Raw genomic sequence first — 55,122 nt, 5'->3', positions numbered from 1 at the left:
GGCGCAGGGCGCGAAGTTCGCCTCGACCTCGATCGCGTTGCTCGACCGCGACGCGGGACTGCTTCGCGTTGTCGCATCCTTTGGACCGAACGCCGCTGAGGTACGAACCTTCAGATTGCCGGTCAGCGACAAGGTGCCGGAGGGACGTGGGTTGACCGGCACTGCGTTCCGGACCCGGAAGGCTTGCATTAGCAACGACATCCTGGCAGACGCCCGCCTCGAGCCCTGGCACGCCAGCGCGCGTCGCAACGGCATTGCGTCGTCAACCGCGCTGCCGCTGTTCAATGGCGACAAGGTCGAAGGCGTATTCCTGTTCAACTCGCGCGAGCGCGGCACTTTCACGGACGAGTTCGTCGAGCTCCTGCGTAAGCTCCAGGCCAACGTCGCCTTTGCGCTTGAGAATTTCGATCGAGCCGACGAAAAAGCGCGGGCCGACAAGCAGCGCGATCGCCTGAGTGGCATGTTCGAGGCGCTGAGCGCGACCAACGAAGCCATCATGCGCGCCAAGACGCGCGAGGAGCTGTTCGAGGTCGCGTGCCAGGCCGCCGTGCTCGGCGGGGTGTTCGCCTCCGCGACAATCGCCACTTTGGACGACAGACGTGAACTTGTCCGGGTGGTCGCCGTGAAGGGACGGCTTCAGGAACGAATGGTGGGTCGCAGCTGCCTTGTTTCCGCCGACCATCCTGAGGGCCAGGGAATCATAGGAATGTCGCTGCGGACCCGCCGGGCCAGTGTCATCAACGACTATCAGAACGATCCGCGAGCGGTGTACTGGCATTCCAAGGCGATCGAGGATGGAACTCGGGCTGCTGCCAGCTTCCCACTGCTGCGGGCCGGCCAGGAGCCGATTGGCATCCTGCTTTTCCTCGCACCTGAAGAGAATACGTTTACGCCCGACCTGGTCGAGCTGCTCGCGCGGCTTGCTGAAAATGTCTCTTTCGCCCTCGACAATTTCGATCGTGCCGAGGAGAAGGCCCGCACCGAGGCGCAGAAGGAACGCCTGACGCGGATGTTTGCGTCGCTGAGCGCCACCAACGAGGCGATCATGCGGGCGAAGTCGCGCGCCGAACTGTTCGACCTCGTCTGCCTTGCCGCTTCGAATGGCGCAAAATTCACCTCGACCACCATCGCGCTCGCGAGCGCCGACAGCGACCAGCTGGAAATCGTCGCCAGCGCCGGACCCGCGGCCGGCACCACGCGCACCGTCCGCCTCTCCATCGACCCCGATTGCCCGGAAGGTCGTGGGATGAGCGGCACGGCATTCCGCACGCGCCAGCCTTGCATCAGCAACGATTATCTCAATGACGATCGCGTCCGCGCCTTCCACGCCATTGTCCGCGGCGACGGCGCGCGCTCGGGAGCGGCATTCCCGCTGGTCGCCCACGACCAGGCAGTTGGCGTCATGATCTACTTGTCGGCGGAGCCTGCCGCCTTTACCGACGAGTTCGTCGAGCTGCTGCAGCGTCTCGCCGAAAACATCTCCTTCGCGATGGAGAATTTCGATCGCGCCGACGAGAAGAACAAGGCCGACGAGCGGATCGAGTATCTCGCCTCCTATGATAGCCTGACCAACCTGCCCAACCGCGAGACATTCAGTGCCGTGTTGCGCGCGGCAATCGATGCGGCGGAGCGCCATGACTATCGTTTCGCGGTGCTGTTCATCGATCTCGACCGGTTCAAGGTCATCAACGATTCGCTCGGCCACGAGGCGGGCGATTTGCTCCTGCTCGAAGTCGCCGACCGGTTGCGCAGCGCGCTGCGAGCGAGCGACGTGGTGGCGCGCCTCGGAGGCGACGAGTTCGTGGTGATCCTCGACCAGTGCGGCGAGATCGACGACGTCCAGCGCATCGCGACGGAACTGCTCCGCGTGCTCGCGAAGCCAATGGAGCTGGCCGGCCACGAGTGCCACACCACCGCCTCCATCGGCATTGCGATGTATCCGGCCAACGGTGCCGACGCGCTGACGCTGACCAAGAATGCCGACATGGCGATGTATCTCGCCAAGGAAGACGGCAAGAACGGCTATCGCTTCTTCTCCAAGGAAGTGAACACGCAGTCGATCGAGCGGCTGTCGCTGGAGAGCGCGCTGCGCCGGGCGCTGGAGCGGGATCAGTTCACTTTGAACTACCAGCCCAAGGTGGACATGGTGACCGGCCAGATCACCGGCGTGGAAGCGCTATTGCGCTGGACGCATCCCGATCTCGGCAATATCTCGCCGGCGCAGTTCATTCCGCTGGCGGAGGAGACCGGATTGATCGTGCCGATCGGCCGCTGGGTGATGAAGGAGGCCTGCGCGCAGGCCATGGCCTGGCAGCGGCGCGGCCTCTTGCCGGTATCCATGGCGGTGAACCTGTCGCCGCGCCAGTTCGTCGACGAGCATCTCTTGCAGGACGTCGACGAGGCGCTCGCCGCAAGCGGCATGTCGCCGGTGCTGCTCCAGCTCGAAGTCACCGAGAGCATGATGATGCGCAATGTCGGACGTGCGATCAAGGTGCTCGACGCCATCCAGAGCCGCGGCATTCGCTTGGCGATCGACGATTTCGGCACCGGATATTCGTCGATGTCGCTGATGAAGCATTTTCCGATCGACACCATCAAGATCGACCGCTCCTTCGTGCGCGACCTGCCGCAGGACGCGGAGGATCAGGCGATCGCGCAGGCGATCATCAGCATGGGCAAGGCGCTCGGCATGACCGTGGTGGCGGAAGGCGTCGAGAACGCCGAACAGGAGGCGTTCCTGCGCGCTCATGGCTGCGACGAGATGCAGGGCTTCCTGATCTCCAAGCCGGTGCCGGCGCGGCAGATGGCCGAGCTGCTGCGGCCGACGGAGCCGTCTGTCGCGCCGCCGCTCCAGCCGGAGCCGGACCATGCCGCCACCGCGGCCGCGGCGCTACGGTTGAAAAGCGCTGTCGTCTGATGGCTGCGGGTGGAGCTCGCGGACGTCCTCTTCCCTGATCTCCGCCTTGCGTGGAAAATCATCCGGCCACGGAAGCGAGGTTTGTTCGGCGAAGAGCGCGATAAGGATATGCGCTCCTTCGGCAAAGCTCGATCCGTCGTTAAGGCCGAGCTCACGACACCAGGCCTGTCGCATCGGCTCGTGCGTGTCGAATACCGCCATCGCCGGACCCCACCACCAGGCCGGCGCCGGCGATCGTTCGTCCTCCGGCACGGCATGCCAGAGGACGAGCTCGTCCATCATGCGCTCGAATTGCAGGCTTGCGGCCTGATGCATTCGTTCCGTGCTCCCTTGGGTCGCGCCTGAAAGCAGGCCGATGCGCGGACTCGATCGTGGCCTTCGCTGTGAAAAGCTGGCTCGCGCTATTGGCTGAGCCGATTGTGCCGCTTGTGTCGGCGGCCATACAAAAACATGCGGCGGCCGCGAAAGTTGCCGAGGCCGACTGTGACAGTCTCTTTAGCCGCTTATGAGCCCGACCCGCAAGGCGCAATACCGGCGCCGCCGGCGTTGAAACAGCGCAGGCGGGGCTGATAACCGGCGGCGGTCATGTCGTTCTACTCAGCGATTAAGGGGCCGATTGCGGCTGAACAGCAGATAGATCGCGCGAGGATTGGTGGTCAAATAACGCCAGAACAGGCGGCGGGGCTCGAGCAAGGTGCGCCAGGCCCATTCCAGGCCGATCTTCTGCATCCATCGCGGCGCGCGGGCGCGGCTTCCCGACAAGAAGTTGAACAGGCCGCCGGATGTCTTGATGACGCCGACATTGGTGAGATGCGGCGTGAATTCCTCGACGAAAGCCTGCTCGTTTGGCACGCCCAGCGCAACCCAGAGATAATCCGGTGCTAGCGCGTTGATCTCGTCGACCTTCGCGCGCAGTGCATCGCCACGGAGATAGCCGTGGCTGTAGCCGACGATCTTGAGGTTTGGATACATCTTCCGGACGTTCTCGACCGCAGCGGCGTTCTCGTCCTCGCTCGCGCCGAACATGTAGAAGGTGCGGCCGACCGCTTCGGCCTTGCGCGCGACGACGTGAAACAGATCCGTCGTGGCGACGCGCTCGGGCAGCGGAAACCAGGATTGCAGCCTCGACGCCGCCACCAGCGGCTGGCCATCGGCGTTGATGAGGTCGGCGCCGCGGAACAGGCGCTCGGTCTCCGGTTCGGTCGAGCACCGCGCCAGCACCTCGCCGTTGGCCGAGGTCAGGTGCAGCGGACGGCCGATGCGATGGCGCGGATCGGTCGCCTCGATCATGAAATCCGCGGTCGCTTCCAGGTCGAGTGCGGCCATGCGAAGGCCGCCGATGGTGATCCGCGGCACGTCGGCGGTTGCGGTCCGGCCATCGAGATTGATGCGGCGCTCAAGCATATTGTCTGCCTCGTTGGCGAGCTTGGGCCATAGGGGTGAGTTCGTCGAGCACGACGCCGACGAGCTTGCGCTCGGCGCGGCCGAGCGTGTTTAATATCTCTTCTAGGCCGTCGTTGATGTCGAGGCTGGTCGGCAGCACCGCCACCAGCGCGTCGGCATCATCGAGCAGCTTGCGGCTGCCGGTCGTGAGTGGCGCCGCGGGACCGTCGAGGATCACGAGGTCATAACCGCCGGCGGAGCGCGCCTGCTCGATGGCCTTGCGGATGGCGTCAGTGGCCTTGCCTGCGTCGCGTTCGGCGGCCGGCAATACCGAGATGCCGTTGAGTGTCTTGATTTCGCGCGCGGCCTTGCTGCCGATCGAAAGCCATCCAACCTTGCTCGGCTCACTCTTGCCGGGACGGTTGACCTTGTTCGAGAGCGAGTGGGCCTGGTGGTCGGCATCGATCATCAGTACCCGAGCGCCGTCGCGCGCGGCCGCGAGCGCGAAATTCAGCGCGGTCACGCTGCGCCCGGTGGTCTCACTGGCACCGACGAGCGCGATAACAGGCATTGTCTTTCCGCCGGCGCGCCGGGCCGCCGTAGCGCGCATGTCGCGCCAGGCGTTGAGCAGCGTCGTCAGGGGAAAGCCGGGGCGCAGCGTCGGCCAGCCCAGCCGGGTGAGGTCGATGCCGCCGCCGGTGGCGAGAATGGCACCGAGCGTGTGGATGACGTCGGCCTCCTGGAGGCGCGCGATCAGCGGCTTTTCGATCAGGGGCTTCTCGACCATCGAAGGTTGCAGCGGCGGAGCAGCGAGTTCCGGCAGCGCCTCCGCGACTTCCGGGGCTCGCGAGGCCGGGTGGGGCCGGGCGGTCTCCGCCGTTCGCGAAGGCTCTGAAGCTCGCGGAGCTTGCGGCAACGGAGTGCGATTGGGCCGGGCCGGCGCCGGTGCCGGCGCGAATGCGCCGGCGAACAGCAGTTCGGCCGCGACGAACCAGCTCGATGCAGCGATCGCGCCGAAGATGAAGCCGATCATGGCGAACAGGCTCATCGCCGGCGGGAACGAGCGCCGCTGCGGCACCGTCGCTTCGCCGATGATTCGGGCCGCCGAGGTGTTCAGCGTCTCCTGCTCCTCGGTCTCGCGCGAACGCTTGAGGAAGGATTGATAGACGTCACGGCTGGCATCGGCTTCGCGCTCGAGCTCGCGCAAGCGCACGGCGGCCTGGCTGAGCTGGACGCTCTGCCGCTTCTGTGCCTCCAGCGCCCGGCTGAGCGAGGCTTCAAAGTCGCGGGCACGCGTCAAATCGTTCTTGGCGGACTGCGCGAAGCGGTCGATCTCTTCGTTGATGGTGCGCTTGAGATCTTCGACCTGCTTCTCGGTCTGGCGCAGCGCCGGATGACGTGGGCCGAGCTCGCCGGCCTGCTCCGCATATTTCTTGCGCGCGTCGGCATATTGCGCGCGCAGGTTCGCGATGGTCGGCGATTGCAGCGCTTCGGAGTTCGCGCCCGCATCTGCCGTGGTGCGCCGGCTCGCCTCAATCTGATCGAGGCGCGCCTGCGCGTCCATGGTCGCGGCGCGGGCGGCGGAAAGCCGCTGGTTGCTGGCGGAAAGCTGCTGGTCGCTGATCAGCGCATCCTGGGTACCGACGAAATTGTTCTGGGCTTTGTAGGTCGCAAGCACGGTCTCGGCGTTGCGCAGCCGCTCGCGCAGCTCCTTCAAGCGGCCGGAGAGATCGTTGGTGGCGCGCCGCGCGGCTGACGCCTGCGAGTTGCGGGATTCCGCGAGGTAGGCACTGGTCAGCGTGTTGGCGAGCATCGCCGCTTTCGCCGGATCGGTCGACCAGACCTCGATGTCGACGATGAAGCTCTTCTCGGTCTTGCGGATCGTGATGTGCCGGTTCAGCGCCTCGAGGGCGGCGAGCTGCACTTCCCTCTTCTCCGTGGCGGAGGGCGCGCGGGGCTGAAGGCCGATCAGACCGAGCAGCGAGGACATCACGCCTTTGCCGTCGGCGCCGCCGCCGAATTCGGGATCCTTGTCCAGATCGGCCTGCTGGATCACCTGGAGCAGCACGCTGTTGGAGGTGATCAGGCGCGCCTGGCTCTCGACCACCATCGACATGCCGGAGACGTCCTGCGCGCGAGGCGTTAGCTCGCGATCGACGAGCTGAAGCTCGCGCGGGTCGACATAGAGTTGGGCGGTGGCGGTGTAGCGGGGCGTCAGGCTCTTGCCCACGGTGACGGCGGCCGTTGCACCGAGCAGCGCGGCAACGGCAATCGCGACCTTCCGCCGCCAGAGCAGATTGACCAGCTCCAGCACGTTGAAGCCAACCCGAGGCCGCTGCTGCGGGGCCTCCGGTCCGGCCCGATCTATCGGCTGGTTATAGTCAAGCATGATCCCCAGCTTTCATTCCAAGTGCCGCGAGCTGAGGGGGTACTCTTCGCTCTACGCCACGCACCTCGGATATAGGTGCCCACTCAACGCAACAGGGAAAATTAACCATACTCATTGAGGGACTATTCACCGAAATGGCAAACAAAGCGTTTAAGCGCATGCCACTCTTCGACGCGTCGCCGTGACGCATGCGATGGCGCGGTCCTTCAGAGATTAACGGTTCGTTACCGCGTGCATCGTGGCCGCGAGGCTTCGCTGGTCTTGCGATCGGCTGCGCGCGCACCATGGCCGTCAGCTTTTCCGCAGGATGACGTGATAATCGCCGCGGCGGACGTCGGTCCCGCGCGGGAGCATGGCGCTGAGCACGGCGGCGCCGGCGTCGACCAGGGCTGCGAACAGCGGCTTGCGCCGGCGCATCTCGGGATAGCGCGGGCTCTCGACCTCACGGCGGTAGATCATCTCGAGGCCATTGGCGGCGGCGAACGCTTCGAGCCTCGGTAGGGACACCAGGGGATGGAAGAAGGTCGGGAACGGCGGCTCGCCCGGCAAGCCGGCATCCTTGATGCCGCGAATGTGCCGGTAGAACCAGACGTGGAACCAGTGCGGCGAGTATTTGGTGACGACCCCGGACAACGAGCGCGGATTGGGCGCGCCGATCAGGATCATCCCGCCGCGCTTGAGCGCATCTCGGAAATTCAGGAGTGCGGCGTCGACGTTGGGAAGATGTTCGATCACGTTGTAGCAGATCACCAGATCGAAGGTCTCGCGCCCGAAGCGGTAGGTCTGGACGTCGCCGACGATCGCTTCGTCCGCGTAGCTGTTGTTGCGGACCTGGTCCTCGTCGATGTCGACGACGGTGACCTTGCTGCGGCTCAGCAATTCCGGTGGCAGGACGCTGCACGAGCCGCCTCCGGCTTCGTAGGTGGCGAGCTGGCCCTGCGGCAGTCCGCGGCGCAGTACGTCGTGGACGGCGAGCAGGCTGTCGCGGGCTTCACCGGGGACGAGATCGTGCAGCGCCTGAGTGTGTGCCATGGCCGCGGGAATTTGGACCGTCGTGGCTGTCGCGAAATCGATCGTGGCTGGCTTGTTCATATTTTCTGACCGCGCTTGTTCGACTTAAATTTACAGGAAAAATCTCGTGTGCCCGTAGAGCAAATCCGATACCGCGACGCTTCACCCGTCGCGGTACTTACGATCGGGTTAATGAGCATGTGCGTTAACTACGGTATCGTCCGCGCCAGCCGCCATCGGCACGGTGGACCGCGAATTGCAGCATCACTGCGCGCAAGGCTTCGCAGCAGAAACACCCGAAATCAGTTAAGTGCATGGATGGCGGAAAATCGGCGGCGTGGCGCCGTCGCGAGGCTCAAACCGGCCGTTCATTTTGGGACGTGCCTGTCCCGCGGCGATGTGCCGTCGCGGGACGGCGCTGATCCCCGGATCGAAGCAGGGCTTTTTCAATCTATCTCGGACATCTAGAACGTCATGACATTGATCCCGACAGACCTGTCCGCCACGCGTATCTCGGATGCCGTGCGCGATCCCGACCGGGAGATCGCGTCCAGCTCCCGGATTATCGACCTGTCGGTTGGGATCGTCGTCTGCATTCCCTGCTTCCGCCGCCCGCAGCATCTGCGGTCGACGCTGGACTCGCTCGTCAGTCAGCGCACCCCGCGCTCCTTCGCCGTCGTCATGGTCGAGAACGATACGGTCCGGCGTGAAAGCGCGCCGGTGGCCGCGGAATATCTCGCCGATGGCAGGCTCCAGGGTGTCTGCCTGGTTGAGAAACGGCAAGGCAACGTCCAGGCGATCAACGCCGCGTTCGAGACGGCGCTGGCGCTGTTTCCCGCCGCGACCCGGTTCCTGATGATCGACGACGACGAGATCGCCTCGCCCGATTGGCTCGAGCTGATGGTTCGCACCGCGGAGGCGACTGGCGCCGATCTGGTCGGCGGGCCGGTGCTGCCGGTCTTCGAGGATCGCAGCATGCCCTGGCTTTCGCGCCACCCCGTTTTCTGCCCCGCCTATGATTACAGCGGCGCTGTGCCCCTGATCTACGGCTGCGGCAATTGCCTGATCACGCGTGCGGCGTTCGAGAGGTTCGCCCGTCCGGCCTTCGACCCGCGCTTCAACTTCCTCGGGGGCGGCGACTGCGATTTCTTCGTGCGCTGCCGCAATGCCGGCATGACGTTCCACTGGACGGCGGAGGCAGTCATCACCGAGACGGTGCCGCAAAGCCGCACCAGTTTCGGCTGGATCGTGAAGCGAGGCCTGCGCATCGGCGCGATCAATTATCGTGTGCAGTCCAAGGCCGCGCAGGGCGCCGCGGCGCGAGTGTGGGTGTTTGCGCAGATGCTCGGGAGGTTGCCGTTGTCGCTGGTGCGCGCGGCCGCTCTGCTGAAATCGTCGAAAGCCTTCGTCGCGACGCATCCCGTGATGGTCGCGCTCGGCTCGGCGCTCGCCGCGTTCGGCATCGAGCCGAAACCCTATAAGGCCTCGAAGATCGCGTCCTGACGCCGAGGTCGCCGGCTAAATACCGAAGCAGGCGAGGGCGACCCTGACCGCGGAACGCGGCAGCGATTTGAGCGAGCGGCGCCCGACCATCCCGAGATAGGCGAAGGCCTGGCGATATCTGCCGAAGCGGACCGCTTGCATCGCCGAATACGTGACGAGATGAACCTCGGCGGCCCGGCGCAGCCCGGCTGCCATGCCCGCGGGCAGTCGCGCCATGATCAACCCGTCGTCGAATATTCGTGCGATCGCCGGAAAGAAATCCTGTGGCGTCCGCACCGCCGCGTTCATGGTGTTGGCCGTGTGCAGGCGGTAGTCGAGCAGAAGGTTTGGCGCAAATTCGAATTCGCCGATCGCGGCAAGGCGGCACCAGCAGTGCCAGTCTTCGCAATATCTGAGCGAGACGTCGAAGCCGCCGATAGCGCGGAAGGCCTCTGCACGTGCCAGCGCAATGCCGCCATTGACGATGAAGTTTCCGGCCGCGAGCCGCGCCAGCACGTCGCCGGACGGTTTGCGGCGTCCTTTCAGCAGATCCCGACGGCCGATCTGCCGTCCCTCGTTGTCGATCGTGTTGTAGTCGCCGTAGACAAGAACCGTACGCGGCGCAGCCCGCGCAGCCGCCAACAGCGCCGCGACCGCGCCGGGCCGCAGGCGATCGTCGGCATCGAGGAAGAGCAGCCATTGGCCGCTCGCATGCTGCGCGCCGAGATTGCGCGCTGCCGAAACGCCGGCGGCGCCGTTGGTCATCAGGCGCAGTCGCGGGTCACGAATGGCACGGACGATCGCGGTGGTGCTGTCGGTCGAGCCGTCGTCCACGACGATCACTTCGGTGACCTCGGTTTGCGCCAGTGCGCTGGCGAGGGTTTCGCCGATATAGGCCGCAACATTCTTGGCCGGAATGACGACGGACACCGACGTGGTTGAGCCGACCTGCAGCGGGACGCGCGCCGCCGGTACGACGCGCGATGTCGCCGGCAATTCGAGAATGTCTTCCGCGGTGATCAAGATACGGCTCGCCTTTAACGGTCTGTTAACCAGGGCGCTTCTGCGAGTTGGGAATGCGACCGATCGCAACCTTGGCCGTCGCGAATAATACTCGCATTGGGAAAAAAGCGTCGCCGCGAAGGCTGCTGGATCGCTGGTTTCGTCAATTAGCGTTAAGCCGCAGGCATTAAGCCTGTGGCAAATTTGGAAGAGTGCGGCAGCCGGTCCCATGCGAGAATGCGCATCAGGCTGCCGCGGATGGACCCAGTGCCCGCAAAGACATTCGACTACGATCCCGACGACATAGTCCTCAACCTGTTCTACGAGGACAAGGACGATCGCTGGTTTCCCGGCGATCGGCATCTGCGGCGCATGGCGCGTCGCATGCTGCTCGGCGAGCCGCGCATGAGCGGGCAGCTCCGCGTGTTCCTCAATCTCTGTGCGGGACTCGATCGGCTCGGTATCCGCTATCGCGTCAACGACTATGGCTACATCGCGCGGCATCCGGGCGAACTCGCCTGCATCATCGGCCGCACCTTCCTGCTCGACAAGTTCGCCTGGAAAAATCCGATCCTGCTCGGCGTTGCCGCCCACAATCATCCGCTCGACGATCCCGACCTGTTCAAGCGCCTGCCGGTCAAGAAGGTCGTGGTGCCCGGCCCGTGGTACGCCGACATGTATCGGCCGCATTGGCCCGACACGGAGGCTTGGCCGATCGGCATCGACACGGATCTCTGGGCACCGTCGCCGACCTCGCAAAAGAGTGTCGACGTCCTGATCTACGACAAGGTGCATTGGGACCGCGATCGCTACGCGGCGGAGCTGATCGAACCCGTCCGCGCCCGGCTCACGAGGGAAGGCCGCTCGTTCACCGAGCTGCGTTACGGCAGCTACAAGGAAGAGGACTATCGGGCCGCGCTCGCGCGATCGCGTGCGATGATCTTCCTCTGCCAGAACGAGAGCCAGGGCATCGCCTATCAGCAGGCATTGTCTTGCGGCGTCCCGGTGCTCGCCTGGGATCCCGGCGGCCCCTGGCGGGACCCCGATTATTATCCGCATCGCGTCCAGTTCGCCCCGGTCTCGTCGGTGCCGTACTGGGACGATCGTTGCGGCGCCAAGTTCGTCGACATCGCCGGGTTCGAGGCGGGCTGGGATGATTTCTGGGCCGGGTGCGCCGCCGATACGTTCGATCCGCGCGGCTTCGTGCTCGACAACCTCACGCTGGAACAGCGCGCGCTTCAATATTACGAAATCGCGCGGAGCATCGTGCGGCCGCAGGCGGTGCCGCAGAGCCCCGTTGGACTGGTTGACGAATGCTTAACAGGGATCGGCTAACTCTTGGAGCTTCCCCCGGCTTCACCACTACTCTCGAGCCATGGATCGCAGCGCCACTGATATGACCGACGTCGAGGCCCGATCGTTCGGCGGCGTCCTGCGCGATGGGCTTGCGGGGATCGACGCCGTGCGGGCGGCGCGCTGCCTCGTCGCAGTCGCAGCCCTGCTCCTGGTGCTGGTGACGCTCGATCCGTTTCCTGACCTGCGCAACGAGGATGTCACCATCGTCGTCGGCGGACGGATGGCGCTCACTTATGTCTCCTGGGGCTTGCTGGCGGCGGTCGCGGTACTGTTGGTCGCCGCAACGGATGCGCCCGCGCTGAAGACGCTGGTGACGCCGCTGCATCTCTGCCTGGTCGGATGGCTGTTGATCAACATCGTCTTCTCCGAGAATCGCGGAGTCTCGATGCAGCGCTTCGTGCTCGCAGCCAGCGTGATGTCGCTCGCGGTGCTTTTGCCGTTGCTGCCGCCGACGCAGCGCAGCTTCAACCTGTGTCTCGGCGGCGCCGCGCTCGTATTGCTTACCCTCTGCTATCTCGGCGTCTTCCTGGCGCCGCAATACTCGATGCACACCGCACTCGACGTCACCGAGCCGCAGTTGGCCGGCGACTGGCGCGGCAGCTTTGGTCACAAGAACATCGCTTCGCCGGTGATGACCATCCTGATCTATGTCGGCATTTATCTGTCCGCCGTCGGCTCCTTCGTGATGGGGCCGGCCATCGCCGCGCTGGCCGGAATCTTCCTGATCTTCACCGGCGGCAAGACGTCGTCGGTGCTGTGTCTTGCGATCTACGCGCTCGCCTCGTTGGTCTGCGTCACGCCGAGCCTGTGGCTGAGGCGGATGATCTGCTTCGTGCCGCTGATCGTGATGAACCTGCTGACAGTCGGCAGCGTCCTGAGCCCGGCGCTCGGGGCGATGACGCGGCTGCTTCCGCTCGATCCCACCTTCACCGGCCGTTCTGCCATCTGGGAGTTCGCGCTCGCAGCCGTCGCCGAGAAGCCGACTATTGGTCACGGCTACGCCGCGTTCTGGGACGACGTGACGGCACGGCAGACCGTCCAGGGCGCCGAATGGGCAACGAGCGCCGCGCACAGCCACAACAGCTATCTCGACCTCGCGGTCACCATCGGCCTTCCGGGGTTGTTGCTGGTGATCCTCGTCTTCGTGCTCGCGCCGCTCGGCAATTTCCAGACGGCCCGAACTCACAACCGCAGCGGTGCGTTGGCAAAGCTGTTCCTGACCGTGTGGCTGTTCGGCCTGTACTACGGGGCCACCGAGACCTTCCTGCTGGACCGGCAGAATCCGATCTGGTTCATGTTCGTCGTTGCCGTGGCCGGCCTGCACTTCCTGGCCAGGTTCCAATGCGTCGCGGAAACGGAACCGGACGACTTGTCGCAGCCGGTGCTGCCGCAGTGGCATCGGCTTAACGATAAGCAGAGGTCACTTGTGGCCGCGACAAAACACAATCTATCTGGAAACACCCAGTAATCGTATGTCCCGCGGATGACGATCCTCAGCGTCGAGCAACCAGATGGTCTTGTGTCCAGCACGTCGGGAATCGCGGTCGATTTCGTGCGTGACTGGAAGCAGGCCGCATCGCGCCTGAACGCTGGCCATCGCACTGCATTCCAGCATGGCTATTGGCTTAGCGCCTGGTACGAGGCGTTCCACGATCTCTCGCCGCTGATTGCATTGATCTCCGATGCCACGACCGGCAAGGACATCGCAATGGTGCCGATGATCAGCCATCTCAGGCGCGGTATCCGCATCGTCGAATTCGCCGATCTCGGCGTCTCCGACAACAACGCGCCGATTCTGGCGCTCGATGCCGCGCTGGACGCGGCGGCGGCGGATGCGATCGGCAATGCGTTGATCGACGCATTGCGCGCATTGCCGGACCGCTTCGATTTGCTGCGCCTGAAGAAGATGCCGGCCCAGATTGGCAGCAACCCGAACCCGCTGGTGTCGCTCGGCCGGATCGGATCCTGCTCGCTCAACGGCAACCTCGTGCTGACCGGCGACGACTATGAAGCCTACCAGGCCTCGATCAAGCGCATGCAGATGCCACGCTGCTGGCGCGTCTTCAGCCGTCACGCCGGCGCGCGATTCGAGATCGCCACCGATGTCGCGCGTGCGCGCGAGCTGCTGGACGTGATGGATGCCCAGCAGCAGGCGCGCATGCGAAAGCTCGGCTCGCGCTTTGTCCTCAACGACGAAACCCATGCGCAGTTCTATCGCGAGGTCGCCCGCCAGGGTGCTGCGGACGGTTACGCCGTCATTTCGGCGCTGGTCTGCGACGAGGCCGTCGTTGCCACCACGCTCGGCGTCAGGTCTGGTGCGACCTATTTCCTGCTGCGCATCAGCCACGCCGGCGATTCCTGGTCGAGCTGCTCGCCGGGGCTGCTCGTGACCGAGCGCACCATGGCGGCGCTGCATGCCGACGGCGTGCGCCGTTTCGACCTCAGCATCGGCAACCAGGACTACAAGCGCCGCTTCGGCGCCGAGCCGGTGCCGCTGACCGATGTCAGCGTCGCGCTGTCCTGGCGCGGCATGCCCTTCGCGTGGCGTGACCATGTCGCGCAGGGCCTGCGCCGTCACCCCAGGCTTGCCGCCTTTGCGGCGCAGGCGATGGGCAAGAGCGCGCGCTGACGCGCTGCCTTGGATTGCAGGGTCACGCGATTATCGCAATCGTTGTGTTATCGTCGCCTGTTTCCGGAGGCGACATGAAAGATCGTTCGGCAAAATATCGCGCATTCTATGCGCAGTTGATCTGCGCCGCGGCGAGGGCCGCGGACCCCCGTATCGAGGAAGCCTATCGCACCGTCAGGCGCGAGCCGTTCGCCGGACCCGGGCCGTGGTCGATCTCGGTTGGTGGACACCCCTATGTCGTGACGCCCGACGATGATCCCGCCTTCCTCTACCAGAACACGCTGCTCGCGCTCGACAGCGCGCGGGGTCTCAATATCGGGATGCCCGGCGCGCACGCCTATTGGCTCAGCGGTTGCGCGGTGAAGGAAGGCGAGACCGTGATCCAGATCGGCGCGGGGAGCGGCTACTACACCGCGATCCTCGCGCATCTCGTCGGCCCCGGCGGCCGCGTCCATGCCTACGAGATCGACGAACGTCTGGCAGGGCTCGCGCGCGAGAATCTGAAGGACATCGACCATGTGGATGTGTGGGATCGTTCGGGCATCGCGTCCGATCTGCCCAGAGCCGACGTGATCTATGTCTGCGCGGGTGCGGCGCAGCCGGCTGCCGAATGGCTCGATGCCTTGCTGCCCGGTGGGCGGCTGGTGTTTCCGCTCGCGCCTGAAGGCATGCTCGGCGGCATGCTGATGATCACGCGCCCGGACGAACGGGCAGCCTGGCCCGCCAAATTCCTCGGGCGTGCCCAATTCATCGGCTGCGCGGGATTGCAGGATGCGGATGCTGCCCGGCGACTGGCGGAGGCGTTCGCAAGGGGATGGGAGGGCGTGCAGTCGTTGCGGAGAGAGGGCGCTCCCGACGAGACGTGCTGGTTCGGCGGTGACGGCTGGTGGCTCTCGACGGCACCGGCGCCTGTCGCGACTGCGCCCATCAAGCCCAACGCGGACATCACGCAGGCCTAGCCGGTCACGCCTTCGTGCAGCCGGCACAATGAAAGCGCCCGCGCGAGGCGCGGAACAGGCTGCGGCAATACCATCGCCGCGCCAGCGCCTGAGCGGGCCTGCGGATCATCTGCGCGATCAACAAGAGTTCGAAACCCATTCGTATCGCTTTTGGTGAAATATCCCGACCACAGAGATGGGGCGGCATCCCCCGAAGAGAATGCCGCCCAGATCGCACCTGCCATGCAGTGGTTCAGGCGTAAAGCTTAACGGCGCTCAGCCGTGCAGCTTCCTGGCCGTCTCCGCGATCTGGCGGCCCTGATAGCGTGCGCCGGCGAGCTCGTTGGCGCTGGGCTGCCGGCTGCCGTCGCCGCCGGTGATCGTGGTGGCGCCATAGGGCGCGCCGCCGGTGACCTCGTCGAGCTTCATCTGGCCGGCAAAGCCGTAGTTCAGGCCGACCACGACCATGCCGAAATGCAAGAGGTTGGTGATGATCGAGAACAGCGTCGTCTCCTGGCCGCCATGCTGGGTCGCGGTCGCCGTGAAGGCGCCGCCGACCTTGCCGTGCAGCGCGCCCTTGGCCCAGAGACCACCGGCCTGGTCGAGGAAGTTCGCCATCTGCGAGGCCATGCGGCCGAAGCGGGTGCCGGTGCCGACGATGATCGCATCGTAATTGGCGAGGTCCTCGATTTTGGCGATCGGGGCGGTCTGGTCGACCTTGTAATAGGAGGCTTTCGCGACCTCGGCCGGCACCAGCTCGGGCACGCGCTTGATGTCGACGGTGGCGCCGGCCTCGCGCGCGCCCTCGGCGACGGCATTGGCCATCGCTTCGATGTGGCCATAGGCGGAATAATAAAGGACGAGAACTTTGGTCATGATGATCTCCGTTGGATGCAGATTTGATGGTGGGTGTCGGAGCGTCATGCCGGGACAAGCCGGCATGACGAATGCGTTGCTAAGCCGCGTCGACGAGCACGATCTCGGAATCTTCCAATGCCGTGATCTTCAGACTGTCTTCGTCGCGGATCGCGGCGCCGTCGCGTGCGTTGACGCGCACGCCGTTGATCTCGACCGACCCCGCCGCGGGCACGAGATAAAGGTGCCGCGACTTGTGCGGCACGTACTCCGCGCTCTCGCCCGCCTTCAGCGTGGTGGCGAGCACCCGCGCATCGGCGCGGATCGGCAACGCGTCCGTGTCTTGCTCGAAGCCGCTCGCGATGGTGACGAGCTTGCCGGAGCGGTCTCCTTTCGGAAACGGCTTCGAGCCCCAGGTCGGCTGTCCGCCACGCGCGGTCGGCTCGATCCAGATCTGGAAGATCCGGGTCTTGCTCGGCTCCAGATTGTACTCGGAGTGGCGGATGCCGCTGCCGGCGCTCATCACTTGCACGTCTCCCGCTTCGGTGCGTCCCTCGTTGCCGAGGCTGTCCTGATGGGTGATCGCGCCCTCGCGCACATAGGTGATGATTTCCATGTTGGCGTGGGGATGGGCTGGAAAGCCGGTGTTCGGCGCGATCTCGTCGTCGTTCCACACCCGCAAGGCGCCGTGACCCATGTTGTCGGGGTCATAATGGCTTGCGAAGGAGAAATGATGCTTGGCGTTGAGCCAACCGTGATCGGCGCCGCCGAGCTTTGAGAAGGGTCTGAGTTCGATCATCTGCGTAATTCCTTGTTTTGGGGGGTGGCGCCTTGATCAGGCGCCGAAACCGCCGTCGACGTTGAGCACCGTGCCGGTGACGAAGGAGGCTTCCGGGCTTGCGAGGAAGACGATTCCGGCGGCGACTTCCTCGGGACGGCCGAAGCGCTGCAGCGCGTGCTGCTTGCGCTGGGTCTCAGCGAACTCGCCGCCGTCCTTCGGATTCATGTCGGTGTCGATCGAGCCGGGCTGCACCACGTTCACGGTGATGCCGCGCGGGCCGAGGTCGCGGGCTGCGCCCTTGGTGTAACCGACCACGGCCGCCTTGGTGGCGACGTAGTCCGCAAGGCCCGGGAACGAGGCGCGGTCGGCAAGCATCGAACCGACGGTGACGATGCGGCCGCCCTCGCCCATCAATTGCGAAGCGGCGCGGATCGCCGCGATCACGCCATGCACGTTGACCGCGTCCTGGCGGGCGAGCGCTTCGGTGTCGGCATTGGCATCGTCGATCGCGCCGCCGCTCGCGACGCCGGCATTGTTGACGAGGATGTCGAGATGGCCGAACTCCTTCGCGACGGCGTTGACGAGCTGCGTCACGTCCTTGGCCGAGGCCTGGTCGGCCTTGAAGGCGCGGGCCTTGACGCCCCGGGCCTTCAACTCGGTGACGACCGCTTCCGCCTTTTCGGGAGAGGCAACGTAGCTGATGGCGACATCAGCACCTTCATCGGCGAGTGCGCGGGCAGAGGCCGCGCCGATACCGCGCGAGCCGCCGGTGACGAGGGCAACCTTGCCTGAGAGCTTCTTGGTCATTGGATTTCTCCAGTCCTGAATGTCTGATGACCCTTGGATAAGCCTCCGCCTGTGGTATATAAATAGAAACTGTTGAAACGTATTGTTTCCAAAAACATCCCGATCGGACCCGCCATGGCCAAACTTCCCGATTTCGAGGCACTCGCGATTTTCGCAAAAGTTGTGGAATTACGGTCGTTTGCGGGGGCCGCGAGCGAGCTCGCGATGTCCAAGGCGACGGTGTCCAAGGCGGTCACGCGCCTCGAAGAGCGGCTCGGCGCCCGGCTGTTCAACCGCACCTCACGCCGGCTCGCGCTGACCGATGCTGGCCATAAGCTCGCCGAGCGTGCGACGCGCCTGCTGTCCGATGGCGAAGCCGCGGAGAACGAGGCGCTGGCGCAGTCGGTCGCGCCGCGCGGCCTGGTGCGGCTCGCCGTGCCCATGACATTCGGGATCAAGGCGGTGGCGCCGCTGCTGCCGGAGTTCTTCGAAACCTATCCCGAAGTCTCGGTAGACCTGCATCTGAGCGATGCGACCATCGATTTGATCGGCGAGGGCTTTGACATGGCTGTGCGGATCGCGCGGCTGCCGGATTCCTCGTTGATCGCGCGGCGCCTCTTCACCATGCCGCGTTTCACTGTGGCCGCGCCGTCCTATCTGAAGCGCGAGGGACGACCGACGCATCCGATGCATCTGGCCGCGCACAAATGCTTCAGCTACGCCTATCTCTCGACGCCGAACGTCTGGCACTACACCAATGCGGCCGGCGAGCAGGCCAGCGTGCGTCCGGGCGGACAGCTCCGTGCCAACAACGGCGACGCGGTGATGCCGGCGCTGATCGCCGGCCTCGGCATCGCCGACCTTCCAGAATTCATCGTCGGCGACGCCATCTCCTCCGGCGAGGTCGAAGTGATCCTGAAGGACTGGAAGCAGGTCGAAGGCGCCGTGCATCTGGTGACGCCACCCGGCGGCCCGCGCCCCGCACGCGTCGAGGCGCTCGGCGATTTTCTCGCAGCGAAACTGCCGGGTACGTGCAAACGGCGGGTGAAGAAGAGCGAGCGAACAGCGTAGGTGCCGTAGGGTGGGCAAAGCGAAGCGTGCCCACCAATTCACGCGAGGAATCGCAAGTGCCTCAGTACCGCCGAGCGCAAGGCAACATGTTCTTCTTCACCGTCGTGCTAGCTGATCGGTCAAGTACGCTACTCGTCGACCAGGTTGATCGCCTACGCCAGATTTACCGAACGGTCGTGCAACGCCGGCCGTTCGAGACCGTCGCGATTTGTATCTTGCCTGACCACCTCCATGCGATCTGGGCGTTGCCTTAGGATGACGCCGACTTTTCGTCGCGATGGAATCTGATCAAGGGTGGGTTTTCGCGGCGGCTGGAGGCCGGCGAGCGTTCAATCAGTAAGTCGAGGAAGTTCCACCGCTATGTTGATCAAGGCACCCTTCCCGTGGATGGGGGAGGGGATATGCGGGACGTTGCCGGGCAATTCGGCGAATGATAGTGGGCACGGCGCGCGAAGAGCGCGCCTTTGCCCACCCTACGGCACCTCGTCGCACAGCTATCGTAGGGTGGGCAAAGCGAAGCGTGCCCACCAATCTTCGACTACGATACCTTCACGCCGTCGATCGCGACCACGCGCAAGGCCGGCCGCAACGTCCCCTCCAGCTGTGTCTTCAATTCGTGCACGCGCGGATCGCTCGAGCGTGCCGCACACACCGCGTATTGATGCACGGATTGCGCCAAGGCGCGTCGCGCTTCCGGCGTTCGTGTCACGTCAGGCTTTGACAGCCGCAACACGATAGCGGCGAGATTCACCAGCATCTCGTCCAGCGCCACGTCAATGGTCTGAAGTCTATTCATCGCTCCACTCCCTGGGAGGCAACGGTAGAGTCCAGGGGGCGTTCCTGACCGGGCGGAACATGGATAATGCTTCGTTAATCCCGCCGCGCGGCTTGTTCTTGCGGAGGGTCACGCTAGGCTGGCAGCGAAACAAGAAAACAGGGGGAAATCTGCCATGGATCGCCGCGATGTCCTGCGCGCCGCTGCCGCATTGCCGTTGTTGCCTGCGTTGTCGAGCGCGGCTTTCGCGCAAGCCTATCCCACTCGCAACGTCACCATGATCGTGCCGTTTCCAGCCGGCGGCCAGGCGGATCTCGCGGCGCGCCCCGTCGCACAGGCGCTGGAGCGAATCCTCGGCAAGGCGGTCATCGTCGACAACCGCGCCGGCGGTGGCGGTGGATCCGTTGGCAACGCCGCGGCGGCGCGCGCCGAGCCTGACGGCTACACGCTGCTGATGACGCTGTCCTCGCTCGCGGTGCTGCCCGAGGCCGACCGGCTGTTCGACCGTCCGGTCGCCTACGAGCTCTCGCAGTTCATGCCGATCGCGCGGGTGCTGGCCGATCCCACGCTGCTCGCGGTACCGGCCTCGGCGCCGTGGAAGACCGCGCAGGATTTCGTCGAGGATGCCAGGAAGCGTCCCGGCCAGATCACCTATGGCTCGTCGGGGCCTTACGGCACGTTGCATGTGGCGATGGAGATGTTTGCGAGCAGCGCCGACATCAAGCTGCTCCATGTGCCGTTTCGCGGCGCCGGACCGGCACTCACCGCGCTGCTCGGCGGCACCGTGCAGGCGATCGCCGCCGCACCGGGAACGCTGAAGCCGCAAGTGGAGGACGGCAAGCTGCGCGTGCTCGGCAATTGCGGCGCCAAGCGCATCGCAAGCTTCCCCGATGTGCCGACCTTCCAGGAGCTCGGCTACAAGGATGTCGAGATGTACATCTGGGCCGGACTCTTTGCCCAGAATGCTCTTCCTGCCCCGATCGCGACTCGCCTGCGCGAGGCAATGGCGCAGGTGATGACGAGCCCCGACGTGCTCAAGGCCTTCGAAACGTCGGGCAGTCTCGTTGCCTATCAGGACGCGCCGGCGTTTGCCGAGTTCGTGGCGGTCGACAGCGCGCGGCTGATTGCGGCGGTGAAGAAGATCGGCAAGGTCGAATAGGTTCCTGGCCCGTTTTCACAATTTTTTGTTGGTCCAGAACCTCCCCGCGTCTCATTGATTCAGCAGAATTTGAGAGACTCGCGAAGGAATCGGACATGCGAACAGAGCGGATTGCGCTGGGTGTGGCGCTTGCGATCGGCGGCATCGCCGCGCAGGGCGTTGCATCCGCTGAAGAGTATCGCGGAACCATGGAGCAGCAGATGGCCTGCACGCCGGATGTATGGCGGCTGTGCAGCGACCAGATCCCTGATGTGAGCCGCATTACGGCCTGCTTGCGGCAGAATACGCCCCAGCTCTCCAGCGGTTGTCGCGCGGTGTTCCAGTCCAACAACCAGATGCCGCCGCAGCAGCAGGTTCCGGGCAATCGCGCCGCGCCGGCGCCACGATACAATGCTGCGCCGCCGCCTCCGGCGACCCAGCCCCGGCCTTACGACGAGGATGATTAGCGCGCTTCGGATCTGGTCTCGCAGACATCGACCCATTCCGCCGCGGTCAGCTCGGCCATCCGCTCCGGCGTGATCCGTACCGCGCTATGGGTCGAGCCGGCAGCCGGCACCACCACATCGAACGCTTTCAGCGAGATGTCGCAATAGACCGGCAGCGGCGCCTTCAGTCCGAACGGGCAGACGCCGCCGACCTCGTGGCCGGTGACCTCCGCGACCTCTTCCAGCCCCAGCATCTTCGGCTTGCCGCCGAACGCCGCCTTCACCTTCTTGTTGTCCATGCGCGAGGTGCCGGCCGCGACGATCAGGATGACGCGTTCGCCGATCCGCAAGGACAGCGTCTTGGCGATCATTCCGGGCTCGACGCCGTAGGCCTCGGCGGCCAGCGGCACGGTCGCGGAGCTGATCGGGGATTCGATAACGGTGATGTCGGGGGCTTTTTCGGCGAAGAAATCGCGAACGGATTGAAGGCTCATTCAGGTCGGCTCATTCCAGACTTAAGGGCGGGCGGCGACGCCTAAGCAATCCTTGGCAGCTCAGAGAGCGCCCGGACACGATGATCCGGCGCAAAGCCGAGCTCGTCCATCTGGGTGCGGATCGCCTTGAACATCGTCAGCGGTGCCACGAGTTCGTTCTCGACGCAAGCCAGGGCCATCGCTTCGGGCCTCACCCGTTCGATCCAGGCAACGTTCAGTCCGAATGCTTTCGCGCCTGCGACATCCCAGGGATTGGAGGAGACGAACAGCACCTCGTCCGGCGCGGTGCCGAGCGCCTCGCCGATCAGCTCATAGGCCTCCGCGCTCGGCTTGAAGATCTTCTTCGCGTCGATGCTGATCGTGGCATCGAGCAGGGCGTCGAGACCGGAGTTGCGCACGAGCGCATTCAGCATGTCCGGACTGCCGTTGGAGAGGATGGCGAGTTTTCGCGGTTTCAGAGCCGTGAGCGCTGCCGTCGCATCCGGATAGAGATCGAGATGCAGGTACTTCTCGATCACGCGCTCGAATGCCTCGTTCTCGTAAGCGAGCCCGAGCACGCGCAACGTATAGGCGAGCGAGTCGCGCGTGATGGCTGCAAAGTCCTGGTAGCGCCGCATCAGCGAGCGCAGCCAGGTGTATTCGAGCTGCTTGATCCGCCAGATCTGCGTGATGATCTCACCGTAGCCGGGAAACGCATCCTCGGTGATCTCCGCGACCGATTGGATATCGTAAAGCGTTCCGTAGGCGTCGAAGACAACGGCTTTGAGACTCAATTCACCTGTCCCCCGGGATCGTTGCGGTCCACGGACTATACAAGGCGCAGCGAAATCGGTCCAAGAGGCAATCGCGACTTGGGCCTCTGGTTTCTAAAGCCTGATCACGACCTTGCCGAAATGTGAGCCGGTCCGCAGGTGCGCATATGCTTCGGGAACCTCGTCGAAGTCGTAGACCCGATCGACGATCGGGTGGATCGCATGCTCGGTCAGGAAGCGATTCATCGCGACAAAGTGTTCGGCCGATCCGACGGTGACACCGATGATGTCGGCATTCTCCCACTGCAGGCGTGCGAGGTCGGGCTTGGGACCGAACCCCGTCAAAACCCCAATCTGAACGATCTTGCCACCCGAAGCGACCGATCGCAGCGATCGGTCATAGGTGCCGGGACCGCCGAGTTCGAGGATATGACTGGCGCCGGCGCCATTCGTCGCCTTCATCAGGACGACATCCCAGTCCGGCGTGTCGCGGTAGTTGATGAGGATCGAACCGCCCAGCGCCTTGGCGCGGGCGAGTTTTTCGTCCGAGGATGATATCACGATCGCGCGCGCGCCCAGCGCCGCTGCGAATTGAAGCCCGAACAGCGCGACGCCGCCTGTCCCCTGGACCAGCAGCGTGTCGCCTTTGCGCATCCCGCCGCGTGCGACGATGCCATGAAAAGCCGTGACGCCGGCGCAGGGCAGGGTCGCTGCCTCCACCGCGGACAGATGCGCCGGCACTGAGACCAGCGCGGTCGCCGGCAGCACGACATACTCAGCCAGCATTCCGTCCATCGTGTTGCCACCGAGGGATAACGGAATATAGCTGGACTTGAACGGCCCCGAGATCCAATCGCGGAAGAACGATGCAGCGACGCGGTCCCCGAGCCGCCATTGCGCGACGCCGGCGCCGATGGCGTCAACGACACCCGCACCGTCGGAGAGTGGAACGCGTCCGTTGAGCTCGCCTTGGCCTGCACGGTCGAGGACCAGGAGGTCGCGGTAATTCAGACTTGCCGCTTCGACCCGAATGCGGACCTCGCCATTGGCGGGTTCGGGTTTGCCGACGTCGACGCACGCAAGGCGGCCAGCACCAGCATGGCCATTCAAATGGTAGGCTTTCATCGTTGCTCCCTTCACAAGTGGCATTCACTTGGACGAGCGAAGTCTGTAAGGTCTGACAGCGCTGTGAGGGTCAAGAGGCTTCAGATGAAAATCGGCGAACTCTCCCGACGGACGGGGGTCAGCGTCCGAATGCTGCGCTACTACGAAGGCGAAGGACTGCTTGCGCCGCTGCGGACGAACTCCGGCTATCGCGACTATGGCACGGCCGAAGAGGAAACCGTACGGCGCATCAAGATGCTCGGCGGCGCGGGGATGACGCTCGAAACCATTAAGCGGTTGCTCCCTTGCGTCAGGAACAACGATCCGGCTTTCACGCCGTGCAACGAGCTGCGAAAAATACTCACTCAGCAGGTCGGCCTGATCGACGAACGTATCGAGACGCTCAGCGAAAGCCGGACAATCCTGGCCGGCTTCCTCGCAAGCGTGAACTGATCGCGCGCGACGCCGCCATCGGATTCACCGCGCCAAGGCCGCCATCCGCAACTTGGGCCGCAGCTGGGTGCTGGACCTGCGCGGCGCGAGCATCGGCCTTGAGTCTTAAGCCTTGAGGACCTGAGCGTGAGGGCTTCGATAGCAGCGTCGAAGCCCTCAATGCGCTGACGAGTGCGCCCCTAGATCCCCAGCAGCTTCCTTGCGTTCGCCTTCAGCACCTTCGGCCGGATCTCATCGCGGATGTCGATCTTGGCGAAATCCGACAGCCAGCGGTCCGGCGTGATCACCGGCCAGTCCGAGCCGAACAGCATCTTGTCCTGCAGGATCGAGTTGATGTAGCGCACCAGGATCGGCGGGAAATATTTCGGCGACCAGCCCGAGAGGTCGATGTAGACGTTGGGCTTATGGGTCGCGACCGACAGTGCTTCCTCCTGCCAGGGGAAAGAGGGATGCGCGAGGATGATCTTGAGGTCGGGGAAATCGGCCGCGACGTCGTCCATGTACATCGGGTTGGAATATTTCAGCCGCATGCCCATGCCGCCGGGCATGCCCGAGCCGACGCCGGTCTGGCCGGTGTGGAACAGCGCGATCGCGCCGCCATTGTTGATCTCTTCATAGAGCGGATAGGCCATGCGGTCGTTGGCATAGAAGCCCTGCATGGTCGGGTGGAATTTGAAGCCGCGCACCCCGTATTCCTCGATCAGCTTGCGCGCCTCTAGCACCCCGAGCTTGCCCTTGTGCGGGTCGATCGAGACGAAGGGGATGAGGACGTCGAGATGGTCGGAGGCGATCTCCAGCATCTCCTCGTTCTTGTAGCGGCGGAAGCCGGTCTCGCGCTCGGCGTCGACCGGAAAGATCACCGCGGCGATGTTCTTGGATCGATAGTAGGCGGCGGTCTCCGGCACGGTCGGCGGATGCTTGTGCGGCGACTTGAAATAGTCCGCCATCTGCGCCTGAAAGTCGTCATAGCCGTCGTCGGGATGGGTGCCGCAGGGCTCCTCGGCGTGGGTGTGGATATCGATGGCGACGACGTCGTCGATATTGGGCAGCTTCAGCTTCGGCATGGGTTTCCTCCCGACGGGTTGTCGAATTGATTATATGATATAACGAACTTGGCAAGGCATTGTGGGACAAGTCGTTGTCGGACAGGCGTTGTGGGGCAGGCGTCGTCCGAGATGCTGATTGGGCCGATCCGGCCGCTTCTACTTTGCATGGGGTTGTTTTCCTGAATTTGCTGGGTGGGATCGGGCCAGATAACATTGACATCCGGTCCTCCCATGCCTTAAGAACCGCCCCGTCCCGGGCGGTCGGTCCGCCAGCGGGAAAATCTCATTTTGCCTCATTCGCGCGTGCCGAAACGGTAGTGCCGAACACGGCCTTTCGAACGTTCAGGATTCTGCCATGAAGGTCCGTAACTCGCTGAAATCGCTGCGCGGTCGCCATCGCGCCAACCGCCTGGTCCGCCGCAAGGGCCGGGTCTATGTGATCAACAAAGTGCAGCGCCGCTTCAAGGCACGTCAGGGCTGATTTCGCCCTGCCGGACGCTCGCGAGCGCCCCGCAAGACCACGGTCTCACACGAGTTTGACGCCGCCCCTGCTTTGCAAGGGCGGCTTTGCGCGTTTAGACTTCGGCCATGGCAGTGAGATTCTTCGTCGCGCGCACCCTGTGTCTGGCTCTTGTGCTGGGAGCCGCCGGACTCGCTCCGGCGCTGGCACAGCAGATTGATCCACCGACCCCGCCCGGCAAGCAGAAGAAACTTCCGGAAGCGCCGGCCAAGCTGCCCAAGGTCGACCGCACCAAGAATCTCGATTTCCTGTTCGGCGCGCTGAAAGCTGCGCCTGACGAAGCCAGCGCCAAGCATGTCGAGGCGCGGATCTGGGCGATCTGGATCCAGACCCCGAGCGACACCGCGGCGCTGTTGATGGCGCGGGCCAAGACCGCGGTCGACGCAAAGAAGATCGAGGTCGCAATCAAGCTGCTGGATTCGGTCGTCAAGCTGAGGCCCGACTACATCGAGGCCTGGAATCGCCGCGCGACGCTCTACTACATGCAGAACGATTATGGCCGCTCGCTCGCCGACATTCGCGAGGTGTTGATCCGTGAGCCCCGCCATTTCGGCGCGCTCGCAGGCCTCGGCATGATCATGCAGGAGGTCGGCGACGAAAAGCGCGCACTCGAGGCCTACCGCAAGGCGCTCGCCGTCAATCCGCACCTCGAGAAGATCCCCGATCAGGTCAAGGCGCTGACCGAGAAGGTCGAAGGCCGCGATATTTAGCGGACAAGTCGATCATTGCTCGAGCGAATGCAACGCAGGCGGATTAACCACGATGACACGCGCCGCGTCACGAGGGGTGTGGGTCGCACCGCCGCAGGCCTACCTTCATGGCGGGAGCACAGCCATGAAGCGTTTGATCTTTGCAGGTACATTGCTGTTGGCGTCGGGCACGGCGAGCCTCGCCGACGGACTGTTCTGGGTGGTCGGCAATCGCGCCACCGGAAAATGCAACATCGTGACCAGCAATCCCGTGATCATCGGCGACGTCTGGTTCGGTGACGGTCCTTACAAATCGAAGGCCGACGCCAAGCTTGCTCGTTCGACCATCCGCGCCTGTCCCGCACCCACGCCTGACGAGGAAAAGGACGAGGACAGCACGAAATAGGTCGACAGCGACCTAGTGCAAAACGCTGCCCTCGCGCTCGGCGAGGCCGCGATCGACTGCTGCGGCGTAGGCCTTTGCAAGCTCCGTCTCGAGGTGCTCGTTGATCAGCAGCAGCGCGCGCACAGCACCGCGCAGGTCGCCGTGGCAGCTTGCCACGATCTCGTCGATCGCAGTATCTTTGGATCTCAGGCTCATCGAAATTCTCCGGTTCAAATCAGGATAAATCCTGCCGGTCTTTCCCGCATCCCCGAGGGTTGCGAGCAGGATCGGCGCCCACCTGCGTCTAAATGGCGGAACCCACCGTGGCGATTATATGGACGCCGCGATGACGACTGCATGAAGCTGTTTCGAGGCTTGCGTGCTGCGGGGAGTAGCATTGATTTCGTTGCGTTTTTACGGCTTGAATTATGCATATATCCACAGCCCCGGTATTTCAAGTGGAGCGCGGGGGCTCCCCGGGCGAAACTGCCGCCCGCAAGCCACGTAACTGCCCTGTGCCCTGGATCGCCCGGATTCCATCCATGATCGTGATGTCAGTCGTGACCGCGCTGGTTGTGCTGGCGCTGGTCACGCAGGCCGGCGTCCTCGCTGTGCAACGCTCCTTTCCACCGCAAGGCCGGATGATCGAGGTCGATGGCGCCGTGCTTCACCTCGTCGATATCGGCCCGCGCGATTCGGGCCTGCCGATCGTGATGCTGCACGGCGCGAGTTCCAACCTCGAGGCGATGCGGCGGCCGCTCGGCGATCTTCTCGCCAGGGATCATCGCGTCATCCTGATCGACCGTCCCGGTCATGGCTGGAGCACGCGGGCGCGGCGGCAGGATTCGACCCCGGAGGTGCAGGCGCGGATGATCGATGAGGCGCTCGGCAAGCTCGGGATCGATCGCGCGATCTTCGTGGTGCATTCCTGGAGCGGCGCGCTCGGCGCGCGGCTGGCCCTCGATCATCCCGGCCGCGTCGCGGGCCTTGTGATGCTCGCGCCCGTCACCCATCCCTGGCGCGGCGGCGTCGGCCGCTACAACGAGATCATCGCAACGCCCGTGATCGGCCCGCTGCTCGCCTACACCATAACCCTGCCGCTGGGCTACTTCCTGAGCGAGCCCGGCGCGCGCAACGTCTTCCTGCCGCAAATGATGCCGGATGGTTTCGTGCGGGACTCCGCGACGCCGCTGCTGCTGCGCCCGCGCGAGTTCATCGCCAATGCCTATGATCTGGTGACGCTGAAGGAAGCGGTCGCCGTGCAGGTCGTCCGCTACGGCGAGATATCGGCGCCAGTCACGATCATCGCCGGCGAACCCGACAAGACGGTGAAGACCGACATTCACGCGCGCCCGTTCGCTGCCACCGTGCAGAATGCCAAGCTGATCGTGCTGCCTGATCTCGGCCACATGGTGCAGAACGCGGTGCCCGATCTCGTCAAGACGGAGATCGAGACGATGATCGGAAACATCGTCCCGGCGCAGGCGGCCGCCGATTAGCGGCCGCCGCTTACGCGCTTACTGCTTGATCTTGCCGTCCTTGTCGAACTGCGACACATAGGCCCAGAGATTGTTGATCTCGTTCTCGTTCTTGATGCCGGCGAACGCCATCTTGGTGCCGGGGATCTTGGCCTTCGGGTCCTTGATGTATTCCTTGAACAGCGCCTCGTTCCAGGTGATGCCGGAATTCTTGTTGGCGTCGGAATAATTGTAGTCCGGCGCGGTGCCGGACTTGCGGCCGTCGAGGCCGTTGAGCTCGGGGCCGACCTTGTTCTTGGCGCCTTCGCCGATCGCGTGACAGGCCAGGCATTTGTTGAACGAAGACTTGCCGGCCGCGGCATCCTGCGCCATCGCGGCAGGTGCGGTGGCAATCGCGGTGAGGATGGTCAGTGCGCCAAAAATCAGTTTTGTCATCGGGTGCTCTTCGTCTCTTCCCTGGGGTCTGGTCAGTTGCATGCCTGATCGGCAATGGTCGGACCTGCCGGTTTTGGCAGGCCTGTCCGGATTGGACAAGCCGCCAAACCATGGCAGGTTTCACGATTTCCTACTTGTCCCAGAGCGAACTCGCGCAAGATCGTCGATCCGACTTTCGGATGGCCTACCCAAACCACCGCGGACGTGGTTGATTTGCCGCGACAATTCGATCGTGCGGCCTCAGCCGGAAGGATACGCCATGAAGGAAATGTTATGGCCATCATGATGCCTGCGAGCGACCAGGCCGTGCTCGCGCGCCGCGCCGAGATCGTGGCTGCATTGCGCGCAATCGTCCCAGGCGAAGGCGTGATCGATACGCCTGCCGAGATGCGGGCCTATGAATCCGACGGATTGACGGCCTATCGGCAGCCGCCGATGGTCGTGGTGCTGCCCGACACGACCGAGCAGGTTTCGCTCGTCCTGAAATATTGTGCCGGACAAGGCATCAAGGTGGTGCCGCGCGGCTCGGGCACCTCGCTCTCCGGCGGCGCGCTGCCGCTGGAAGACGGCGTGCTCCTGGGCCTCGGCAAGTTCAAGCGCATCCGCGAGATCGATTTCGACAACCGCGCCGTCGTCACCGAACCCGGCGTCACCAACCTCGCGATCAGCCAGGCCGTCGCCCATGCCGGGTTCTACTACGCGCCGGATCCGTCCTCGCAGATCGCCTGCTCGATCGGCGGCAATGTTGCGGAGAATTCCGGCGGCGTGCACTGCCTGAAATACGGCATGACCACCAACAACGTGCTCGGCTGCGAGATCGTGCTGATGAGCGGCGAGATCCTGCGCATCGGCGGCAAATCGGCGGAGAACTCCGGCTACGACCTCATGGGCGTCATCACCGGCTCGGAAGGCCTGCTCGGTGTCATCACCGAGATCACGGTGCGCATCCTGCAAAAGCCGGAGACGGCGCGTGCGCTGATGGTCGGATTCGCGCAAGTCGAGGCGGCCGGCGAATGCGTGGCGCGCATCATCGGCGCCGGCATCATTCCAGGCGGCATGGAGATGATGGACAAGCCTGCGATCCACGCCGCGGAAGCCTTCGTCCATGCCGGCTATCCGCTCGATGTCGAGGCCCTCCTCATCATCGAGCTCGACGGTCCCAAGATCGAGGTCGACGAGCTGATCACGCGGGTCGAGACGATTGCGAACGCTTGCGGCTCGACCACCTGCCAGATCTCGACCTCGGAGGCCGAGCGCAATCTGTTCTGGGCCGGCCGCAAAGCCGCGTTCCCCGCCGTCGGCCGCATCTCGCCGGACTATCTCTGCATGGACGGCACCATCCCACGCGGTGCGCTGCCGAAGGCGCTGGCGCGCATCCGCGAGCTATCCGAAAAATACCAGCTCGGTTGCGCCAACGTGTTCCATGCCGGCGACGGCAATCTGCATCCGCTGATCCTCTATGACGCCAACAAGCCCGGCGAGATCGAGCGCGCCGAAGCCTTCGGCGCCGACATCTTGCGCGCCTGCGTCGAGTTCGGCGGCGTGCTCACCGGCGAGCACGGCGTCGGCATCGAGAAGCGCGATCTGATGCCGGAGATGTTCAGCGAGATCGACCTCAACCAGCAGCAGCGCCTGAAATGCGCCTTCGACGCGCAGGGCCTGCTCAATCCCGGAAAGGTGTTTCCGACCCTGCACCGCTGCGCCGAGCTCGGTCGCATGCACGTCCATGCCGGCAAGCTGGCGTTTCCCGACATTCCGCGGTTCTAGAGCCGCCTCGCTGCAACGCGCCAAATTTGATTTTCGCTGCAAACTTCGGTACCCGCTACAGGCGTGGATACGCTCAAGGTACGAGACGCCAAAGACGTCGAAGAGGTGGTGCGCGCGGCGATTGCCAATGAGCAGCCGCTCGAGATCATCGGCCATGGCTCCAAGCGTGCCATCGGTCATGCGATGGCGACCAACGCCGTGCTCGACGTCTCCGCGCTGAATGCCATCACCGCCTATGAGCCCAACGAACTCATTGTCACGCTCCAGGCCGGGGCGCCGCTGGCCGACGTGCTGTCGCTGATCGATGCCAAGAACCAGCAATTCGCCTTCGAGCCGATGAACACCGCGCCGCTGCTCGGCACGCCCGCGCTCGGCACCATCGGCGGCATGATCGCGGCTGGCCTGGCCGGTCCGCGCCGGATCAAGGCGGGCGGGGCGCGCGACCATCTGCTTGGGGCGCATGCTGTCTCCGGTTTCGGCGACAGCTTCAAGACCGGCGGCAAGGTGGTGAAGAACGTCACGGGCTACGACCTCTGTAAGCTTCTCGCGGGTTCCTGGGGCACGCTGTCGATCATGACCGAGGTCACGCTGAAGGTGATGCCGAAGCCGGAGGCGGAGCGGACGCTGTTGCTGCGCGGGCTCGACGATGCCGCCGCGAACAAGGCGATGACGGCGGCGCTCGGCTCGCCCTTCGACGTCTCCGGGGCCGCGCATCTGCCGACATCGGCGTTCCGGACCAAGATCGAAGGTCTCGGCGATATCGCAGGCCAAAGCGAGGCGCTGACCGTGCTGCGGCTCGAGGGCATTACCGCCTCGGCCGCTCACCGTGCCGGCTCGCTGCGCGAATTGCTGGCGCCGTTCGGAACCGCAACTCTCGTCGAGGACACGGTGTCAGCGGCGCTGTGGACCACGATCCGCGACGTGCTGCCGTTCGCGGCTGACGGCGCGCTGGGGGCGTGGCCGGTCTGGCGGATCGTCTGTCCGCCGGCGTCGGGCGCGGCGCTCGGGACGCTGCTGGCGCGCGAGACCGGCGGCGAATTGATCTACGATTGGGGTGGTGGACTGATCTGGGCGGCGTTGCCACCGAAGCCGGACGCGCATGCCGCGGCCGTGCGCGAACGTACGAATGCGGCCGGCGGGCACGCCACGCTGATCCGGGCGGCCGAGGACATCAGGCGCACGGTCGATGTATTCCACCCGCAAGCCCCTGGCCTTGCCGCGTTGAGCGAGCGGGTCCGCGCCAGTTTCGATCCGAAGACCATCCTCAACCGGGGCCGGCTGTCGCGGGGCGTTGCGGCATGAAGACCGAATTCTCACTCGCGCAGCTCGCCGATCCCGACATCGCGGAAGCCGACAAGATCCTGCGCGCCTGCGTCCATTGCGGCTTCTGCACCGCAACCTGCCCGACCTATGTGCTGCTTGGCGACGAGCTCGATAGCCCGCGCGGCCGCATCTATCTGATCAAGGAGATGCTGGAGAAGGACCAGACGCCGACGGCCGAAGTGGTCAAACATGTCGACCGCTGCCTGTCGTGCCTGGCCTGCATGACGACCTGCCCCTCGGGGGTGAATTACATGCATCTGGTCGATCAGGCCCGGGTCAGGATCGAGCAGCGTTACGAGCGGCCGCTGGCCGAGCGGCTGCTGCGCCGGGTGCTGGCCTTCGTCCTCCCGGACCCGCAGCGTTTCCGCGCCAGCATGGTGCTGGCGCGGCTGGCCCGCCCGCTGGCCGCGTTCCTGCCGACGCCCCGGCCGTGGGCGACGCCCGGCCTGATCCTGCGCCTGAAGGCGATGTTGGCGCTGGCGCCGAGCCGGCTGCCGCCGCCGGGGCCCGCCGCCGGCAGTGTGTTCGCGGCTCTCGGCAAGAAGCGCGGCCGGGTCGCGCTGCTCCAGGGCTGTGCCCAGCAGGTGCTGGCGCCGCGCATCAACCAGGCTGCCATCAGTCTCCTCACGCGCCACGGCATCGAGGTCGTCCTGGTCAGGGACGAGCAGTGCTGCGGCGCGCTGACCCATCACCTCGGCAACGACCAGGACGCATTGGCGCGGGCTCGCGCCAATGTCGCGGCGTGGCGCGCGGAAGCGGCCGGCGAGGGGCTCGACGCCATCCTGGTGACCGCGTCCGGCTGCGGCACCGTGATCAAGGACTACGGCTACCTTCTGCGCGAGGACGCTGCGCTTGCCGCCGATGCGGCGAAGGTCTCTGCGCTCGCCAAGGACATCACTGAATATGTCGCCGGCCTTGGACTCGCGGCCACGGCGCGACAGGACAACATCGTCGTCGCCTATCACTCTGCGTGTTCGTTGCAGCACGGGCAGAAAATCACGGGCCTTCCGAAAGAATTGCTTTCCAATAACGGATTCGTGGTGAAAGATGTGCCCGAGAGCCATTTGTGTTGCGGTTCGGCGGGGACTTACAACATTCTCCAGCCCGAGCTTGCGGGCCGGTTGCGTGATCGCAAGGTCGCCAACATCGCGAGCGTCAAGCCGGACATGATTGCCACAGGCAATATCGGCTGCATGGTGCAGATTGCCAGTGGCACGTCAGTTCCGGTCGTACACACGATTGAGCTTCTCGATTGGGCTACGGGCGGGTCGCGGCCGGCATTGAACGCGCAAGACTGAGCTTTCGAAGACCGAGCTTTCGAGGGCTGAGCTTTCGTCCGGAGGTGACGGCTGAAGACACCCGATCGACCATTGTTCGGCGGCAACAGGAGGACCACGATGGCGAAAGCGAAGAAGAAAAAAAGCAAGAAGGCCAAAAAGGCCAAAAAGGCCAAGAAGGCAGTAGCGGCGAAGAAGACCGCAAAGAAGGCAGCCAAGAAGTCTGCGAAGAAGTCTGCCAAGAAGGCTACAAAGAAATCTGCGAAGAAGGCCGCGCCGAAGAAGGCGGCCAAGAAGGCCGCTAAGCAGGCTGCGCCCAAGAAGGCCGCCAAGAAGGCTGCGAAGAAAGCGGCGCCGAAGAAGGCGAAGGCAGCTCCCGCGCCGAAGCCGTCAACGCCGGCAGCTCCGGCTCCTGAGCCCGCCGCCGAGACAAGCTGGGCGATGCCTTCGTCTTCTGCGGACTCGACGCCGGCCGAAGGACAAGGTTAGGCCCAAGGTTCAGGCTCAAGGTTAGGCCAAAGGGCTGGGTCCAATCCGACGACCATGATCGACAACAGGAAGGCCGCAGCGGTGATGCTGCGGCCTTTTTGCATCGCGCGACGGCGCGCGGAGGATGGTCTTGTCCGGAAGCAACCTGATTCGTGGCGCGGGCAGCACGGTGCCGCAGGACCCGTACTAACCCGGGCCTCCCAGTGCACTTTGGATTGCAAATAATGTGTTCGAGAAGACACACAGGCTGACAACCTGCCGTGGAATCGTCAGAACGCCCAAAAAGTCGGCAGATGCCCGCGTTTTTTGCTTCTCGGTTTGCGCCACTCCATCCAGATTGCCGCAGTTACGAAATTTGCAATCAGGTCGTGCGTTCCGGGGGCTTCCGGGATCCGGCTGGGGTCATAGAACTGGTGATGGGGATCGAAATGAAAAAAGTGGCTTTGTTGGCAACGGCGCTGGCAATGGTGACGGGCTCGGCTTTCGCGGCAGACATGGCGGTGAAGGCTAAGAAGGCCCCGGTGGTTGCGTTCGATCCCTGGGATATCGCCTTCGGCGGCGCCATCATGAGCGACTACATCTTCCGCGGCGTCACGCAGTCGAACCACAAAGCGTCGGTCGCGGCCTATTTCGAGCCGCGCTACAACGTCAACAAGGACCTCCAGCTGTACGTCGGCGTGTCCGCCGAGAGCATCTCCTTCGCCAATCGCGCCGCTGCTGAAGTCGACATCTACGGCGGTATCCGCCCGACCTTCGGCGCCTTCGCGTTCGACATCGGTGTCTGGGGCTACCTGTATCCGGGCGGCAGCTGCGCCGACAACGTGCTCACCGGCGGCATTCCCGGCGGCAACGTCTGCGGCGTCAGCACGACCACGATCTTCCTCGCCGACGGCAACGTCATGAAGAAGGACGTCAGCTTCGTCGAAGTCTACGGCAAGGTGAACTACACCATCAACGACAGCTTCACGGTCGGCGCGACCGAGTACTACTCGCCGAACTTCCTGAACTCGGGTGCTTGGGGCAACTACGCTTCGTTGACCGCCAAATACACGGCGCCCAGCACGGCCTTCGGTCCCTCCGGCATGGGCATGTACGTGTCGGGTGAGTTCGGCCGGCAGTGGTTCGGAACTTCGGACGCCTTCTACGGCACCGGCGTCGGCACCGTTTTCGCCAACGGTATCCCCTACAAGGACTACAACACCTGGAACATCGGCATCGGCTTCACCTACAAGGTGTTCACGCTGGATCTGCGTTACTCCGACACCGACCTGAACAAGGGTGATTGCAACGCCTTCACCAGCGCCTTCAACGCCACCGGCACCACCAACGTCACCGCGATCAATCCGGGCGGCGCTGGATCCAACTGGTGCGGCGCGGCCGGCATTGCCAAGCTGTCCTTCGACCTGACGGCGATGAGCAACCTGAAGTAAGCTTCTTCCCGAAGCGACTTGATGAGGGCGGCAGGGCAACCTGCCGCCCTTTTGCTTTGGGGCTTTGGGGCGCAGGCTGAGGGCCTGCATGGTTCGAGACGTCCGCCTTCCGGCGGGCTCCTCACCATGAGGGGGCACGGTTTTCACCGCGAGGACAGACCTCATCCTGAGGGCCCGCCAAGGGCGGGCGTCTCGAAGGATGGCCGCAACGAAGGGCGATAGCCTCAGGGCTTGGTCGAGCCGTCTCAGCGTGCCGCGCTCGGCTCCTTCTCGACCGGCACACCACCGTCACCGAGGACGTGGATCGCGCCGTGCTTCACCATCGTCACCTTGCGGGTATGGAAGGCTTCCAGCGTCGAGCGGTGGCCGATCGAGACGAGGGTGGCCTGTGGCAGCTTCTCCGCCAGCAGCCGGTACAGGCGGGCCTCGGACGGCTCGTCCAGCGAGGCCGTGGCCTCGTCCAGAAACAGATAGTCCGGCGCATGCAGGAGCGCGCGGGCGAGCCCGAGCCGCTGCTGCTCGCCGAGCGACAGCATCCGGTTCCAATGACCCTCCTCCTCAAGCCGCTCGGCGAGGTCGGGCAGCCCGACCGCGATCAGCGCATCCCTGACGCGTGAGGTTTCGAACGCGCCCGGCGCGGCCGGATAGACCACCGCGTCGCGCAGCACGCCGACCGGGAAATAGGGGCGCTGGGGCAGCATCATCAGCTTCGCCTTTTCCGGGACGAAGATGGTGCCGGTGCCGAACGGCCAGATGCCGGCGATGGCCCGGAACAGCGTCGACTTGCCGGAGCCGGACGGTCCGGTCACCAGCACGCGCTCCGGCGTCTGGACGGAGAAGGCATCGGCGGCGACCAGCGGCGTGCCGCTCGGCAGGTTCACGCAGAGCTGTTCGAGGGCGATATTGCGATTGCCGCCGGCGGCCTTGAGGGCAATCGCAGGCTCGTGCGGCGGCAGGTGCGCGGCCGCATCGACCGACATCTCGAAGCCGTCGAGGCGGGCGACGATCGAGCGCCATTCCGCCAGCGATCGGTACGCCGTGACGAAGAACGACAATGCGCCCTGTACGCTCGAGAAGGCGGAAGCGGTTTGCATCATGTCGCCAAGCTGGATCTTCTTGGCGAAGAAGGCCGGCGCCACCAGCACGTAGGGAAAGATCACGGCGGCCTGCTGATAGCTCGCGGTGAACGCGGTGAGGCGCTTGGTACGGCTCATAATGGCGTACCAATTGCCGATCACGAAGCCGAAGCGATCCAGCAGCCGGCCGCGCTCGGCGCCTTCGCCCTTGAGCAGCGCGATCTGCTCGGAATTCTCGCGGACGCGGACGAGGTTGAAGCGGAAGTCGGCCTCGAAGCGCTGCTGCTCGAAATTGAGATTGACCAGCGGGGCGCCGATCCAGTGCGTCAATGCCGTGCCGAAGATCGCGTAGACCAACGCGCCCCAGCACAGATAGCCGGGGATCATCAGATCGGCGCCGAACAGGTGCAACGGCGCGGCGTTGGAAAGCCCCCAGAGGATGATCACGAAGGAGAACAGCGTCACGATCGACGAGAGCAGGCCGAGCCCGATGGTCAGGGTCTGCTCGACGAAGTTCTTGACGTCCTCGGTGATGCGCTGGTCCGGGTTGTCGGCCGCATCGCCCTTGAGCTGCATGCGGTAGTGGGTGGCGCCCTGCAGCCATTCGCCGAGATAGTGCCGGGTCAGCCATTGCCGCCAGCGGATCTGGAGCCACTGGTTCAGGTACAGCTTGTAGACCGCCAGCGCGATGAAGGCGGAGGCGAGGCCGATGAAGATCCAGATCTCCCGGACGAAGCTATCCCAGTCGCTTGCCTGCAGCGAGCTGTAGAACCGGTTCTGCCATTGGTTGACCAGGACGTCGATCGCGACCAGCGCCAGCTCCATCGCGATGACCGCGGCGAGCAGACCGCGGCCGGCCCATTTGTCCTCCGATCGGAAATACGGGGCGGCGATTCGCCAGACGATCGCGAGCGTGGCGCTGATGTTCTTCACAGAGCTCTGTCTCCTGAGGGGATGTGCACAACTGCCCGGGCCAAAGACCTGGGACGACGGCGGAAATCGGCGCGCTTAGACTAAAGTCGCGAGTCCTGCAATTTGCGTTGGCTTGTCGCAGCTTGCAACCCTAGCATGGGGCTCATCGGCGCGGGGTGGGGGCCTCCGGGATTTCGCGAGCTTGTGAGCGGACGGGAACCGCTGCATTCGCGAGGAATTCGCGTCCGGCTCGGGGGTTATCGCTTCAGCGTCAAGCAGGATCGGCTGTCCACGCGGGCCGCCTGCAGCACACATGCGTGGGGGAGGAAGATCATGTGGAATCAAGTTTATGACCCGTTGCACAGTCCTGTGCTGTCGACGATCGCGGCGGCAGTCCCTGTCGTCACATTGCTGGTCCTGATCGCGAGCGGCCGCGTCCAGGCTCATATCGCGGCGATCGTCGCCGTGATCGTGGCCAATTTGATCACGATCTTCGTCTTCACCATGCCGGCGAACATGTCGATCCGCGCCTCGGTGCTGGGCATCGTGACAGGCTTTTTCCCGATCGGCTGGATCGTTCTCAACGTCATCTTCCTCTACCAGGTGACGGTGAGCACCGGACGCTTCGAATTGCTCAAGCGCGCGGTCGGCGGCGTCACCGAGGACCGGCGGCTGCAATTGCTGCTGATCGCGTTTTCGTTCGGCGCGTTCTTCGAGGGTGCCTCGGGCTTCGGCACGCCGGTCGCGATCACGGGCGCCGTCCTGATCGGCCTCGGCTTCTCGCCGCTTGCAGCAAGCGGCCTGTCGCTGATCGCCAACACCGCGCCGGTCGCCTATGGCGCGCTGGGCACACCGATCCAGGGCTTAGCCTCGGTCACCGGGCTTGATCCCTATATCCTCGGCGCGATGGTCGGCCGGCAATTGCCGTTCTTCTCGCTGATCGTGCCGTTCTGGGTGGTGTGGGCGTTCGCGGGCTGGAAGGGCATGAAGGATGTCTGGCCGGCGATCCTGGTCACCGGCGTGTCGTTCGCGGTCCCGCAATTCTTAATCTCGAACTTCATCAATCCCTGGATCGTCGACATCGGCGCATCGCTGATCTCGATGGGCGCGCTGATCCTGTTCCTGAAGGTCTGGCAGCCGAGGCAGCTCTGGCTGTCCCCCGCGCTGCGCGGCCGCGATGAATCGGCCGCCACCATGGCTGCGGCAAAACCGATGGACAAGACGCCGCTGACGCAGAGCGAGCTGTTCAGCGCGCTGCTGCCGTGGATCATCGTCTGTATCGTGATGCTGATCTGGGGCAATGGTGGATTCAAGACCTGGGCGAATTCGATCTTCACCTGGAACTATCCCGTTCCCGAGCTGCATCAGATGATCAACAAGATGCCGCCGGTCGCGCCAGGGCCGACGAAAGAGAGCGCGGTGTTCGGCTTCACCTATCTCTCTTTCACCGGCACGGGCATGCTGATTGCGGCGATCATCTCAGGCTTCCTGATGGGCGTCGGTCCTGGCCGGCTCTTGACGGAATACGGGCGTACCATCCGGCTGTGCGCGATCTCGCTGATCACGATCTCGGCGATGCTCGCGATCGGTACGCTGACGCGGCTCTCCGGCGTCGACGCGACGCTCGGCCTCGCCTTCGCCGCAACCGGCGTGCTCTATCCCTTCTTCGGCACGCTGCTCGGCTGGTTGGGCGTGGCCCTGACGGGATCGGACACTGCCTCCAACGTGCTGTTCGGCAACCTGCAGAAGATCACCTCGGAGCAACTCGGCCTGTCGCCGATCCTGATGGCTGCGGCGAACTCGTCCGGCGGCGTAATGGGCAAGATGATCGACGCGCAGTCGATCGTGGTCGCCTCGACCGCGACCAACTGGTACGGCCATGAGGGCACGATCCTGCGCTTCGTGTTCTGGCACTCGATCGTGCTGGCCTCGTTGGTCGGCGTGTTCGTGACGTTGCAGGCCTATGTCTGGCCGTTCACGGCGATGGTGCTGAAGTAGCAGGCCACGCCCGCCTTCGACGCAAATCCCCGCGAGGTTGGTCCTCGCGGGGATTTTTGCGTCGTGCATGGGCGAACCTTCTCAACGGCGCCGCCGTCTTATAGAAGGTGCCGCAAATCAGGTCGGTCGAGAGGTCTCATGGTTTCGTTCAGGCAGACGGTGTGCGCGGCGGTTGCAATGCTCGCGATGTCCACGCTCGCGCGTGCGGAGGACGGTTTTCCGTTCGGCACCGAGATGACGCTGGAGGCGCTGCCGCAGCCGGGGTCGAAGCGGATTCCAAACATCGAGATCGGCGACAATGGCGAGGTCGTGCTGGAGCTCTGGTGCAAGGGTGGCAAGGGCCAGTTCTCGGTCGCCGGCAACACCGTGATCTTCGTGCCCGGCCAGATCCAGGACCGCTCCTGCCCGCCGGCGCGGGCCCAGGCCGACGACGATCTCGTTGCAGCGCTGGGCAGCGTCGAGACTTGGAAGCGCCAGGGCGACGTGCTCACGCTCGTCGGCCCCAAGCCGCTGCGCTTCCGCGTCAACGGGAATTAGATCTCTCGCGTCCCGGACGCGCTGCAGCGTGCAACGCTGCTGCGCAGAGCCGGGACCCAGTTATCTATCGTCGATCTCGTGCGCGGCTTCTGGGCCCCGGCTCAGCAGCGCATCACTGACGTGCTGCACTGCGTCCGGGGCACGATAGTTCAGCGAGCTACTTCCACACCGACTTGTCGGCGTCCCAGCGCTGGCCTTTCAGCTCCTTCACGAGCGCCTCGACCGAACCGTTGTCGTCGGGCTGATCGCCTTCCTCGTCGGCGGTCGCTTCGTCCGAGAGATTGAGCTTGGCACCGCTGCTCTCGTCGGTGGTCGTGGTCACGGGATTCCCGACCCAGAGCATGAGCTTGTCGGTCGTGCCGGGCTTGTCGGGCGAGACAAGGCCCGCGACCTCGATCGTGTCGGTGAGCTCGAGCGCGGGAAAATCCTGGTTCGGCCGCTTGAACACCAGCTTGAGCTTGCCGGTCGCCGGGTTGAAGCCTTGCGAGACCGGCTTTGCCGCGAGCGTCCTGCTCAGCACGCCGGCCACCGCGGCCGCGAGCTTGTCGCGGTTGATCTTGTCGCCCTCGCGCCAGTCGGCGGCGGCAATGCGGATGGTGCGGTCCATCTCGGTCATGCCCGCGGTCCAGCCCGCGGCGGTGACGCCGGGCGTCGCCTTGAATTTTGCCAGCAGCGCGCCGGCGCGCTCCGGATCGACCGACATGTTGATGGTCTGCTCGCCCGCGCGCAGCGCGTCGCAGCCGACGGTGAGGCTCGCCAGCGTCACCTCGACGTCCTGGCCCTTCAGGCTCTTGAGGAACTCGGTCGCGGCATCCAGCTTGACCTTGACCGCGATCGCTTCCGGCGAGACGTCGGTGAAATCCTTCGGCTGCGGCGTGATGCCGTCGTCGGAGGTCTGGTTGTCGAGGAATTCCTTCTCGCTGAGATCGGAATTGTCGGGCGAGGTGACCTCGGTCACGGCCTGGCCGATGCTGATCTGGCCGCGGAATTCGAACGTGTCTCCGGCCTGTTTGCGCAGCAGTTTGACGGTGACCGGCGCCTTCGCGCCGAGGCTCTGCGTCGTACCCGTCAGGTTCTGGCCGGCGACCTGGAGATTGACGACGAAGCGGTCCTTGCGGTCGGAATTCTTCGCGACGGGATAACAGACGTCGAGCACGGCTGCGGTGACGGTCTTGCCCTGGCGTGTCTCCTTCAGGATCACGTCGGCATTGCCGTCCATCAGCCCGTCGATCGAGGTGAAATAGCGCGTCTCGACGCCGCCGGGCGCCGTGGCCTTCGGCGACAGCTTCATCTGGGCGGATGCGACCTCAGGCGAAACTGCAAGCAGAGCCGCCAGAACGGCCGTGGAGCAAAACACAAGCGCGCGCATCGAGGAAATCCCTGAGGCAATGGGGCATGATCCGGAAAAATGTGGAGCGGTTTTCCGATCAGATCATGCCCAAACAATTCGAATCGGGCGTCACCGTAGTGGGTTTTGGCCGCCGGTTGAATTGGAAAGCACGGGGCACGATTGCCAAAAAAGAAGGCCGCCCGGAGGCGGCCTTCGCAACACTGCAATGGAACGGACGGCTTTAGAAGCCGCCCATACCGCCACCGCCCGGCATGCCGGGCGCGGCGTCCTTCTTCGGCGACTCCGCAACCATGGCCTCGGTGGTCACCAGCAGGCCGGCGATCGAGGCGGCGTCCTGGAGCGCGGTGCGCACCACCTTGGCGGGGTCGATGATGCCCTTCTCGACCATGTCGACATACTCCTCGGTCTGGGCGTCGAAGCCGAAGGTCTCGGACTTGTTCTCCAGGATCTTGCCGACGACGATCGAGCCTTCCACGCCCGCGTTCTCGGAGATCTGGCGGATCGGGGCTTCCAGCGCCTTCAGCACGATGTTGATGCCGGCCTGGACGTCGGCATTGGCATTGGTCAGACGGCCGACCGCCTTCTTGGCGCGGAGCAACGCGACGCCGCCGCCGGGGACGATGCCTTCCTGCACCGCGGCGCGGGTGGCGTTGAGCGCATCCTCGACGCGGTCCTTCTTCTCCTTGACCTCGATCTCGGTGGCGCCGCCGACGCGGATCACCGCGACGCCGCCTGCGAGCTTGGCGAGACGCTCCTGGAGCTTCTCACGGTCGTAATCCGAGGTGGTCTCCTCGATCTGGGCCTTGATCTGGCCGACGCGGGCCTCGATCTCCGGCTTCTTGCCGGCGCCCTTGACGATTGTGGTGTTCTCCTTGTCGATCACCACCTTGCCCGCGCGCCCAAGCATCTTCACCGTGACGTTCTCGAGCTTCATGCCGAGGTCTTCGGAGATCAGCTGGCCGCCGGTGAGGATCGCGAGGTCCTCGAGCATGGCCTTGCGGCGGTCGCCGAAGCCCGGCGCCTTGACGGCGGCGACCTTCAGGCCGCCACGGAGGCGGTTGACGACCAGGGTGGCCAGCGCCTCGCCCTCGACGTCCTCGGCGATGATGACGAGCGGCTTGCCCGACTGCACCACGGCTTCAAGCACCGGCAGCATGGCCTGCAGGCCGGACAGCTTCTTCTCGTGCAGGAGGATGTAGGCGTCCTCGAGCTCGGCGGTCATCTTCTCGGGGTTGGTCACGAAGTAGGGGCTGAGATAGCCGCGGTCGAACTTCATGCCCTCGACGATGTCCACCTCGGTGTCGAGCGACTTGTTCTCCTCGACGGTGATGACGCCCTCGTTGCCGACCTTCTGCATCGCCTGCGCGATCATTTTGCCGATGGCGGCATCGCCGTTGGCCGAGATGGTGCCGACCTGGGCGACCTCGGAGGAGGCGGCGACCGGCTTGGCGCGCTTCTCGATGTCCTTGACGACGGCCGCGACCGCGATGTCGATGCCGCGCTTGAGGTCCATCGGGTTCATGCCGGCGGCAACCGACTTGGCGCCTTCGCGCACGATGGACTGGGCCAGCACGGTCGCGGTCGTGGTGCCGTCGCCGGCGAGGTCGTTGGTCTTGGAGGCGACCTCACGCACCATCTGGGCGCCCATGTTCTCGAACTTGTCCTCGAGCTCGATCTCCTTGGCGACGGTGACGCCGTCCTTGGTGATACGGGGCGCGCCGAACGACTTCTCGATGAGCACGTTGCGGCCCTTCGGGCCGAGCGTCACCTTGACGGCGTTGGCGAGAATGTCGACGCCGCGCAGCATGCGATCGCGCGCGTCTCCGGAAAACTTGACGTCTTTGGCAGCCATGGTCTGCAATTCCTCTTCTATTTTCGTGATGTGTCTTGTTTATTGGGTCGCCTCATTCCGGGATCTGCGATCGAACCCGGCGGAATGATGCATGCCCGGATCGAGTGACCCGGGCATGCATTCAGCGGCCGTTCAGGCGTCTGGCCTTAGGCCATCACACCCATGATGTCCGACTCCTTCATGATCAGGAGCTCATCGTTGTCGATCTTGACCTCGGTGCCCGACCACTTGCCAAACAGCACACGGTCGCCGACCTTGAGGTCGATCGGGATCAGCTTGCCGGCCTCGTCGCGGCCACCGGGGCCGACGGCGACGACTTCGCCCTGGGACGGCTTTTCCTTGGCCGTGTCCGGAATGATGATGCCGCCCTTGGTCTTTGACTCGGCGTCGATACGTTTGACCACGACACGGTCATGCAGCGGACGAAATTTGGATTTAGTCATGACGTTTCCCTTTGGAGGCTCGCTTCGGAAGGAGTGAAAGTGGGCGGGCGGCGCTTCCGTCCACCCTTCCCGAGGATCGATCGGCGCGCGTTAGCAATCCATCTTTCAGAGTGCTAATGGTGCGTCCGGGAATATGGCTTGGCCGCGATCCTGTCAAGCAAAGGTGGTTAAGCGATTGGTGAGACGGATATAGGATGGTGACATTGGAAACTTGTTCGGGGCGCCGGCGTATTAAAGGACGTCATTGCTCCGGCAGCGGTTTTGCGCTTGGCTGCGGAAGGGGTGCGGCCATGGTTTTGTCCGGGGGAATGCCATGATCAGTTCAGCTCACGCGCGCACGGTCGCCAATCTGGCGGCGGCTTCTTGCCTGGCGCTGCTGCTTGGCGCCTGCGGCGGCGGCATGAGCCTGCCGTCCTTTTCTTCGTCCTCACCGCCCCCCGAGGCCGAGCCCGGCACCGGTCCGGAAATGCCCGCGTCGATCCGCGCCGACGAGATCGTTGGGCGCTGGGGCCTCGCCTCGTTCCAGAACCCGGCCGACCGCGCCCGCACCGAGGCTGCCGCCCGGGCCCAATGCAAAAATCCTTACGTGATCACCGCCGGCTCCTCCGGCGGCGTGATCATGCATCTGGCGGACCAGGCAACACCGCAGGAGCTGCGGCTGAAGGGGTCGCCCAGCGGCAAGAATTATATCGGGCCGGCGGGTCCGACGCCCGGCGAGCAGGACCGCGAGATCGTCTCCTTCGACGGTCGCGTCCTCATCACCCGCTTCATCGACAAGGACGCCGCCACCCGCTACGGCAACATGGTCTACGTCCGCTGCGCGCCGAGGGCGTGATCGCGGCGCCGGCCTAGCCACTCGTCATTGCGAGAAGCGAAGCGACGAAGCAATCCAGGCTGCCTCCGCGGACACAATCTGGATTGCTTCGCTTCGCTCGCAATGACGTCCAAAACAAAAAAACGCCGGCTCTCGCCGGCGTTTTGTTTTCCGTAGCGTCGCGTCCGCTCAGTCGAACAGCGCGTCGATGTCGTCCTGCGAGGCGTGGCCGACGTCGCCGGCGAGCTTCGGGCCGTTGAGAAGCTTGTCGTCGTCGCTGCGGGTGTCGACCTGCGGCACGACGTGGGACTTGATCGCGTCGACACCGCCCCAGATTTCCATCATGGAATTGATGTGCTGCTCGATGAACTTCATCGTGCTCATGACCTTGCTGATGCGCTGGCCGGTCAGGTCCTGGAAGTTGCAGGCTTCGAAGATCGAGATGACGCGTTCCTGGATATCGTCGGCGAGCCGCTTCTGCTGATCGGCCGATTGCACCTTGGCCATCGCGCTGGCCGCCTGGTCGATCGACTCGGCGGCTTCGAGGATCTGCTGGGTCGCCTGTTCGGTGCCGCCGACGACCGCGCCGAGCTCGCCATTGACCTTGGCCATTTCGCCGCCGTCGAAGCTCTTGCCATGCAGTGTCGCGATCTCGCGCTTGGTGCGGTCGATGGCGTCGTGGATGAGGTCGAGCTCGACCTTCAGCTTCTCGCACTGCTCGATCTGCGCCCGGTAAGTATCGAGCATGGTACGGGCTTCGGAGAGCTCATGGGCGGTGGAGGCGTCGATCGCCGCCATGGCGGCGCTGCCGGACAAGGGCACGGTGCCCTTCGCCATCTGTGCACGGATCGCACGCAACTCGGCCATGATCTCGCTATGCATCGGCGCAGCCTCCTCAATCATTTCGGGGCTTGGCATCTCGCCGACAATAGCCTCTTCGACACGAAAACGTTTGCGGTGAATAGCCATCAAGAACTCCCCCCACCTCACTCACGCGTCTTTGTAGGCAGAAGCGATTTAACACGAAGTTCACAGCCGGAACTGTCGTGCGGTTGTGCGCGACGGCTTGCAAACGGGCGATTAACCATGCGTGCGCGGCGTTCATCGAAAATAAACGCTGATCGCCAAATTGCACCGCTGCCGACGACGTGGTGAATCGAAATGGCGTTTCCGTTTACCAAACAAAACGCCTTTTGCTCTTTATTGACCACGTCGCGGGTGCGGATCAGCCATCACCTCGCCACGACGCATGTGATCTAGACGAAACAGTACAGAGTACGTCGATGTTCAAGAAAATGTCTGTCGCGCTGCTTGGCAGCGCTTGCACCTTCATTGCCGGCGTCAACAGCGCCAGCGCCTTCGACAATAGCGTGCCGAACGATCCGCCCGCGGTGCTGTACCAGCCGCAGGTGCCGCCTGCGCCGGTGCGTGTCGCCTCCAATTCGAACATGGGCGGCGGCTTCATCGAGTTCATCTTCGGCGACGGGCCCGGCCGCGGTCCGGCCTACGCTCCGCAGCAGCCGGTGTACCAACAGCAGCCTGGTTATTATGACCAGCGTCGCCTGCCGCCGATGGGCGAGCCGCAGACACAGGGCGCAGGTCTCCAGCAGGAGGCGGTCGATCCGCGGCAGCGTCAGTTCGATCCGAGATTCGAGAAACAACTCGTTGACTATAGCGGCAACGAAAGCGCCGGCACGATCGTGGTCGATACGCCGAACAAGTTCCTCTATCTGGTCGAGGGCAGCGGTCGTGCGATGCGCTACGGCATTGGCGTCGGACGTCCCGGCTTCACCTGGTCCGGTGTGAAGTCGATCACGGCCAAGCGCGAATGGCCGGCGTGGACCCCGCCGGCGGAAATGATCGCGCGCCGTCCCGACCTGCCGAGGCATATGGAAGGCGGCCCGGAAAATCCGCTCGGTGCGCGCGCGATGTATCTCGGCTCGACGCTCTACCGTATCCACGGTTCGAACGAGCCCTGGACCATCGGCACCAACGTCTCCTCGGGCTGCATCCGCATGCGCAACGAGGACGTCATCGATCTCTATGGCCGCGTCAACGTCGGCACCAAGGTCGTCGTGATGTAGGCGCATAGTGCCCGGAACCAAAAACGGCCGCCTCATCGGCGGCCGTTCTCGTTTGGAGCACGGGTAAGAAGCGTCAGGCGTAATCGCTGCCGCCATCGTCTCCGCCGCCGAAATCGCCGTCGTCGGCGAGGTCGACATTGTCGTCATTGTCGTTCTGATCGTTGTAATTCTGGTCGTCGTTCGATGCGTGGTCGGCGAAGCCCTGGCGGGACGCATCGCCGCGGTCGCGGTTCGAGCCGATGTCGTCGAGGCCGGCATCGCGCGCGAGCGATCCGCCGGACTGGTCGCCGCCGCTCCAGGGGCCTCCACCAGCGCTGCGGTCGCCCAGGGCATTGGTGTCGCCAAAAGCCTGCTGGTGCGGTCCGCCCATCATGCCGCGGATGCTGGACAGCAGCAGCGAGCCGCCGACGACGCCGGCCGCGGCTGCCGCCGCCGTGCCGAGGAACGAGCCGCCACCGCCGACCGGCGGCGCGGCATAGCCCTGGCCTGGACCCTGATTTGGACCCTGACCGTATGCCTGCCCATAAGGCGGCTGGCCGTAACCGGGCTGAGGCTGCTGCATCGCCTGGCCGCTGTTCCCGACCGGCCGCGAGTCACGCGGCGGTACGTTCGGAACCGAGCCGCGCGATGGACCCCCGCCGAACAGCGTGTCGCGCATGGTGTCCAGGAAACCGCCGGACTGCGCCTGCTCGGGCGCCTGCCCCGCCTCCAACTCCTGGATGCGGTTGTGGGCGCGCTTCAGCGCCTCGTCCTGCAACAGCGTGGTCTGAACCAGCGCATAGACAGCGCCGGGGGCCTTGCGCAGGCCGTCGGAGATTGCGGCGATCGCGTCGGGATCGCGCGGTGCATTTTCCAGTTTCGAAAGCCGATCGAAAAGCTCGTCGACGAGCTGGCGTTCCTGCGGCGTCATGGTCAGTCTCCCTTGCGCAAAACAAGCGCGAGGCAGATGTAGGGTTCCATTGTGGCCCCAACAGTGCCGGCAGGATTAAATTTCGGTATGCGACAAGCTGCCTCGCGGGCGGCTTTCTCGCAAACTTCCACCGGTTCACCCCAGCGTGACGCCGCTGTCCGTCAGCAGGCGCGCGAAGGCATCGCCGGCGAGATAGGCGTGCTCGCGTTCGCGGACATCCGTCATCGGGTCGAGCCCGGTGAGGATGTCGTCGACGAAGCCGGGATGACACATGATGAGGCCGCCATCCGGCAGGCCTTCCAGGAAATGCCGCATCAGCGCGCCGAAATCGGCCGCTTGCGTGAAATCATAGGCGCCGGCGAAACCGGGATTGAAGCTGAGGCCCGCGCTGCCGGCACGGCGGCGGAATTGCGCGCTGAGGATATCCAGCACCATGGCTTTTGGCGAGGCCAGCCGCTGCATCAGGGGCAGGTCGCGGCCGCCCTGGCGCACCCCGGCTTTTGGCGCGGCTTCGGCGACTGCGTCGACAAAGCCGTCGCGCACCTGCGGGTAGAGCTGCACATGCTGATGACCGTCGACGAAGTCAGGCGCGCGCCCGAACGCTTTCGCGAAGGCTGCCAGCTGCGCCTTGACCTCGTTGCGAAAGAACTCGCGGTCGAGCCTTCGCGCAAGACCGGCGCGGAGCAGCTTCGGAAACGGGAGAAACATGTCGCCGTCGAGCGGGCGGAAATGCATGGTGAGCGGCCGGAACGGTGCCGACAATGTCACGTGCAATCCGATCGCGCAGCGCGGGCTCGCTTGCGCCGCCGCCTGGAGCGCCTCGATCTCGCTGCGCTCGACCGCAGGTCCCACCATCATTACCGACGTCGCGTTGAGACGGCCGCGTTCGATCAGGTCGCGGATGGCGCGATTGACGCCCGGGCTGATGCCGTAATCGTCGGCGCAGAGCCAGATCCGCCGTGGCGGCGCGGCCGCGCTCATTCGGCCGCCGTCCTCTTCGAGGCGTCCAGGCTTGAAGCATCCTGGGCCTTGTCGGTCTCGAAATGCTTTTCACTGTGCTCGGCGACGAAGTAGATCGGGCGCGCCTTCAGCTCGGAAAGGATCTTGCCGATATATTCGCCGACGATGCCGATCATGATGAGCTGCACGCCGCCGATCGTCATCAGGCCGATCACGAGTGAGGGATAGCCGGGCACCTGCTTGCCGGTGGTCAGGACCTCCCAGAGGATCGACAGACCGAACAGGAACGCTCCGCCGGCGAGGATCACGCCGAGCAGGCTGGCGAAGCGCAGCGGCGCCACCGAGAACGAGGTGACGCCTTCGATCGAAAGACCAAGCAGACGCGCGGCGCTGAAGGTTGTCACGCCATGGGTGCGCGGTGCGGGCTCGTAATCGACGCGGATCTGGCGGAAGCCGATCCAGCTCGCAAGGCCCTTGAAGAAGCGGTTGCGCTCCGGCAGCTGCCGCAGTGCTGCGACCGCGCGCGGCGACAGCAGGCGGAAATCGCCGGCGTCTTCCGGAATCTTCTGGCGCGCGCCCCAATTGATCAGCGCATAGAAGCCGCGCCCGGCGAGCCGCCGCAGGAACGGCTCGTTGTCGCGATGCGCCTTGGCGGTATAGACGACGTCGTAGCCGTCCTCGATCCAGTGCCGCACCAGTCGCTCGACCAGCGACGGCGGATGCTGGCCGTCGCCGTCCATGAACAGCACCGCGCCGAGCCGGGCATGGTCGAGGCCGGCCATCAGCGCGGCCTCCTTGCCGAAATTGCGCGACAGCGACACCACCTGGACGTCGACCGCGTCGGCCGGCAGTGCGCGGGCGATCGACAGCGTCGCGTCCGCGCTGCCGTCGTCGACATAAACGATCTCGCAAGCCAGGTGGTAGCGCTGCCGCAAGGTCTTTGCGAGATCGCAGATGCGCTGGTGCAGGGCGGCGAGGCCCGCCGCTTCGTTGTAGAGCGGGACGACAATCGACAGTCCCTTCGCGGCGGCGCTGGCCGCGGTGGTCGTCATGCCGGAAACGTCAGAGCCCAGCGTCATGGATCAAGGTTCCAGAGGCGATCAGGTTTTCTTGCAAGGTCATCTCGACAGCATATGGTAGCTGCCGTTTGCTGTCGCTACGCTGAACGGAATTGCTCAACAAACTTTGGGCTCACTGCCGCAGGAACGCCTCGAGCCTGGCGAACAGCGGGTTGTCCCGGTCGAACACGTAATCCAGCGAAACCACGGAGACGGTCTCGGCGCCATGCCCGCGCAGGAAGCTCGCGAGTGCGTAGAGCTGGCCCGGCGGGCAGTGCAGCGTGAGCATGCCCGACGAGGTCGGTCCGCCGAACGGGGCTTCGACGCCGAAGCGCTCGTGGGCCTCGGTGAGCATGGCCGCGTCGCACTGGCGGAAGCGGGTGCGAACTTCGCGGTATTTGTTGGCCCGCGCCCGCGCCGCGATGTGATCGAGGATGATTCGCGCGGTCTCCCGTGCCTGCGGCGACCAATCGGCGTCTCTCGAGGCGACCAGATTGGCCTGGCTGCGCAGGATCACGCCGTCGTCGAGCACCCGCAATCCGTTGGCGGCGAGGGTCGCGCCGGTCGTGGTGATGTCGACGATCAACTCGGCGCTGCCGGCGGCCGGCGCGCCTTCGGTCGCGCCCGTGCTTTCGACGATGCGGTAATCGGTGATGCCTTGGCTCTGGAAGAAGGCGCGGGTGAGGTTGATGAACTTGGTCGCGACCCGCATCCGCATGTGATGCTGCTCGCGGAAGCCGGTGGTGACGTCGTCGAGGTCGGCCATGGTGCGGACGTCGATCCACGCCTGCGGCACCGCGACGACGACGTCGGCATAGCCGAAGCCGAGGCCTTCGATCAGGGAGACGCGCTTGTCGGCGTCCGCGATGGTCTCGCGCACCAGATCTTCCCCGGTGACGCCGAGATGCGCCGAGCCGCGGGACAGTTGCGAGGCGATCTCGCTCGCCGAGAGATAGGCGACCTCGACATTGTCGAGACCCGCGAGCGTGCCGCGATAGTCGCGGGCGCCGCCCGCCTTCGACAGCTTCAGCCCAGCGCGGGCGAAGAAGGCCTCGGTGTTTTCCTGCAGGCGGCCCTTGGAGGGAACGGCCAGAACGAATGGCGCGCTCATGACTTAAGCTCCCACCTTGCGGCCGATCCGGGTCAGCGCATCCACCCAGACCGAGAAACCGACTGCGGGGATCGGCTCGGCCGATCCAAGCTGGGTCATCAGCCCGTCATAGCGGCCGCCGGCAACCAGCGGCTCGGCGCCGTTGCCGCGGTGATGCAGCTCGAATTCGAAGCCGGTGTAGTAATCGAGCCCGCGTCCGAACGCGGTCGAAAAGCGCGTCCCCTTCACATCGATGCCGCGCGCGGCCATGAAGCCGACCCGGCTTTCGAACTGGTCGACCGCAGCACTGAGGTCGAGCTTCGCGTCATTGGTGAGCGCGCGCAGCTCGGCGACGGCGTCATCGGGGTTACCCGATATCGACAGGAAACGCTTGAGCACGGCGATGGCCTCGCGCGGCAGCGCGCCGCCCTTCAGCGTCGACTGCTCGAGGAAGCGGTCGGCAATCTCGGCCGTGCTGCGGCCGCCGACATTGGTGGTGCCGGCGATCGACATCAGATCGGTGACGAAAGCGAGTGCCGCCTTGCGGTCGGAGCCTGCGAGCGCCGCGAGCACGCCCTCATATTCGCTGCGGGTCGCGGTCGTCGCGGCTGCCAGCCGCTCCAGATCCTGCTCCAGGCTGATCTTGCGGTTGAAATCCTTGACCAGGCGGCGGCGCCAGACCGGATAGAGGTTGAGCGCGTCGAGCAGCGCGTTGAACAGCGCTACGTCGCCGGTGCGGATCTCGACGTCGCGGACGCCGAAGGCGGCGGTCGCCTCCAGCGCCAGCGCCAGCATCTCGGCATCGGCCGCGGCGCGGTCCTGGCGGCCGAACGATTCGATGCCGGCCTGCAGGAATTCGTTGCTCTGGCCGTTGCGGTAGCGAAACACCGGGCCGAGATAACTGAACCCGGCCGGCTGGCCGGCACGGCCAGAGCTGAGGTAGTCGCGGGCCACCGGAATGGTCAGGTCCGGGCGCAGGCACAACTCCTCGCCGGAGAGGTCCGTGGTCAGGTACAGGCTCTTGCGGATGTCCTCGCCGGAGAGATCCAGGAACGGTTCGGCCGGCTGCAGGATCGCGGGCTCGGCCCTGACATAGCCCGCCTGCGCGAACGACAGCAGCAGCGTGTCCGCCCAGGCGGCGGAGCCGGCAGCATTTGAGGTGGCAGTCGCGGTCATGTCGGGGTCCATCGTCCCGGTGGAACCGGGCAGGGCAAGCAAGGGGAGCGAATTGCCGCAGGCCTTAGCATGGCCCGAAAGCGGTTTCGACCTCCAAAGGATCAATCGCTTAACGGTCGGCCAATATCGGCATCAGGCCATTTTGCCACGCCAATCGCCCAGCACCGCCTGCACCAGCGCCAGCGCGGCCACCGCGGCCGTGTCGGCCCGCATGATCCGGGGTCCCAGCGCCAGCCGCAGGATATTCGGCTGCCGCAGCAGCAGCGCGCGCTCTTCCCCGGCAAAGCCGCCTTCGGGGCCGATCAGCACGTCGATTCCCTCCGCCGCGCCTGCGCCTTGCAGGCTCTGAATGGGGTTTTCGAGCTCCGCCGCCTCGTCGCAGAAGATCAGCAGCCTGCCGGCGGCGCGCTGACTGAGGAAGCGCTCCAGGGGCATCGGCTCGGCAACGGTGGCGATGCTGAGAATGCCGCATTGCTCGGCCGCCTCGACGACATTGGCGCGCATCCGCTCGGTATTGACGCGGGAAGCTTGGGTGAACCGGGTCAGAACCGGCTGAAGCGAGGCAGCGCCCATCTCGATGGCCTTCTGCACCATATAGTCGAGCCGGGCGTGCTTGAGCGGGGCGAAGACGTAAGAGAGGTCGGGCAGCCGGTCCTGCGGCCGGGTCTGCTGGAGGATGACGAGGCCGTCCGGCCGCTTGCGGCCTTCAATGGCGGCCTGCCACTCGCCGTCGCGGCCGTTGAATGCCAAGACTTCGGCCCCGGCGGCAAGCCGCAGCACATTGCCGAGATAATTGCTCTGGTCGCGGTCGAGCTCGACCCTGCCGTCCTGGGCAAGGGGGGCATCGACGAACAGGCGGGGGCCGCGGAAATCGTGGGAGGGCATGGTTCAAAGGTCCGATTTGCCGCCGTTCTTAACCGAAAGCAGTAGTTTCGGGGTAAATTTTGCCAAAATGGTGCGTCGGCGCGCCGCGCTCCTGCCCTATTCAACGGGTTGTTAAGGGCCGGCGGGAATCGTAAAATCGCGAGCACGCTGGTTGCGCTTCAATTGGGAAGACGCCGAACCCCGCAAGCTCCTGCCGGAGAGACTGCCTTGATGATCCGTCATTTGATGGTTCCGATCACTGCCGCCATGGTCACGATGGGCGCCGTTTGTGCCTATGCGCAGGGTTTCCCCGCGCCGCTGCCGGGCCAGGCCCCAACAAGTTCCGCGTTTCCGCCCGTGAACGGCTCGGCGCCCGTCGCCTCCGTCGGCGGCGCGCCGCAATCGTCCTTCCCCGTGAACGGCGCCGCGCCTGTCGGTGGCGCCGGCGCCTTCAGCGCGGCGCCGCCGACGCAAGCCGGTCCCGGCGAGGACTGCATGAAGGCCTTCATGCCTCTGCGCGAGGATGCCGAAAAGCGCGGCAAGCTGATCAAGGCCGCGAGCGACCGTCACGCTCCGCCTGACGAGGCCTGCAAGCTGATCCGCAACTTCAGCCAGGCTGAGACCAAGATGATCAAGTACATCGAGGCCAACGCCTCGAAATGCGGGATTCCGGCGCAGGTCGGCGCGCAGATGAAGGACGGCCACAAGAACACCGAGGCCATGACGGCGAAGGTCTGCAACGTCGCGCAGCAGATGCAGAACCAGCCGCGCGGACCGGCCGGTCCGTCGCTGAGCGAAGTGCTGGGTTCGGGCTCGGCGCCCGAGGCCAATGCCGGCAAGAAGGGCGGCAGCACCTTCGATACACTCAACGGCAACGTCCTGACGCGATGAGCGACACATCCGCCCGAGTTGCCGATTCCACCGGCAACTGGGTCGATACGCGTGCGCCGCAATGGGCGCGGCCTTATCTGCGCTTGTCCCGCTTTGATCGTCCGATCGGCTCCTGGCTCCTGTTGATGCCGTGCTGGTGGTCGGCGGCGCTCGCCGCCGGCATGGCGCATGACGTCCGCGGGCTGCCGCTCACCATCGTCCTGTTCTTCATCGGCGCCTTCGTGATGCGGGGGGCAGGCTGTACCTGGAACGACATCACCGACCGTGACCTTGACGACAAGGTCGAGCGCACCCGCTCGCGACCGCTGCCGTCGGGCCAGGTGAGCGCGAAGCAGGCGCTGGCCTTCATGGTCGCGCAGGCGCTGATCGGGCTCGTGGTGTTGCTGCAGTTCAACCGCTTCGCGATCCTGACCGGCATTGCCTCACTGCTGATCGTCGCGATCTACCCGTTCATGAAGCGCATCACCTGGTGGCCGCAGATCGTGCTCGGGCTCGCGTTCTCCTGGGGCGCCCTGATGGGATTTGCCGTCACCTTCGGGCGCATCGACGTCACCGCGCTCGTGCTCTATGCCGGCGCGATTTCCTGGGTGATCGGCTACGACACGATCTACGCGCATCAGGACGCAGAGGACGATGCGCTGATCGGCATCAAGTCCACCGCGCGCCTGTTCGGTGCGCATACGCACCAGGCGCTGATCCTGTTCTACGGCCTCGCGGTGCTGCTGATCGGCGTGGCGCTGGCGTCGGGCGATGCGCGCTGGCCGGCCTGGCTCGGACTTGTGGCCTTCGCCGTGCATCTGGCCTCGCAGATCGCGCGGCTGAATATCAGCGACGGCGATCTCTGCAAACGCCTGTTCTATTCGAACCGCGACGCGGGATTTCTGCTGTTTGCGGGTTTGCTGGCTGACGCGGTGCTGCGAGCGGCCTAACTCCGCGCGATGATCTCGCGCTCATCGCGATGCACCGACAACTCCCGTGCGACACCGGTGCGGCGGCGCATCAGAAATTTCGGACGGCGGTGGCGGATCGCGTTGGCGCGGCGACGCCGCGGCGCGGGCTTGCGTGCGCCTTCGTCGAGCTGCGGAAGCGCGAACAGCTCGCTCCAGATCGCCCAGGCCTCAACGAGTTCGTCGCCATCGGCGCTGACCAGCAGCGGAATGGAGAGCGAGGGATCGCGATGCACGAGGACGAGGGTCTGGGCCTCGTCGTTGCCGCGCAGCGCGACGCCGATGAAGTCGCTGACGCGGACGTTGATCGCCATCCGCATGCCGCGGACGGCACGGTGCAGCACGACACGTTCGCGATGAAGCTCGATCTGCCGGACATATCCGTCGGCGCGCGGATCATGCGCATCGAAGCGGACCGGAAGGGAAAGGGGGTCGAGCCGCAGGGAGCGGCTCGACCCGGCGGGAGTGATCCCGCTTGTTGCTGTTTGACGCCTCACGGCTTTAGTTCTCCCCGCCAGGATTATGTTCCCGGTCGATGCGAGGACCTTAGCGCGGGCCTTTCCGAAACCGCTTAAAAAGGCTGGTTAATCCAACCTCACCGCCGCGCATGATTGACAAGACCTTGGCGCGCATGATTGACGAGACGTTGCGCGCAAGGTGCGAATCTGAGCTTTTGGTGGGCTGAAAATGCTTGAAGTCCGCGCGATCAGGGCACATCTGTGGGTTCCGGTCCCGCAGCCCGCCTCAACAGGATTTCGTTTGTGAACCCTTCACCAAGCTCGACGCTTTCACCCAAGGATTCATCCACAGCCAGCCGCAACCTGTTCGACCAGTCTGCGCTCTCCGATCTCGCGCAGCGGCTGGTGGAGGCTGCCAGGCGCGCCGGCGCGGATGCGGCCGATGCGGTCGCCGTGCGTGGCGTCTCGCAAGGCGTCGAGGTCCGCGACGGCCGGGTCGAGGAATCCGAGCGTTCCGAGGGCGATGATGTCGGCTTGCGCGTGCTGGTCGGCCGGCGCCAGGCGGTGGTCTCCACCAACGACGCCAGCGGCGATGCCGTGACCAAGCTTGCCGAGCGAGCGGTTGCGATGGCGCGTGTTGCGCCCGACGACAAATATGTCGGCCTTGCCGATCCCGCACTGCTCGCGCGCGACTTCCCCGATCTCGATCTGCTCGACCCTGACGTGCCCGCCACCTCGGAACTCGAGCGCCGCGCGCTCGAAGCCGAGGCTGCGGCGCTCGGAGTGAAGGGCGTGACCAAATCCGGCGGCGCCTCGGCCTCTGCCGGAATGGGCGGCATGGTGCTCGTCACCAGCACCGGCTTCCACGGCTCTTACCTGCGTTCCAGCCAGGGCATCTCCGCCACCGCCATTGTCGGCGACGGCACCGGCATGGAGCGGGACTACGATTTCACCTCGGCGCCGCATGGTGCCGATCTGCTGTCGCCCGAGATCGTCGGCCGTTCCGCGGGCGAGCGCACTGTGGCGCGCGCCAATCCGCGCAAGGTCGAGACCTGCAAAGTGCCTGTGGTGTTCGATCCGCGCGTCGCGGGCTCGCTGGT

54 protein-coding genes (2 of these 54 only partly in view) are annotated in these 55,122 nt (G+C 64.8%); 27 read left to right on the top strand and 27 right to left on the bottom strand.

All coding sequences use genetic code 11. The annotated features are described in order from the left end of the window. Positions 1 to 2,917, top strand: the 3' portion of a protein-coding gene (locus ABIB91_RS26790) for a GAF domain-containing protein (RefSeq protein ID WP_354168684.1). 1,199 nt of this gene lie to the left of the window's left edge; the window shows 2,917 of its 4,116 coding nt (coding positions 1,200–4,116); the start codon falls outside the window, past its left edge; it ends in the stop codon at positions 2,915 to 2,917. Here ABIB91_RS26790 and ABIB91_RS26785 read toward each other — a convergent pair. The 4 genes from ABIB91_RS26785 to ABIB91_RS26770 form a co-directional block, all read right to left on the bottom strand. Beyond that, a complete protein-coding gene (locus ABIB91_RS26785; protein WP_354168682.1) occupies positions 2,891 to 3,232 on the bottom strand; it encodes a hypothetical protein in 342 nt (113 codons plus the stop codon). The two genes, ABIB91_RS26790 and ABIB91_RS26785, sit on opposite strands and share 27 nt — an antisense overlap. Positions 3,233 to 3,514: 282 nt before the next feature. Further along, the gene (locus ABIB91_RS26780) at positions 3,515 to 4,321 is read right to left on the bottom strand and encodes a WecB/TagA/CpsF family glycosyltransferase (protein WP_007597006.1); all 807 of its coding nucleotides are present in this window, start codon (positions 4,319 to 4,321) and stop codon (positions 3,515 to 3,517) included. Next, positions 4,314 to 6,689: an exopolysaccharide transport family protein gene (locus ABIB91_RS26775; RefSeq protein WP_354168679.1), complete on the bottom strand. Its 2,376-nt coding sequence runs from the start codon at positions 6,687 to 6,689 to the stop codon at positions 4,314 to 4,316. Before ABIB91_RS26775 ends, ABIB91_RS26780 begins: the two co-directional genes overlap by 8 nt. A gap of 291 nt (positions 6,690 to 6,980) precedes the next feature. Continuing rightward, the gene (locus ABIB91_RS26770) at positions 6,981 to 7,781 is read right to left on the bottom strand and encodes a class I SAM-dependent methyltransferase (RefSeq protein WP_354168677.1); all 801 of its coding nucleotides are present in this window, start codon (positions 7,779 to 7,781) and stop codon (positions 6,981 to 6,983) included. 393 nt (positions 7,782 to 8,174) lie between these two features. On the opposite strand from ABIB91_RS26770, the gene ABIB91_RS26765 reads away from it, so the two are divergent. Beyond that, positions 8,175 to 9,203 carry a glycosyltransferase family 2 protein gene (locus ABIB91_RS26765; protein WP_354168675.1) on the top strand — a complete coding sequence of 343 codons (1,029 nt, stop codon included), beginning with the start codon at positions 8,175 to 8,177 and terminating at the stop codon, positions 9,201 to 9,203. Positions 9,204 to 9,218: 15 nt separating this feature from the next. Here ABIB91_RS26765 and ABIB91_RS26760 read toward each other — a convergent pair whose 3' ends face one another. Beyond that, a complete protein-coding gene (locus tag ABIB91_RS26760; protein WP_354168673.1) occupies positions 9,219 to 10,205 on the bottom strand; it encodes a glycosyltransferase in 987 nt (328 codons plus the stop codon). A gap of 246 nt (positions 10,206 to 10,451) precedes the next feature. On the opposite strand from ABIB91_RS26760, the gene ABIB91_RS26755 reads away from it, so the two are divergent. From ABIB91_RS26755 to ABIB91_RS26740, 4 genes are all read left to right on the top strand, one after another. Next, positions 10,452 to 11,519, top strand: coding sequence for a glycosyltransferase (locus ABIB91_RS26755; RefSeq protein ID WP_354168671.1), 1,068 nt, complete (start codon positions 10,452 to 10,454; stop codon positions 11,517 to 11,519). Positions 11,520 to 11,559: 40 nt separating this feature from the next. Beyond that, on the top strand, positions 11,560 to 13,008 hold the full coding sequence (locus ABIB91_RS26750) for an O-antigen ligase family protein (protein WP_354168669.1): 1,449 nt from the start codon (positions 11,560 to 11,562) through the stop codon (positions 13,006 to 13,008). Between the two features lie 15 nt (positions 13,009 to 13,023). Beyond that, the gene (locus ABIB91_RS26745; RefSeq protein ID WP_354168667.1) at positions 13,024 to 14,169 is read left to right on the top strand and encodes a GNAT family N-acetyltransferase; all 1,146 of its coding nucleotides are present in this window, start codon (positions 13,024 to 13,026) and stop codon (positions 14,167 to 14,169) included. Between the two features lie 74 nt (positions 14,170 to 14,243). Further along, entirely contained in the window at positions 14,244 to 15,128 is an 885-nt protein-coding gene (locus ABIB91_RS26740; protein ID WP_354168665.1) for a protein-L-isoaspartate O-methyltransferase family protein, read from the top strand. 255 nt (positions 15,129 to 15,383) lie between these two features. Here ABIB91_RS26740 and wrbA read toward each other — a convergent pair whose 3' ends face one another. From wrbA to ABIB91_RS26725, 3 genes are all read right to left on the bottom strand, one after another. Beyond that, positions 15,384 to 15,983 carry an NAD(P)H:quinone oxidoreductase gene (gene wrbA / locus ABIB91_RS26735; protein ID WP_007596996.1) on the bottom strand — a complete coding sequence of 200 codons (600 nt, stop codon included), beginning with the start codon at positions 15,981 to 15,983 and terminating at the stop codon, positions 15,384 to 15,386. A gap of 79 nt (positions 15,984 to 16,062) precedes the next feature. Continuing rightward, positions 16,063 to 16,761 (bottom strand): pirin family protein, encoded by a 699-nt coding sequence (locus ABIB91_RS26730; RefSeq protein ID WP_354168663.1) that lies wholly within the window; start codon positions 16,759 to 16,761, stop codon positions 16,063 to 16,065. 36 nt (positions 16,762 to 16,797) lie between these two features. After that, a complete protein-coding gene (locus ABIB91_RS26725; protein WP_354168661.1) occupies positions 16,798 to 17,550 on the bottom strand; it encodes an SDR family NAD(P)-dependent oxidoreductase in 753 nt (250 codons plus the stop codon). A 114-nt stretch (positions 17,551 to 17,664) separates the two neighbouring features. Here ABIB91_RS26725 and ABIB91_RS26720 point away from each other — a divergent pair, with 114 nt between their 5' ends. Beyond that, positions 17,665 to 18,600, top strand: coding sequence for a LysR family transcriptional regulator (locus ABIB91_RS26720; protein WP_007596993.1), 936 nt, complete (start codon positions 17,665 to 17,667; stop codon positions 18,598 to 18,600). A gap of 538 nt (positions 18,601 to 19,138) precedes the next feature. On the opposite strand, the gene ABIB91_RS26715 is transcribed toward ABIB91_RS26720, so the two are convergent. Further along, positions 19,139 to 19,396, bottom strand: coding sequence for a hypothetical protein (locus tag ABIB91_RS26715; protein ID WP_354168659.1), 258 nt, complete (start codon positions 19,394 to 19,396; stop codon positions 19,139 to 19,141). Between the two features lie 154 nt (positions 19,397 to 19,550). On the opposite strand from ABIB91_RS26715, the gene ABIB91_RS26710 reads away from it, so the two are divergent. Both ABIB91_RS26710 and ABIB91_RS26705 read left to right on the top strand, forming a co-directional pair. Further along, complete coding sequence (locus ABIB91_RS26710) at positions 19,551 to 20,534, top strand: tripartite tricarboxylate transporter substrate binding protein (protein WP_007596990.1); 984 nt, start codon at positions 19,551 to 19,553, stop codon at positions 20,532 to 20,534. A gap of 95 nt (positions 20,535 to 20,629) precedes the next feature. Then, positions 20,630 to 20,980 carry a hypothetical protein gene (locus ABIB91_RS26705; protein WP_007596988.1) on the top strand — a complete coding sequence of 117 codons (351 nt, stop codon included), beginning with the start codon at positions 20,630 to 20,632 and terminating at the stop codon, positions 20,978 to 20,980. Here ABIB91_RS26705 and ABIB91_RS26700 read toward each other — a convergent pair. The 3 genes from ABIB91_RS26700 to ABIB91_RS26690 all read right to left on the bottom strand — a co-directional run bounded on the left by ABIB91_RS26700 (position 20,977) and on the right by ABIB91_RS26690 (position 23,330). Next, positions 20,977 to 21,453 carry a YbaK/EbsC family protein gene (locus ABIB91_RS26700; RefSeq protein WP_354168657.1) on the bottom strand — a complete coding sequence of 159 codons (477 nt, stop codon included), beginning with the start codon at positions 21,451 to 21,453 and terminating at the stop codon, positions 20,977 to 20,979. The two genes, ABIB91_RS26705 and ABIB91_RS26700, sit on opposite strands and share 4 nt — an antisense overlap. Before the next feature lie 41 nt (positions 21,454 to 21,494). Continuing rightward, a complete protein-coding gene (locus tag ABIB91_RS26695) occupies positions 21,495 to 22,226 on the bottom strand; it encodes a haloacid dehalogenase type II (protein ID WP_354168654.1) in 732 nt (243 codons plus the stop codon). Between the two features lie 93 nt (positions 22,227 to 22,319). Then, positions 22,320 to 23,330 carry a zinc-dependent alcohol dehydrogenase family protein gene (locus ABIB91_RS26690; protein ID WP_354168652.1) on the bottom strand — a complete coding sequence of 337 codons (1,011 nt, stop codon included), beginning with the start codon at positions 23,328 to 23,330 and terminating at the stop codon, positions 22,320 to 22,322. A gap of 84 nt (positions 23,331 to 23,414) precedes the next feature. Here ABIB91_RS26690 and ABIB91_RS26685 point away from each other — a divergent pair, with 84 nt between their 5' ends. Then, on the top strand, positions 23,415 to 23,762 hold the full coding sequence (locus tag ABIB91_RS26685; protein WP_219685374.1) for a MerR family transcriptional regulator: 348 nt from the start codon (positions 23,415 to 23,417) through the stop codon (positions 23,760 to 23,762). A gap of 179 nt (positions 23,763 to 23,941) precedes the next feature. Here the strand turns inward: ABIB91_RS26685 and ABIB91_RS26680 are convergent, their stop codons facing one another. Then, a complete protein-coding gene (locus tag ABIB91_RS26680; RefSeq protein WP_354168650.1) occupies positions 23,942 to 24,826 on the bottom strand; it encodes an amidohydrolase family protein in 885 nt (294 codons plus the stop codon). A gap of 337 nt (positions 24,827 to 25,163) precedes the next feature. Between ABIB91_RS26680 and ykgO the strand changes: the two genes are divergently transcribed. From ykgO to ABIB91_RS26665, 3 genes are all read left to right on the top strand, one after another. Then, positions 25,164 to 25,289: a type B 50S ribosomal protein L36 gene (gene ykgO, locus ABIB91_RS26675; RefSeq protein WP_006611362.1), complete on the top strand. Its 126-nt coding sequence runs from the start codon at positions 25,164 to 25,166 to the stop codon at positions 25,287 to 25,289. Between the two features lie 107 nt (positions 25,290 to 25,396). After that, the gene (locus ABIB91_RS26670) at positions 25,397 to 26,038 is read left to right on the top strand and encodes a tetratricopeptide repeat protein (RefSeq protein WP_007596972.1); all 642 of its coding nucleotides are present in this window, start codon (positions 25,397 to 25,399) and stop codon (positions 26,036 to 26,038) included. Positions 26,039 to 26,162: 124 nt separating this feature from the next. Then, entirely contained in the window at positions 26,163 to 26,423 is a 261-nt protein-coding gene (locus tag ABIB91_RS26665) for a hypothetical protein (RefSeq protein WP_354168646.1), read from the top strand. Positions 26,424 to 26,435: 12 nt separating this feature from the next. Here ABIB91_RS26665 and ABIB91_RS26660 read toward each other — a convergent pair whose 3' ends face one another. After that, complete coding sequence (locus ABIB91_RS26660; protein WP_007596968.1) at positions 26,436 to 26,618, bottom strand: hypothetical protein; 183 nt, start codon at positions 26,616 to 26,618, stop codon at positions 26,436 to 26,438. Between the two features lie 326 nt (positions 26,619 to 26,944). Here ABIB91_RS26660 and ABIB91_RS26655 point away from each other — a divergent pair, with 326 nt between their 5' ends. After that, a complete protein-coding gene (locus tag ABIB91_RS26655; RefSeq protein WP_354168643.1) occupies positions 26,945 to 27,901 on the top strand; it encodes an alpha/beta fold hydrolase in 957 nt (318 codons plus the stop codon). Positions 27,902 to 27,919: 18 nt separating this feature from the next. Here ABIB91_RS26655 and cycA read toward each other — a convergent pair whose 3' ends face one another. Then, positions 27,920 to 28,315, bottom strand: a complete 396-nt coding sequence (gene cycA / locus ABIB91_RS26650) for a cytochrome c-550 CycA (RefSeq protein ID WP_219685371.1) — start codon at positions 28,313 to 28,315, stop codon at positions 27,920 to 27,922. 273 nt (positions 28,316 to 28,588) lie between these two features. On the opposite strand from cycA, the gene ABIB91_RS26645 reads away from it, so the two are divergent. The 5 genes from ABIB91_RS26645 to ABIB91_RS26625 all read left to right on the top strand — a co-directional run bounded on the left by ABIB91_RS26645 (position 28,589) and on the right by ABIB91_RS26625 (position 34,601). Further along, the gene (locus tag ABIB91_RS26645) at positions 28,589 to 30,082 is read left to right on the top strand and encodes an FAD-linked oxidase C-terminal domain-containing protein (RefSeq protein ID WP_007596965.1); all 1,494 of its coding nucleotides are present in this window, start codon (positions 28,589 to 28,591) and stop codon (positions 30,080 to 30,082) included. Between the two features lie 63 nt (positions 30,083 to 30,145). Then, positions 30,146 to 31,384, top strand: a complete 1,239-nt coding sequence (locus ABIB91_RS26640; RefSeq protein WP_354168640.1) for an FAD-binding protein — start codon at positions 30,146 to 30,148, stop codon at positions 31,382 to 31,384. Further along, positions 31,381 to 32,703, top strand: a complete 1,323-nt coding sequence (gene glcF, locus ABIB91_RS26635; RefSeq protein ID WP_354168638.1) for a glycolate oxidase subunit GlcF — start codon at positions 31,381 to 31,383, stop codon at positions 32,701 to 32,703. Before ABIB91_RS26640 ends, glcF begins: the two co-directional genes overlap by 4 nt. Before the next feature lie 99 nt (positions 32,704 to 32,802). Beyond that, the gene (locus ABIB91_RS26630; protein WP_354168636.1) at positions 32,803 to 33,171 is read left to right on the top strand and encodes a histone; all 369 of its coding nucleotides are present in this window, start codon (positions 32,803 to 32,805) and stop codon (positions 33,169 to 33,171) included. A 428-nt stretch (positions 33,172 to 33,599) separates the two neighbouring features. After that, positions 33,600 to 34,601: a TorF family putative porin gene (locus ABIB91_RS26625; protein WP_007596962.1), complete on the top strand. Its 1,002-nt coding sequence runs from the start codon at positions 33,600 to 33,602 to the stop codon at positions 34,599 to 34,601. Positions 34,602 to 34,846: 245 nt separating this feature from the next. Here the strand turns inward: ABIB91_RS26625 and ABIB91_RS26620 are convergent, their stop codons facing one another. Next, positions 34,847 to 36,610: an ABC transporter ATP-binding protein/permease gene (locus ABIB91_RS26620; protein WP_219685367.1), complete on the bottom strand. Its 1,764-nt coding sequence runs from the start codon at positions 36,608 to 36,610 to the stop codon at positions 34,847 to 34,849. 312 nt (positions 36,611 to 36,922) lie between these two features. On the opposite strand from ABIB91_RS26620, the gene ABIB91_RS26615 reads away from it, so the two are divergent. Then, on the top strand, positions 36,923 to 38,587 hold the full coding sequence (locus tag ABIB91_RS26615) for an L-lactate permease (protein ID WP_354168633.1): 1,665 nt from the start codon (positions 36,923 to 36,925) through the stop codon (positions 38,585 to 38,587). Between the two features lie 138 nt (positions 38,588 to 38,725). Continuing rightward, positions 38,726 to 39,124: an META domain-containing protein gene (locus ABIB91_RS26610; protein ID WP_007614988.1), complete on the top strand. Its 399-nt coding sequence runs from the start codon at positions 38,726 to 38,728 to the stop codon at positions 39,122 to 39,124. Positions 39,125 to 39,281: 157 nt separating this feature from the next. Here ABIB91_RS26610 and ABIB91_RS26605 read toward each other — a convergent pair whose 3' ends face one another. After that, the gene (locus tag ABIB91_RS26605; RefSeq protein WP_354168630.1) at positions 39,282 to 40,493 is read right to left on the bottom strand and encodes a hypothetical protein; all 1,212 of its coding nucleotides are present in this window, start codon (positions 40,491 to 40,493) and stop codon (positions 39,282 to 39,284) included. A gap of 26 nt (positions 40,494 to 40,519) precedes the next feature. Between ABIB91_RS26605 and ABIB91_RS26600 the strand changes: the two genes are divergently transcribed. After that, complete coding sequence (locus ABIB91_RS26600; protein WP_354168628.1) at positions 40,520 to 40,699, top strand: hypothetical protein; 180 nt, start codon at positions 40,520 to 40,522, stop codon at positions 40,697 to 40,699. On the opposite strand, the gene groL is transcribed toward ABIB91_RS26600, so the two are convergent. Then, on the bottom strand, positions 40,696 to 42,327 hold the full coding sequence (gene groL, locus ABIB91_RS26595; protein ID WP_007596955.1) for a chaperonin GroEL: 1,632 nt from the start codon (positions 42,325 to 42,327) through the stop codon (positions 40,696 to 40,698). The genes ABIB91_RS26600 and groL overlap by 4 nt on opposite strands. A 146-nt stretch (positions 42,328 to 42,473) precedes the next feature. Continuing rightward, positions 42,474 to 42,770, bottom strand: a complete 297-nt coding sequence (locus tag ABIB91_RS26590; RefSeq protein ID WP_007596954.1) for a co-chaperone GroES — start codon at positions 42,768 to 42,770, stop codon at positions 42,474 to 42,476. Between the two features lie 313 nt (positions 42,771 to 43,083). Here ABIB91_RS26590 and ABIB91_RS26585 point away from each other — a divergent pair, with 313 nt between their 5' ends. Further along, positions 43,084 to 43,605, top strand: coding sequence for a hypothetical protein (locus tag ABIB91_RS26585; protein WP_007596953.1), 522 nt, complete (start codon positions 43,084 to 43,086; stop codon positions 43,603 to 43,605). Between the two features lie 168 nt (positions 43,606 to 43,773). Here the strand turns inward: ABIB91_RS26585 and ABIB91_RS26580 are convergent, their stop codons facing one another. Continuing rightward, complete coding sequence (locus ABIB91_RS26580; RefSeq protein ID WP_007596952.1) at positions 43,774 to 44,553, bottom strand: protein phosphatase CheZ; 780 nt, start codon at positions 44,551 to 44,553, stop codon at positions 43,774 to 43,776. A 314-nt stretch (positions 44,554 to 44,867) separates the two neighbouring features. Here ABIB91_RS26580 and ABIB91_RS26575 point away from each other — a divergent pair, with 314 nt between their 5' ends. Next, positions 44,868 to 45,668 carry a L,D-transpeptidase gene (locus tag ABIB91_RS26575; RefSeq protein WP_007596951.1) on the top strand — a complete coding sequence of 267 codons (801 nt, stop codon included), beginning with the start codon at positions 44,868 to 44,870 and terminating at the stop codon, positions 45,666 to 45,668. 73 nt (positions 45,669 to 45,741) lie between these two features. On the opposite strand, the gene ABIB91_RS26570 is transcribed toward ABIB91_RS26575, so the two are convergent. From ABIB91_RS26570 to ABIB91_RS26545, 6 genes are all read right to left on the bottom strand, one after another. Beyond that, positions 45,742 to 46,578 carry a DUF2076 domain-containing protein gene (locus ABIB91_RS26570; RefSeq protein ID WP_354168625.1) on the bottom strand — a complete coding sequence of 279 codons (837 nt, stop codon included), beginning with the start codon at positions 46,576 to 46,578 and terminating at the stop codon, positions 45,742 to 45,744. 135 nt (positions 46,579 to 46,713) lie between these two features. After that, positions 46,714 to 47,559 carry a ChbG/HpnK family deacetylase gene (locus ABIB91_RS26565; protein ID WP_354168624.1) on the bottom strand — a complete coding sequence of 282 codons (846 nt, stop codon included), beginning with the start codon at positions 47,557 to 47,559 and terminating at the stop codon, positions 46,714 to 46,716. After that, positions 47,556 to 48,617: a glycosyltransferase family 2 protein gene (locus tag ABIB91_RS26560; protein WP_354168622.1), complete on the bottom strand. Its 1,062-nt coding sequence runs from the start codon at positions 48,615 to 48,617 to the stop codon at positions 47,556 to 47,558. The genes ABIB91_RS26565 and ABIB91_RS26560 overlap by 4 nt, the downstream gene beginning before the upstream one ends. A gap of 112 nt (positions 48,618 to 48,729) precedes the next feature. Then, on the bottom strand, positions 48,730 to 49,707 hold the full coding sequence (hisG, locus tag ABIB91_RS26555) for an ATP phosphoribosyltransferase (protein ID WP_354168620.1): 978 nt from the start codon (positions 49,705 to 49,707) through the stop codon (positions 48,730 to 48,732). A 3-nt stretch (positions 49,708 to 49,710) separates the two neighbouring features. After that, positions 49,711 to 50,862: an ATP phosphoribosyltransferase regulatory subunit gene (locus ABIB91_RS26550; protein WP_007596942.1), complete on the bottom strand. Its 1,152-nt coding sequence runs from the start codon at positions 50,860 to 50,862 to the stop codon at positions 49,711 to 49,713. Between the two features lie 132 nt (positions 50,863 to 50,994). Further along, the gene (locus ABIB91_RS26545; RefSeq protein ID WP_354168617.1) at positions 50,995 to 51,747 is read right to left on the bottom strand and encodes a 16S rRNA (uracil(1498)-N(3))-methyltransferase; all 753 of its coding nucleotides are present in this window, start codon (positions 51,745 to 51,747) and stop codon (positions 50,995 to 50,997) included. A 210-nt stretch (positions 51,748 to 51,957) separates the two neighbouring features. On the opposite strand from ABIB91_RS26545, the gene ABIB91_RS26540 reads away from it, so the two are divergent. Beyond that, positions 51,958 to 52,617 (top strand): hypothetical protein, encoded by a 660-nt coding sequence (locus ABIB91_RS26540; RefSeq protein WP_007596938.1) that lies wholly within the window; start codon positions 51,958 to 51,960, stop codon positions 52,615 to 52,617. Further along, the gene (gene ubiA, locus ABIB91_RS26535; protein WP_354168615.1) at positions 52,614 to 53,546 is read left to right on the top strand and encodes a 4-hydroxybenzoate octaprenyltransferase; all 933 of its coding nucleotides are present in this window, start codon (positions 52,614 to 52,616) and stop codon (positions 53,544 to 53,546) included. Before ABIB91_RS26540 ends, ubiA begins: the two co-directional genes overlap by 4 nt. Here ubiA and ABIB91_RS26530 read toward each other — a convergent pair. Further along, positions 53,543 to 54,061: a DUF6101 family protein gene (locus ABIB91_RS26530; RefSeq protein ID WP_354168613.1), complete on the bottom strand. Its 519-nt coding sequence runs from the start codon at positions 54,059 to 54,061 to the stop codon at positions 53,543 to 53,545. The genes ubiA and ABIB91_RS26530 overlap by 4 nt on opposite strands. Positions 54,062 to 54,325: 264 nt before the next feature. Here ABIB91_RS26530 and ABIB91_RS26525 point away from each other — a divergent pair, with 264 nt between their 5' ends. Further along, positions 54,326 to 55,122 carry the 5' portion of a TldD/PmbA family protein gene (locus ABIB91_RS26525; protein ID WP_354168611.1) on the top strand. It continues 607 nt past the right edge of the window, so only the first 797 of its 1,404 coding nucleotides appear in the window; the start codon lies at positions 54,326 to 54,328; its stop codon lies beyond the right edge, outside the window.

The organism is Bradyrhizobium sp. JR4.3, from assembly GCF_040547695.1.
Taxonomy (GTDB): Bacteria; Pseudomonadota; Alphaproteobacteria; order Rhizobiales; family Xanthobacteraceae; genus Bradyrhizobium; species Bradyrhizobium canariense.
The sequence above is the reverse complement of the archived record's forward strand: the minus strand, read 5'-3'. Positions and strand labels throughout refer to the sequence as shown.

Excerpts from the sequence above, each read along its gene's own strand:
- ABIB91_RS26625 (WP_007596962.1), top strand. The coding sequence starts at position 33,600 with ATGAAAAAAGTGGCTTTGTTGGCAACGGCGCTGGCAATGGTGACGGGC.
- ABIB91_RS26655 (WP_354168643.1), top strand. The coding sequence starts at position 26,945 with ATGATCGTGATGTCAGTCGTGACCGCGCTGGTTGTGCTGGCGCTGGTC.
- glcF (WP_354168638.1), top strand. The coding sequence starts at position 31,381 with ATGAAGACCGAATTCTCACTCGCGCAGCTCGCCGATCCCGACATCGCG.
- ABIB91_RS26585 (WP_007596953.1), top strand. The coding sequence starts at position 43,084 with ATGATCAGTTCAGCTCACGCGCGCACGGTCGCCAATCTGGCGGCGGCT.
- ABIB91_RS26545 (WP_354168617.1), bottom strand. The coding sequence starts at position 51,747 with ATGCCCTCCCACGATTTCCGCGGCCCCCGCCTGTTCGTCGATGCCCCC.
- ABIB91_RS26710 (WP_007596990.1), top strand. The coding sequence starts at position 19,551 with ATGGATCGCCGCGATGTCCTGCGCGCCGCTGCCGCATTGCCGTTGTTG.
- ABIB91_RS26600 (WP_354168628.1), top strand. The coding sequence starts at position 40,520 with ATGATCCGGAAAAATGTGGAGCGGTTTTCCGATCAGATCATGCCCAAA.
- ABIB91_RS26780 (WP_007597006.1), bottom strand. The coding sequence starts at position 4,321 with ATGCTTGAGCGCCGCATCAATCTCGATGGCCGGACCGCAACCGCCGAC.
- ABIB91_RS26680 (WP_354168650.1), bottom strand. The coding sequence starts at position 24,826 with ATGCCGAAGCTGAAGCTGCCCAATATCGACGACGTCGTCGCCATCGAT.
- ABIB91_RS26765 (WP_354168675.1), top strand. The coding sequence starts at position 8,175 with ATGACATTGATCCCGACAGACCTGTCCGCCACGCGTATCTCGGATGCC.
- ABIB91_RS26550 (WP_007596942.1), bottom strand. The coding sequence starts at position 50,862 with ATGACCGCGACTGCCACCTCAAATGCTGCCGGCTCCGCCGCCTGGGCG.
- ABIB91_RS26630 (WP_354168636.1), top strand. The coding sequence starts at position 32,803 with ATGGCGAAAGCGAAGAAGAAAAAAAGCAAGAAGGCCAAAAAGGCCAAA.
- wrbA (WP_007596996.1), bottom strand. The coding sequence starts at position 15,983 with ATGACCAAAGTTCTCGTCCTTTATTATTCCGCCTATGGCCACATCGAA.
- ABIB91_RS26705 (WP_007596988.1), top strand. The coding sequence starts at position 20,630 with ATGCGAACAGAGCGGATTGCGCTGGGTGTGGCGCTTGCGATCGGCGGC.
- hisG (WP_354168620.1), bottom strand. The coding sequence starts at position 49,707 with ATGAGCGCGCCATTCGTTCTGGCCGTTCCCTCCAAGGGCCGCCTGCAG.
- ABIB91_RS26770 (WP_354168677.1), bottom strand. The coding sequence starts at position 7,781 with ATGAACAAGCCAGCCACGATCGATTTCGCGACAGCCACGACGGTCCAA.
- ABIB91_RS26720 (WP_007596993.1), top strand. The coding sequence starts at position 17,665 with ATGGCCAAACTTCCCGATTTCGAGGCACTCGCGATTTTCGCAAAAGTT.
- ABIB91_RS26715 (WP_354168659.1), bottom strand. The coding sequence starts at position 19,396 with ATGAATAGACTTCAGACCATTGACGTGGCGCTGGACGAGATGCTGGTG.
- cycA (WP_219685371.1), bottom strand. The coding sequence starts at position 28,315 with ATGACAAAACTGATTTTTGGCGCACTGACCATCCTCACCGCGATTGCC.
- ABIB91_RS26540 (WP_007596938.1), top strand. The coding sequence starts at position 51,958 with ATGATCCGTCATTTGATGGTTCCGATCACTGCCGCCATGGTCACGATG.
- ABIB91_RS26785 (WP_354168682.1), bottom strand. The coding sequence starts at position 3,232 with ATGCATCAGGCCGCAAGCCTGCAATTCGAGCGCATGATGGACGAGCTC.
- ABIB91_RS26575 (WP_007596951.1), top strand. The coding sequence starts at position 44,868 with ATGTTCAAGAAAATGTCTGTCGCGCTGCTTGGCAGCGCTTGCACCTTC.
- ABIB91_RS26615 (WP_354168633.1), top strand. The coding sequence starts at position 36,923 with ATGTGGAATCAAGTTTATGACCCGTTGCACAGTCCTGTGCTGTCGACG.
- ykgO (WP_006611362.1), top strand. The coding sequence starts at position 25,164 with ATGAAGGTCCGTAACTCGCTGAAATCGCTGCGCGGTCGCCATCGCGCC.
- ABIB91_RS26730 (WP_354168663.1), bottom strand. The coding sequence starts at position 16,761 with ATGATCGAACTCAGACCCTTCTCAAAGCTCGGCGGCGCCGATCACGGT.
- ABIB91_RS26590 (WP_007596954.1), bottom strand. The coding sequence starts at position 42,770 with ATGACTAAATCCAAATTTCGTCCGCTGCATGACCGTGTCGTGGTCAAA.
- ABIB91_RS26775 (WP_354168679.1), bottom strand. The coding sequence starts at position 6,689 with ATGCTTGACTATAACCAGCCGATAGATCGGGCCGGACCGGAGGCCCCG.
- ubiA (WP_354168615.1), top strand. The coding sequence starts at position 52,614 with ATGAGCGACACATCCGCCCGAGTTGCCGATTCCACCGGCAACTGGGTC.
- ABIB91_RS26565 (WP_354168624.1), bottom strand. The coding sequence starts at position 47,559 with ATGAGCGCGGCCGCGCCGCCACGGCGGATCTGGCTCTGCGCCGACGAT.
- ABIB91_RS26660 (WP_007596968.1), bottom strand. The coding sequence starts at position 26,618 with ATGAGCCTGAGATCCAAAGATACTGCGATCGACGAGATCGTGGCAAGC.
- groL (WP_007596955.1), bottom strand. The coding sequence starts at position 42,327 with ATGGCTGCCAAAGACGTCAAGTTTTCCGGAGACGCGCGCGATCGCATG.
- ABIB91_RS26610 (WP_007614988.1), top strand. The coding sequence starts at position 38,726 with ATGGTTTCGTTCAGGCAGACGGTGTGCGCGGCGGTTGCAATGCTCGCG.
- ABIB91_RS26580 (WP_007596952.1), bottom strand. The coding sequence starts at position 44,553 with ATGGCTATTCACCGCAAACGTTTTCGTGTCGAAGAGGCTATTGTCGGC.
- ABIB91_RS26645 (WP_007596965.1), top strand. The coding sequence starts at position 28,589 with ATGGCCATCATGATGCCTGCGAGCGACCAGGCCGTGCTCGCGCGCCGC.
- ABIB91_RS26700 (WP_354168657.1), bottom strand. The coding sequence starts at position 21,453 with ATGAGCCTTCAATCCGTTCGCGATTTCTTCGCCGAAAAAGCCCCCGAC.
- ABIB91_RS26560 (WP_354168622.1), bottom strand. The coding sequence starts at position 48,617 with ATGACGCTGGGCTCTGACGTTTCCGGCATGACGACCACCGCGGCCAGC.
- ABIB91_RS26670 (WP_007596972.1), top strand. The coding sequence starts at position 25,397 with ATGGCAGTGAGATTCTTCGTCGCGCGCACCCTGTGTCTGGCTCTTGTG.
- ABIB91_RS26745 (WP_354168667.1), top strand. The coding sequence starts at position 13,024 with ATGACGATCCTCAGCGTCGAGCAACCAGATGGTCTTGTGTCCAGCACG.
- ABIB91_RS26570 (WP_354168625.1), bottom strand. The coding sequence starts at position 46,578 with ATGACGCCGCAGGAACGCCAGCTCGTCGACGAGCTTTTCGATCGGCTT.
- ABIB91_RS26605 (WP_354168630.1), bottom strand. The coding sequence starts at position 40,493 with ATGCGCGCGCTTGTGTTTTGCTCCACGGCCGTTCTGGCGGCTCTGCTT.
- ABIB91_RS26740 (WP_354168665.1), top strand. The coding sequence starts at position 14,244 with ATGAAAGATCGTTCGGCAAAATATCGCGCATTCTATGCGCAGTTGATC.
- ABIB91_RS26750 (WP_354168669.1), top strand. The coding sequence starts at position 11,560 with ATGGATCGCAGCGCCACTGATATGACCGACGTCGAGGCCCGATCGTTC.
- ABIB91_RS26685 (WP_219685374.1), top strand. The coding sequence starts at position 23,415 with ATGAAAATCGGCGAACTCTCCCGACGGACGGGGGTCAGCGTCCGAATG.
- ABIB91_RS26665 (WP_354168646.1), top strand. The coding sequence starts at position 26,163 with ATGAAGCGTTTGATCTTTGCAGGTACATTGCTGTTGGCGTCGGGCACG.
- ABIB91_RS26725 (WP_354168661.1), bottom strand. The coding sequence starts at position 17,550 with ATGACCAAGAAGCTCTCAGGCAAGGTTGCCCTCGTCACCGGCGGCTCG.
- ABIB91_RS26690 (WP_354168652.1), bottom strand. The coding sequence starts at position 23,330 with ATGAAAGCCTACCATTTGAATGGCCATGCTGGTGCTGGCCGCCTTGCG.